Here is a 56,278-nt window from a genome sequence, read left to right as displayed (position 1 = left end):
GCCCTGCGCCGCCTTCGCGGCCTGCTCGGCGTACGGCTCGAGCCGCGCCGCCCGCTCGGCCTGCTCGAGCCGCCGCTCGAGCTCGGCGACGGCGCCCCGCCGCCGCTCCAGCTCGTCCCGCTTCGCCCGCTGCTGCGCCAGCTCCGCGAAGCGGCCGTTCAGCAGCAGGCCGGCTCGCAGCTCCGCCTCCTGCCGCCCGAGCCGCTCCTCAAGCTCGGCTTTTCGCGCCTCGCCCGTCCGGGCGAGCTCGCCGTAATGCGCGCCCTCCCGCGCCAGCGCGTCCTTCACCTGCGCGGCGTTGTACGCCGGCTGGGCGTACGTTTCGGCAAGCGGGCTTCCTTCCCGCTCCGGCATCGTCTCCCGCACCTGGCTCATATGCAGCTCCGTCCTGGCGGCGGCTTCCTTGTGCGCGTCCTTCAGCTCGCGGTGCCGCTGCTGGAACGCCTCCTCCAGCTTGCGGTACAGATCGGTACGGAAAATGCGGCGCAAAATTTCTTCCTTGTTGTCCGTATCCGACGTCAGCAGCTTGCGAAATTCGCCCTGCGGCAGCATGACGATTTGGCTGAACTGCTCCCGCGTCAGGCCGAGAATCGATTCGATTTTGGCGTCCACGTCCTTGACGTGAAAACGGTCCACGCACGGCGTTTCCTGCCCGGAGGTCGTCTCGTACAGCTCCGCCTTGCCGCCCGTCTCGTTTTTGTTCGCGCCTTTGCGGTGCGGCATTTGCCGAAACACGCGATACGTGCGCGAAGCGACGGCAAACTCGAAATCGACGGCCGTATGCGTGTCGTCGTCCGCGAAATGGCTGCGCAGCATGCGCGTTTCCGAGCGATCCTCGCCGCTCGCCGAGCCGTACAGCGCGAAGCAGATCGCATCGAAGATCGTCGTTTTGCCGGCGCCCGTATTGCCGGATATGACGAACAGCCGGCAGTCCCCCAAGGCGCGGAAATCGACCGTTTCCGTGTCGCGGTATGGGCCGAACGCCCGCATCGTCAGCTTGAGCGGTCTCATACGGCATCCTCCTCCCGCTTCAGCAGTTCCTCGTACGTGCGGACGAACAGCCCTTTCTTCTCCTCGCCGAGCGGCACGCCTTTCACTTCCGCGTAAAAGGCGGCGAACAGCTCGACCGGATCGGCCTCGCGCCTTCCGACGCGGGCCGCGCTTTCGTCCGCTTCGGTCCCGGCCGCGGCCGGCGCCTCCGGACGCCGCTCGACGTACAGCGCGTTCGGGTAAATCGCCCGCACTTTTTCCATCGGGAACAAAACCGGATTGTCGTTCGTCAGCGTGACGAACACGTAATCGTCGCTTTTGGCGTGCGTTTCGATCTCCTCGATCGTTCCTTTCACCCGGCGCATGTCGCGCAGCGGGGTCAGCTCTCTTCTATGTATCGCGGTCGTCCCTTGCCCGTCCAGCTCTACGACGTAGAAGCATTTCCGGTGCGTTTCCTCGGATATCGAATATTTGAGCGGCGATCCGGCGTAGCGAATCGTTTCCTCCTGCACGTAGTGCGCCTGGTGCAGATGGCCGAGCGCCGTATAATGAAACGGCTTGAAGTAGTCGGCCTTCACATGCTCCGCGCCGCCGATCGAGAGCGGCCGCTCGGAGTCGCTCGTGTTGCTTTGCGGCTCACCGCCCGGCGTCACGAACGCGTGTCCGACGAACACGTGCCGCGCCGCCGGGTCCATCGTTCGCTCGATGCGCGCGACGATCGCCCGCATCGCATCGTCGTGGGTGCGGATCGTCTCGTCTCCGAACAGGATGCGGACCGCGGCCGGATCGGCGTACGGCACCAGATGGACGTGCACCTCGCCGTATTCGTCGTTCAGCACGACCGGCTTGTGCTCCGCGCGCAGCTGCCCGACCAGGTGCAGCCCCCGCCCTTCCATAATGCGCGTGGCGAAATCGAGCCGGTCCGGGCTGTCGTGGTTGCCGGAAATGGCCAGCACCGGCGTGTTCAAGTCGACTACGATCCGCTCCAGCAGCTCGTCCAGCAAATCGACCGCCTCGGTCGGCGGAACGGCCCGGTCGTACAAGTCGCCGGCGACGATGACCGCATCGGGCTTCTCCCGCCCGATCGCCTCCACGAGCTGTCCGAGCACGTGCCGCTGGTCTTCCGTCATATAGACGCCCTGCACCAGCTTGCCCAGGTGCCAGTCGGCGGTATGTATGAATTTCATCCGGCTATGACTTCCTTTCGTTAACAAAATTCCGATCGTCGGCGCTACGGTCGGGCAAGCCCGGAAACGCAGGCCGATTGGGCGGTTGGGCAAAATCATGACTTCGTCCATCGACGGTGCCGTCCGGGCGGACGGCTTGCCGAACGCGCGGCCGCAAATCGATTGTTCCGTTATGTACAGTCAACCGCCCCAATCGCCACTAATAGCTTCAAAATATCGTTTATCATCAAATTCGCTCCGGCTTGCCGAAAATCCTGTTTTTTCGCCGAAATCCGCGCGTGCCAAATGTTGCATGACAGGAGATCGGCATCCGCGGGGAGAAAGGTATAGTGCGGCATAGCAAGCATAGCGGACATTTTCCGTGGAAGGACCAAGAATTGGGCGGAAACGCCGAAACGCGCTGCTGCTGTGTCTGCGGTTTGGCTGCGGTTACGGTTATGATTGCGGTTGCGGTTGCGGCCGTACCGTTGGATCGGGAAAATCGATATGAAAGGGGCGAAAAGGCGCGCATGAACATACTCGTACTCGGCGGAAGCCGGTTTTTCGGCAAAAGATTGGTGCGCCAGCTCGTCCGCGACGGCCATGAAGTCACCGTTGCGACGCGGGGGCGGCAGAAGCTGGAGGAGCTCGGCTTCGGGGCCGCCCACGCGGTCGTCGATCGAAGCGACCGGAGCTCGATGCTGGACGTTTTCGGAGGGCGGGAATTCGATCTCGTGTACGATCAGATCGGCTATACGCCGCGCGACGCCAAAATCGTCGTCGATCTGTTCGCGGGGCGGATCGGGCGGTATGTGTTTACGTCGACGATGGCGGTGTACGACGGGTCGGAGGAGCCGATCGAAGAATCGGCGTTCGATCCGTATGCGTATCCGGTCGATTTGGCGCAGGAAGGGTATACGTACAAGGAAGGAAAACGCCAGGCGGAGTCTTATTTGTTTCGGCACGCCGACTTCCCTGTCGTAGCCGTTCGTCCGCCGTTCGTCATAAGCGTCGACGACGATTATACGGGCCGCTTTCTGTTCCATGTCGACAAGCTCGTCGGCGGGCAGCCGATCCATGTGGCCGATTCGACGGAGGTCAGCTTCGTCGATGCCGGAGAGCTCGCCTCCTTTTTGAATTTCGTCGGCACGAAGTCCGACTTCGCCGGCCCGGTCAATGCGAGCAATACCGGGTATCTCGATACGGAGCGGCTTTGCCGCCTGATCGCCGATCTGCTGGGGACAAGCCCGATATTCGAATACGAGGGGGCGGACCGTTCGCCTTACTGCGTGGGCGAAACGTGGAAATGCTCGAATCGGCTGGCCGAGTCGCTCGGATTCGGGTTCGAGCCGCTGGAAACGGCGATCGCGCGGCTCGTCGGCGAGTGGAAGTCGAAGAAGGCACAATAAACATGTATCCGGCGCTCGTCGCGAGGAAAGGAATCGCCGAAGCGACCGCGGCATGCCTTTTGCAACCGACAAAAGGCGGACTTGTTTGGTTCGCGTTTTATCTTTTGACCGGGGCTGACGCGACCCGCCGTAACGGTTTCCGATCGCGCGAAGGACCGGAGGGCGGAACGCTGGAAGCGGAGCGCAGATAGCGGAGCGCAACTAGCGGAACGCAACTAGCGGAGCGCAAATGCGGAGCGCAGGGGGCGGATCGCTGAAAGCGAGGCGCTGAAAGCGGGGCGCTGAGAGCGAGGCGCTGAAGGCGGAGACGGAATGAGCGAAGCGCGGAACGAAAACGACCGTGCGAAATGAGCACAACCGAAGTGCAACGGAAACAGCGGGTCCGAGGTGTAACGGACACAGCGGAGCTTATTTCGCGAAAAAAGGCCGTTTTCGAAACGTAACGGACATGACGGCGCTTAATCGCGCCATATCAGGTCCAACAGGGGGTATTTTCACCAAATACCTGCATCTGTGTCCGTTAGAAATCAAAAAGGTCGAAATTACCCAAAATAGCGGCAGCCATGTCCGTTAGCCTTCGCGCCCTCTCCGTCCTCGCTCAATGGACCGCATTAGCGGCAGCCATGTCCGCTAGCCTTCGCGTCCTCCAGGTCCTACGCCCATTAGACCGCATTAGCGGCAGCCCTGTCCCCTTCGCGTTCCCTCCGTCCCACACTCCGCTATCGCCGCCATTCTACCCGCCAGAGCTCGCCCATCCACGCTTACGCTCATCCGTATGGCCGCAGCGATGCTTCGCCGCCTCGCCGTCCCGCTCACGCCGCTTCTTGCCCGCCGGCGGCCGCGGCCCTACACTACAATTTGTATTTTTCCAGCAAAGGCACGCCGACGCCGTTCAGCAGCTTCTCCAGCGCGATCCAGCTTATTCGCCGATCGAACGGCAGATGGCGGTCGTATACCGCGCTGTATTCGAGCTCGCCTACCGCTCCGCGGTTCCGTTTGAACTGCGCCGCGCCCGAGCTTTCGTGCAGCAAATGGCCGTTCGTTCGCGCGATGCCGAGCAGCACCGCGGACAGCATCCGGTACAAGCCGGTCTCCTGCGGCAGCGACGTATCGTAGCCGAATATCGGCGTCGTCATGACCCCGCTGCGGCAGTAGTAGCCGAGCACGGCGTCGAGCCGGCCGCTTTCCTTATGGCGGAGCGCGTGAAGCTCCAGCAGCCTCCGGCTGCGCGCCAGCTCCAGAAAATCCGCGCCGAATTGCGGATTGTAGTACGAATATTTATCCAAATAAAGCGCCCGGTACAGCTCGGCGAGCCTCGGCATATCGGCGGCCGACAGCGCCTCCGGACCGACCGTTTCGTACCCGCGCTTGTCCAGGAGCGCATAGTCCCGTTTCAGCAGCCAGCGGGCTTTGGCGCCCGGCGCGAGCGGTCCCTCGTGCCGCCATAAATAAATTTGCCGGCTCGGCACGAGCCGGAACCCCCGGCGCCGCAGCGAGTCCATCAATTCGCCGTTGATCGACCGGCACAAGGAGCGAAAAATAAGCGCATGCCGCGGAAAACGGTCGAGCAGAAGCCGGATCGTCCCGTCGATCTCCCGCTCGGTCAGCTCGGGATACAGGTTCGTCGACAGCAGCCAATTGTTCACATGAACCGCCCGGTTGAACCGGCTCGCCTTCAGCAGCAATCCGAGGACGCGAAGCACGCCGCGCAAAGCGAAGCGCGCCGCGCCGGAATCGAGCAAGTACAGCTCCTCGCGGGCGTAGCTTGCATAGTGCGTATACGGCGAGCAGACGTAACAGTTGTCGTACTCGGCCTCGTTGACCGTAACCGGCAAAACGGTCCGGTTCAATCGGAGCGCATACATCGCCGTGCTTATATTGGGAACGAACGATTCGACCGGCTGCCGGAACAGCGGGAGCAGAAACCGTTTCGCATAATCGCCTTCCGCCGTCGGCGGCCAGTCGATCCGCTCGAACGACCGATTATCGTATAGAGCCGGGATCCGGTTCAAAAGCGAACCTCCTTTCCACCCGCCGCAGCTTCCCGCCTCCCGGCGCGAACCAATAATCCGCGAACTCGATCTCCGGCGCCCGGCAGCCGAGCCGCGCGCATAGCCCGGCGATCGATTCCGCCACGCGCCCGCGCGCCTCCGCCGCTGCTTCCGATGGGACGCGCAGCTGAACCTGCATCCGATCCGGCGCAAGGAGGACGACCCGGTATTCCATGATGTCGGCGGAAGCGGCCAGCACCGCCCGCGAGATAAAGTCGGGAAAGACGCGTACCCAGCCGCCGCCGTCCGACGCCGGAAAATAAAACAGATCGTCGCAGCGCCCTTCGACCGACTCGATCGCCATGAACGGGGAGCCGCACGGACAAGGCCCTTCGCGTTCGGTCAGCACATCGTTCAGCCGGTACCGGACGATCGGCTGGGTTCGTCTGGAAAAATCGGTGACGATCGGGACGAACTTCCGCAGCTTCCGATCGATGTACTCCTTCTGGATGCAGACGATGTCCTCGTTGATATGAATCGTCCCGTGCCCGCATGTCACGCCGAGAAACCCTTCGGTGCATTGATACACCTGATGCAGCTTTTGATCGAACGCCTCCTCGATGCGGGCGCGGTCGGACGGGTCCAGCGCCTCGGCGATCGAGACGATTTTGTCCGGGCGGATGCGCAGCTTCCCTTCCGCCTGCTTGTCGGCGAGCAGCCGCAGCATCGACGGCGGAGCGACGAGCAGCGTCGGCCGCCGCTTCGCGAGCCGGGCCAGATGCAGCGCCAGCGGATCGAGCAGGTCGTAGAAATCGAACCGAATCCTTCCTCCGTCGACCGATCCGTACAAATCGCTGCCCGCCCTTAAAAAGAACGCGATGCGATGCGGGTCCGCGATCGATCCGGGCAGCACCTTCGCCAGCACCGTCCCCGCCCATGCCAGACGTTCGCCCTTGCCGACGAGAAACAGTCCGCGATTGCCCGACGTTCCGGAGGAAAGGCCGACCGTTACGCCGCCGATCGCCTTCGTAAAATCGCGCGTTCGTTCCGCCCGCAGCGCAAGCTCGAACGCTTCCTCCTTGCGGATGCCGGCCGTATTCAGCCGGTCGAAATGGTCCATCATCGCCGTTTTGTCGATGACGGGAAGCTCCCGCCACCGCGAAAGGTCGACGTCGCCCCACAGCTCGCGGTAAAACGGCGATTCGCGCCGCACCCATTTCAGATGCGCCCGGACGCACTTCTCCTGCCACCGTTCGAGCGAAGCGCGGTCGGTCAGACGGCCCATGCCGCGCCGCGTCAGCCAATACCGGTACAGGACGGCCGCCCGTTCCAGATGCTTCGTCATCATAGCGGCTCACCGCCCCGGATCCAATGCCGCCAAGCTTCCGGGCAATGCGAAGCGACGATGCGAAGCCGCGGGAAGCGCCGCCGAAGCTCGACCAGCTTGCCGAAGCTGTCCGCGTACTGTTTCCGGCTCGGCATGACGAGCCCCGCGACCGGATGCGGAGGGCGGTTTTCGCGAACCGCCTTGCCCGACCACGCCGCGTCGGCGCACAGCAAATAGTCGTACCGTTCGGTCGCCAGCAGCAAACCGATTTGTCCGTCGGCATGGCCGGGCAGCTCGACGGCGAGCACGCTGCCGTCCCCGAGCGCATCGAACGCGTATGGAAACGGAAATCCCGGGGGCAGCGCCACGCGCCGGTCCGTCCGGATCGGGACCGACCGCTCCTCGAACCGTTCCGGCAAAAGTCCCGGCAAAAACGCCCTGCGCAGCGCGGCCAGGCCGCGAAGCCGTTTAACGGCGTCGTACGCCTGCGGCAAATAAACGAACCGCGCGTTCGGGAAGTCGTTCAAGCCGGCGATATGATCGGCATGGAAGTGCGTCACGATGACGACGCGCACCCGCTCCGCCGCGATTCCGCAAGCTTCGAGCTGGCGCAGGGCGCTCTCTTCCTCGCGAAACGAAACCGGCGTAACGGCGCGGTACAGCCGGCCGGGCAGCCGGTCCGTCTCCCGCAGAAACGCCCCGGAATAACCGGTATCGACCAGCACCGCTCCGAAATCCGGGTGCTCGATGCAGGCGAACAGCGCCGGAATTCGGCACGGGCGCAAAGAGCCTCCGCGAATCGTCACCCATTCGGGATGCGTGCAGTAGCCTGCCGCGAACAACCGCAGCCCGACCTTCGGAATGTGCGGCAGAAGAGAGCTTCGTTTGTCGTCTTGCTGTATGTCATGCTGTCTCATTTCCATGTATCGTGTGGCAACTCCTTCGCGTCAATAGCATGGCGGGATGCGGACAGGACGGTCGCATCGGATTTTATGGGAATATAAATCCCGGAGCAAGCGGCAAGAATACCGGGAAAATAGGGCGTTAATCGGATCTTACTTATTGGTTTGGGGAGGTTTAACAGGAAATTCTCCTTATATTTTTATTCGGATCGCGCTTTTCGCTTATGAACGTCTGATTTAGCAGGAGCTTTTCCCGTTATTTCCAGGCTGACGCCTAACAGAAATGGGAATAACGGGAGGAATTCCATGTAAAGTTCGAGCCATGCCGCAAATCCGAGAATAACGCAGGCTTGAATAGGCTTGAAACGAAAAAACGTTTACGGTGTACCGATTCTAATGCGATCACCCTGGGGATGCGGGCGTCCGGCCCAAACCGGTCCGCCGCCCCGTCCGTTCTTCCGCCCCGTCCGTTCTTCCGCCCTTTCGTTCTTCCGCCCGTCCGTTCTTCCGGCCCGTCCGTTCTTCCGCCCGTTCGTTCTTCCGCCCGTCCGTTCTTCCGCCCGTCCGTTCTTCCGCCCGTCCGTTCTTCCGCCCTTTCGTTCTTCCGCCCCGTCCGTTCATCCGCCGCGGCTGTTCAGCCATTCGGCGTAAGCCCGCATCCCGTCCTCGACGCTCACGCCCGGCGAATAGCCGAGATCGCGGCGGGCCGCGCCGATGTCGAGCGTCTGGCTGCGGCCGAGCATGCCCGACATGGCGCGGGTGAGCAGCGGCTCCCGGCCGCCCGGAAGCAGCCGCGCCGACAGCTCCATCAGGCCCGCGGCCGCGTAGGCCGCCGCAAACGGCAGCGGCTTGTACCGCGGCCGAAGCCCGAGCAGGCCGAACAGCTTGCCGACCGCCTCGGCGAAAGGAAGCGGCTCGCCGTTCGATATGTTGTACGCCCGGCCCGACGACGTTTCCGGGGCCGCTTGGCAGAGCAGCAGCGCCTGCACCGCGTTGTCGACGTAGGTGAGGTCGACGAGCGCCCTGCCGCCGTCGATCAGCGGTATGCCGCGCGTTCGGTTCGCTTCGATCAGCCGCGGCAAAATCGAGCCGTCCTCCGGCCCGAACAGCGCGCGCGGACGGACGATGACCGCGGACAACCCTTGCGCGCACCCGTTCAGCACCGCCAGCTCGGCGAGCCGCTTCGTTTCCGCGTAATGGCTCGCCTGGCGCTTGGGCAGGGGGTCCGTTTCGCGAACGTTCAGCCGGTGCGAGGAGCCGAAATAGACGCTCGGCGTCGACACGTGGACGAGTCTCGCCACTCCGTGCCGCCGGCAGCCTGCGACGACATGCTCCGTCCCCTTCACGTTGCTCTCGTAAAACGCGGAATAGGCGCCCCACGAGGCGGACAGCGCGCCGCAATGAAAGACCGCGTCCTGGCCGGCGCATGCGGCTTCCACCGCTTCCCGGTCGCGCAAGTCCGCGGGCACGAAGCGGACGCCCAGCCGCTGCAGCTCCGCCCCCTTGTCCGCCTGCCGGCCGAGAGCGGAAACATCCCATCCTTTGTCGCGCAGCGCCAAAGCGAGCCGTTTCCCGAGAAAACCGGTCCCGCCGGTGACGAGCGCCTTCATCGCAACCCCCCGCTTCCGTTCCATTCGATGTCGGCGGTCGACGCCTCCAGCATCGTCAATCCGCGCGCGCGGGCGATCCGGCGCAGCTCGTTCAGCATGAGCCACTGCTCCCGGAACGGTCGCGGATCGTCCCGGCTGTAGACGACGTCGCGCGCCGAGGCGAGCTTTCGCAGCCATTCGCGCAGGCCGCGCCGCGAGCCGCGGCCCCTCCAGCCGAGGGCGAGCATCGGCAGCGCCAGCATTTTTCGCGTCCCCGGCCGCGGCTGCGCTATCGTATCGCCGAGCGATTCCGGATCGAGCAGCGCATCGGCCAGCCGATCATCCGGACCGAACAAATGGATGCCGCTGGTCGTCCGCGGATTGCATTCGATCGGGTACAAAGCGCCGTCCGCCGTTTCGATAAAATCGAAGGCGATTTGCCCGGTAAACCGCTCCAGCCGGACGAAATCGCTCACCCACTTCGTCAGCGCCGCATGACGGAGCGGCTCGAAATAAAAGCACGCCCCGCCGCGGACCGAATAGTCGACGGCATAGGCGGCGTGGGCCGCCAGCTTCCCGTCGTGCGCGACGCTGTACGTGCACAAGCCGCGTCCGCGAACGTAGTGCTGCGCGACCCAAGGGAAGCTGCGTTCCTCCGGAACCGGCGGCCAGCGATCGTCCGCCCGGATAAAGCGCACTTTGGCGCCGGAGCGGGAAAATTCCGGCTTCAGGACGCAGCCGTCCGCCCGAGCCGCCGGTTCCCCGTCCGCCGCGGAAGCGGACGCGGCCCGCCTGTCGCTCCATGCCGACGGGTCCGGGAGCAGGCGCGTCGCCGGCACGGCGAAGCCGAGCTCCTCCACCCGCCGAATGAACGCCCATTTGCTGTGCAGCCGCCGCAGCCGGTCGAGGGGCGCCGCGAATACGCGGCACCATCGTTCGAGCCGTTCCAGTCCGGAAGCCACGTAAAACAGCTCCTCGCATGTCGGGACGATCCGGTCGATTCGTTCCCTCCGGACGATCCGCTCGAGACCGTTCACGAATCCTTCCGGGTCGTACGCCGGGCCCGGCACTTCGTGGCAGCCCGCGACGGCGTTCGAGACGCGGCACAAATAGCGTCTCATGCTTTCGGCGACGTGCACCTCGCACCCGGCGGCCGCCAGCAGGCGGGCCATCTCCAGGGCGACGGGCGCCCGTCCGCCGGTGAGGAGCACCTTCGGCCGCTTGCCCGGGCCGCCGCGTCCGTCGCCCCCGTTCGTTACGCCCGTCTTAGTAGTCAAGCACGACGCCTCCCAACGACAGGCCGGCGGACGTGCCGAGCAGCAGCACCCGGTCCCCGCGTTCGATCAAGCCGCCGCGAATCGCTTCGTGTAGGCCCATCGGAATCGAAGCCGCGATCGTGTTGCCGTGGTTCGGCGTAATGCAGAGCAGCCGTTCGCCGGGGATGCCCAGCCTGCGGGCGAGCAGCCTCATCGCCATGGCGCTCCCTTGATGCGGGATGACGAGCTTGATGCCGTCCAGACCGCAGCCGGCGCCGGCCAGCAGCCGGTTCAGGAACTGCGGCAGCTTCTGCGACGCCATGCGGAACAGCTCGTCTCCCCGCATGTCGAACAAATAATCGTCGGCGGTATGTTCCGCGTACGCCGCGGCGTGCATGCCGCTCCCGCCTCCTCGTATTTCCGACAAATGGGCCCCCGCGCTGTACGTCTCCATGGCCGCAAATACGATTTGCGACGGCTGGCCCGCTCCGGCCGGCCCGATAACGGCCGCGGCCGCTCCGTCGCCGAACAGCGCGGCGCTCTCCTTATGCCGCCAGTTCAACCCTTTCGACGCCACCTCGGTCGCGACCAGCAGCACGTGCCGGTACCTTCCGGCGGCGACCATATAGGACATCAGGTCCAGACCGGCCACGAAGCTGAGGCAGGTCGAGTTGATGTCGAAGGCGGGGACGCCGGAATGCCGCTGTCCCATCGCTTCCTGAATCAGAGCGGCCGTGCAAGGAATCGGCTGCTCCGCCGTACCGCTCGTGCAGACGAGGCAGTCGACGTCCGCGAACGTCAGTCCCGCCGCTTCCAGCGCGGCGTATGCCGCCTTCGCCCCCATCTGCGAGGCGGTTTCGTCCTCTATGAAATATCGTTCGAGCACATTCGTTTTTTTGCGCACCCAGCCTTCCGGAACGCCGAGGACGGCGTCCATCTCCATGTCGGAAACCCGGCGCTTCGGCATATATTTGCCGGTTCCGGCGATTCGCACTTTCCGGTTTTGCATGCTCAACCACTGCTTTCTGTCGTCAAATCTGTAAGATGTCGGCTACTTTGTATTGTAAATGAAAACGGGCGCCCGGGAAGTACTAACTTTTTCTAAGCCCTTGGAACCGGACCCGGGGAAAAAAAAGAACCCCGGCCTCTCGGGCGGCGTCCAATCCGCCGAACGCCGAGAAGGGAGTTCCCCCAAATGCGCTGCATTTCAATCGACTTTCTGTTCCGCGCCGCCGTATGCGACGTTCCGCTGCCGAAACTGCTCCATGACGATTTGAAACGCGCTCAGCGCTTTCGGAAAGCCGGCGTAGGCGGTGCACTGCAAAACGACCTCGACGATCTCCTCCGGCGTAAGCCCGACGTTCAATGCCGCATGGACGTGCATCGGCAATTGCTCGGTCGCCCCTTGCGTAATAAGCGACGACAGCGTGACGAGCTCCCGCTGTCTCAAATCCAGGCCCGGCCGGGTATAAATGTCGCCGAACCCGTTGCTGACCATCAGCTCGGCCATGTCCGGGCACAGTTTGCGAACGCCGTCCACGGCCCGAAGGCCGTCCGGCCCGGCCATCTCCTCGAATATTTTCAATCCTTTGGCATAACGTTCGTCGTTCAACGGCCGCATCTCCTTTACCGTTATTGATCCAATTCGAGCAATCTCGACAAAATCGGGGGAATTTCGCAAGGATCGACGATCACTTCGACGACGGTCGGCGTCCGCGCCTGCAGCGCCGTACGCACCGCGTCTCCGATTTCCTCCTCCGTATGGCAGCAAAAGGAGTCGGCCCCGAGCGCGGCGGCATACCGGGCCGCCTGCAGCGGGACGGAATAGATCGCCCCGACGGAGCGTCCCGTATTGTACGACATCCCTTTATCGACCATGTCCAGACGGCCGTTGTTGAACACGACGAACAGAACCGGCACGCCTTCGCCCACCGCCGTCGATATTTCGTTCCCGTGCATCAAAGCGCAGCCGTCCCCGGTCAGGCAGACGATCGTTTTGTCCGGACGCGCCAGCTTCGCGCCGATCGCGTAACCGATCGCGTGCCCCATCGCGCCGAATACGTCGTCGAAATAAAACGTTCCGGGCTCGCGCACTTCATAGTGCTGAATGGCGTAAAACGTATGGCTTCCGTCGTCGCCGAACAGAACGGCGTCGTCCGGCAGCGCCTTGCGAAGCGCCCGAATCGCCGTCACGGCGGACAAAGGCTTTTCCGCCCGCTTCGCATACCCGGACGGCCCGGCTTCGCGCATAAACGTCGGCGACGCCCCGGCCCGTTCGATGAGCGTCCGCAAATTCAGCCTGGCGTCGCCCAATACGGCGACCGTGGGAACGGGGATCGATTTGCCGACATATTTGAGATGGTAATCGAAATGGACGACCCGCTCCGGATACATTTCCTCGTTGAAGCCGGCGAGCGTCATGTCGCTCAGCGTCGTGCCGATGACGACCATCAGGTCGACGCCCGACTTGAAATAGGACGTCGCCCGTTCCGTGCCGCCCAGTCCGAAATTGCCCAGACAGAGCGGATGATTCGTCGGAAACGCCCCTTTGCCGCCCGGCGTGCAAACGACCGGTATGCGCCAATGCTCCGCGATCGTCCGCACTTCCTCGTACGCGTCCGCGCATAATACGCCCTTGCCCAGAAAAAGGACGGGGCGCCGCGCCCGGTCCAGCAGCTGCACGACTTTATCGATATCCGGCGACATCGTGTGCGGATGGTAGGCCGGCCAAGGAACGTCGAACGGTTCGACATCGCTCATCAATATGTCGAACGGTATGCATAAATGAACCGGCCCTTTGGCGCCGCTCGTCGCCCTTTCGATCGCATGGCGCAAATAGCTGCGCAGCAGGTCCGCCCGTTCGACCCGGGCGCTGAACAGCGTGACCGGCTCGAACATTTTGGCCAAATCCGTCGCGAAAGGGCTGGAATCCTGCCCCATCGATTTGCCCATATCGGAAGCGGAAGGCTGTCCCGTTATAAACAGAACGGGCGCGTGATACGCTTTCGCCTGACCGGCCGCCGTCAGCAGGTTCGTCCCGCCCGGCCCCGACGTTCCGATCGCGATCCCCAGCGTGCGGTTAAACATCGCGTATCCGCCTGCGGCGAAACCGGCTCCCGCTTCGTGGCGGGCGAGCACGAACCGGACCCCCTTCGCCTCGCATTCGAGCATGACGGGAGAGATCGACTTTCCCGGAATGCCGAATACGTGCGAAACCCCCCATCTCCGAAAATGTTCGACCAGCAACGAGTATACCTTCATGTCCCGCTCCCCTTCACGTTCTCGTTATCTTTCTATCTTTCTATAGAAACAAATATTCCGTATCCCTCATGCGGCCGGCGAAAGCCTCCGCCGGCAGCGGGATGCTGATCAGAAACCCCTGCGCCTCGTCGCAATGGTGCTCGGACAAGAAGACCAGCTGCTCCACGCTTTCCACGCCTTCCGCGACGACCTCCAGTCCGAGCTGGTGCGCCATGGAGATGATCGTCCCGACAATTTGCCGGTTATGCTCGTCCGTCAGCAGGTCTTTGATGAAAGACCGGTCGATTTTCAGCCGGTGGACGGAAAACTTTTTCAAATAATTGAGCGAGCTGTACCCGATGCCGAAATCGTCGATGCTGATCTGGACGCCCAGCTCGTACAATTTCCGCAAAATCGAGGTCGTGTTCTCCACGTCCATCGTCACGCTCTCGGTTATTTCGATGCCCAAATATTTCGGATCGAGCCCGGTATTCCGCAATACCCGTTCGACCGTTTCCACGCAGTTGCCCCTGTGAAACTGCTGGGAGGACAAGTTGACCGCCACCCGGATCGCCGGCAGCCCGCCGTTCTGCCACTCTTTGTTATGGCGGCAGGCCTCCTCCAGCACCCATTCCCCGAGCGAAGCGATCAGCCCCGTCTCTTCCGCCAAAGGCACGATTTCGGCCGGGGAGACGAGCCCCTTCTTCGGATGCTTCCAGCGCAGCAGCGCTTCCGCTCCGGTTATTTTGCCGGTGCGTATGTTGATCAGCGGCTGGTAAAACAGCTGAAGCTCGTTTTGCTTGAGCGCCAGGCGCAAATCGTTTTCCAGCTCGAGCTGCTCCAGGGAGCGGCGGTTCATCGAGGGCGTGTACAGCTTGTACTGGTTTTTGCCGATCGCCTTCGCCTGGTACATCGCCATGTCGGCGTGAATCATCAGCGTTTCGGCGTCGAGCCCGTCGTGAGGGTAAAACGATATGCCGATGCTTGTGGAGATGCGGAACTTATGATTGTCGATAATAAAGTCCTGTTCCAATATATCCATTACCTTTTTCGCCACCTGAACGGCATCGTCCGCTTCCTTCACGCCGGGCAGCAAAATCGAAAACTCGTCTCCTCCCATGCGGACGACGTGGGCTTCGGGCACCCCCTTTTGCAGCCGTTCCGCAAACACCTGCAGCAAATAGTCGCCTTTGCTGTGCCCGAGCGTGTCGTTCACCAGCTTGAAGCGGTCCAAATCCAAATAAAAAACAGCCAGCATATGCTTATGCTGCCCGGCTTCCTCAATCAACCGATCCAGCTGCTCGTTGAAATGTCTCCGATTCGGCAAGCCGGTCAAGTCGTCGTGATACGCCAAATAGTTATAACGTTCCTCCGCCTCGTAGCGGTCGGTTATATCCCGAAATTGCCCGAAGGCGCCGATCTGCTCGCTGTACTCGTCGAAAATGGGAAACGCGTCGAATAAACAAATATGCTTTTTGTTCTCGCGCTCGTTGTAAATTTCGATTTTCAAATCCTCGTATTTCGTTCCGTGGCGGATGACTTCGTCGATGTACGACCCGATCGGCTGCAATTGGACGACCGGCTTCTCCAGCAGGTCGTCTCTGTTCAAGCCGGTCAGCTGGTCGGCGGAGGCGTTGAACTCGGTGATGTTCCCGTCCCGGTCCGTAATGACGATCCCGTTTCGGGTCGTATTCATCATAATGTGGTTCAAAACGGCCAGCTTGCGGTTTTGCTTCCGGAGAAGAAGCTCCCGTTCGATCGAATCCGCGGCCGTGCTGAGCATGGCCAGAAAGAAAGGGTGCGCATGCTCGACCATCGTCATAATCGAAATGCTGCCGAGCAAGTCGACGTTGTCGGAATAATGGAACGGGATCGAGTAGCACGCCGTTTGCTGCAGAAAATGGTGGTAGTGCTGGTCGCCGACCAGCTGTATGGGCATTTTTTCCCGCAAAGCGATGCTGACGCTGTTCGTTCCGCACTCCTCCTCCGTCAGCTGGACTCCCGCTTTGATTCCCAGCTGATCGATCGTCTGCTTGATCGCCTCGTCGCCGGCCATTTCCAATATATATCCGTGCTCGTCCGTGACGACGATGACGATCGGACGCCCCTCGAGCTGATGGAGCAGCTTGTTCATAAAATAATAAACGACGGACAGGATGTCCTGGTATTCGATCTTTTTGCACATCAGCTCGGACTGCGACATGACATTCCGAAACTGCGGCAGCACGCCCGGATCCAGACCGATTTCCATCGACTTGACTTTGGATCGCTCTATCAATTGTTCGATGCTCCTCATGTATTTCACAATCCCTTCGAATCGAGAACTTGCCTACGTACACCATTAAACGGCATGAAGCTGGACAAATTCTGAACAAAATGGCGAAAAATTTCGAATCCGCTGATATACTAGAATCCGGTACACCTATATCGTTGACGCGCAAAGGATGTTGAACGATGCGAATATTCAAACTATTGGGCGCGGCGCCGCTCCTTCTCGGACTGCTTTCGCCGTCCGCAGCCGCCGCCGTACCCGAGTCCACCCAGCTGCTGCAGTTTCGTTCCGCCTCGGGCGAATCCGGGCAGGCGACGCTTCGAGGCGCGGACCGGTTCAGCGTCGCATGGCGATTGTCGGAAGCGTCCCCGGATTTAGGGAGCGTATCGGACGACGGCACGTTTTACTATCGGGGCGGCGGACGGCTGTATGCGGTGCTTCCCTCCGGAGCGCGAACGCCGGCCGCAAAGCCGCAGGAGCCCGATCAAAACCGCCCCGGCGCTCCGTCCGGCTTCGTTCTGGACGGAAGTACCGTCGCATACGGGGAAGCCGGCGGAAGCGGCTGGACGTATACGCTTGCCGAAGGCAGACGGGCGGTGCCGGCCACCCTGCAAACGGATGCGCAGTCGAACGTTTACTTCCAGGACGACGCCTCGAATTGGTACTCGTTGACTTCCTCGGGACAGGAAAGATTCATGCTGGAGCTGGAACAGAGCGGAGTCGCGTCGAAGTGTTTGGCCGCGCCGTCCGGCGATTCGGTATGCGCCTCGCCTGCGTTCGGCCTGATCGGAATACGGGAAAAGACGGACGCTCCCCGGCTGTTCATAGGCGGCAGGGAACGCTTCTTTCCGATGCGTCCGACCGTGATCGACGGCGTGACTTATGTGCCGCTTCGTCCGATCGCGGACGCACTGAACGCGTCTGTCGGCTGGGAGGGAGAAACCCGTTCGATCACGCTGACGAGAGGCCGCGCGATTCGCATGACGATCGACGTGCCGGAGGCGACGATCGACGGCAAGAGGATCCCGCTGGAGCATCCGCCCGTTTTGCTGAACGATGCGACGTTCGTACCGCTGCGCTTCGTAGGAGAGGCTCTCGGCGAAATAATCGTATGGGAAGAGGCGACCCGAACGATCCAGATCGCCTCGCCTTGAATTTACTGCGCGTAATCGCCGGAATAGTTGACCAGCGCGACGTCCAGTACGCCCTTCAAAGCCGCAAACTCGCTCACGAACGCCGTGTTGTCGTCCCTCAGCCGCAGCTCCAGCGTCAATTCGGTGAAATCTTTGCGCACCGTTTTCGATTTCAGATGATACGTCATTTTGCGAAGACGGGTGCGGATTTCCTCCGTCGCCGATTCGTCGTGGCGAATGACGAACAAGTACGGCTGCTCCCGCACTTTTCGCCGGGACAGCCAGAACAGCGCGAGACCGACGGCGATCGACCCGACGATCGTAACCGGGTACAGCTTCGCGCCCGTGGCGATGCCTGCGGAAACGGCCCAGAACATGTAGACCGTGTCCAGCGGGTCTTTGACCGCCGTCCGGTAACGCACGATACTGAGCGCGCCGACCATCCCGAGCGACAGCACGATGTTGGTGCTGATCGTCATAATGATCAGCGTCGTAATCATCGTCATCAGGACGAAGGTCACGTTGTAGTTATAGCTGTACACGACTCCGCGAAACGTCTTGCTGTAGACGTAATAGATGAACAGACCGGCCAGGAACGATACGGCCATCGCCAGTACGAAGTCGATATAAGAAATGTTCCGAAACGCTTCTAAATGAAGAACGCTTTTCTTGAATAAATCCTGGAAGCTTGTCGTATCGCCCATGGAACGAACTCCTTTTCATTCGGGTCCTGTTTATTTGTAGGTAAAGTGCCGCATCCCGATTTCGCGGCAAATGACGTATTTCGAAATGGCCGACCTGGCGTGCTTTTGCGGCTGCATAAGCAGCCGCACCGCCTCCGGCAAATATTCGTTGAATTTGATTTCCATAATCGTTCTGCCGGAATCCAGCACCTCGACCAGCGCCAGCCGGGGATCGAACATATCGTGCGTGTTGATGCCGGCCGCCAGCCTTTTGTCGAACGTGACCCGCACGTCGCCGTGCTCGTATACGTACGCTTCCCGCGTATAATCGACGATGACGGCGGGACGGAATCCGCGCTGCTCGACGGCGAAATAAAAATCTTTCAGAAGCGGAACGGTCGCGTCCTTCAGCACCGAGCCGTCGCCGACGAGCAGCCGTTCGTACTGCTCCCGGCTGAGCGATGCGGCTTCCTTGCATATGTAATCGCCGTATTTGCTTTTGCGCTCCAGCTTGATCACTTTGTCGCTGCCGTTATAAATGCGAATGCGATATTTTTGCCGGCTGAAGATGCCGTTAATTTTGTCGTACAGCGAGTGCTCGTGCGGTCCGTCGAAGTAAAGGCTCCGAATGGAGTAGCCGTCCTTGTCCTCCGAATTGCCGTCCAGCTTCAGCATGGTCGACACCCGCTGCCGGAGCTGCAAATATTCGTGCGGGTGAATGTAATACTTCAATTCGTGGCGCAGTTTTCTCCCCATAAATTGCACGTCTATTCCACCTTTATTTGTCTGATGCCGAAATAATGGTTCTCTTCTTCATCCTCGTAATGATCGAATGAAATTTGCGAGTTTCCTTTTTGATCCCGCACGACCACTTTCCAGTAATACGTTCCCGGCTTCAAACCGTCCACGAGCGTTTGCGTGCTGGTCAGTCCGTTTCGGTTTTCGACGCCGCTCGTAAACAACGGATCTTTGGCGATCGACCAATCGTAGAACAGCTCGTCGCCCTGCAGGTCGAACGAATGATCCCAAGTGAACACATGCTGTCCCTTTTCGTTTTTCCGCACGTCGCCGAGAAAGATCGGTTTCGGCTTTTGGAGGTCCTCCTCGAAGCGGGCGATCGAGCGGCTCGGCGTTTCGGCGATGACTTTGAGCTCGTCGTCCAGCTTGTTTTTCTGGATCGTCCAAAAGTTTTTGTCCGGCGCGCGGGTCAGGAACTGCTCCAGCACCGGCTTGTACGCGGCCAGCCGCTTCGCCACGGACTCGTTGTTGATCGTTTTGTGCAGCTCGTCGATTTTGTTCCGCAGCAGGCGAACGTTCGCTTCGCTGTGAAGGAACCGGTTATGCAGCACGTTGCCCCAATAGTTGCTGATCCCGCTCGAATAAGGGCTGATGCTGCTCAATCCCCGCTGCAGCTCCCAGCCGCCGTCGTAATCCCACGGAACGAAGTACCATTTGTTCGAATTGAGCGGCGAGTAGAGCAAATAATTGTGCGCGTCGGTATCCATGTTGTCCATCAAGATGTTGGCGGCGAGCCATGTCAAATAATTGTCCAGATCGAAATGCTCGGCGATGACGTCGTTGATCGGGATCGCCCTGTTGTTTACGTCGTCGAGCATCGCCAGCAGCTTGTCGTGATCTTCCCGGCCCTGAATTTCCAGCACCCGCTCGAAAGCCTGCTTGTCGTAGCCGGGATCGGATTGCGACTTCAACGACTCCGGATAGCGGAAAAATTCGAACATTTCCGCTTTATACAGCTGGCCGTTCGGGTCGAGCCAATGGTTTTTCAAAAACTGCTTGTTCGGATTTTCGATATGGGTGTACAGGCCGTAATCGACGAACGGCTGGTTGCCGCCTCCGCCCGCGGACAAATCTTTGACGAACAACCGGACAAACTGCGTCCGGAGGCTGGCGATATCCGGCAGCGTTTCGAACAGGTCGTAGCTGAGCTTGTTGCGGACGCGGGAAGCGTCGAAGTAATGCTTGTTCAAATTCAATACGCGCTGATCGCGCCAAAGTCCGGCCTGCTCGTTCAGTCTGATTTTGTACGACCGCTGCGGCGCGTAGCGGGCCGTATTGCCGCGAAGGCTGATCTTGGCGTTCGCCTCGGTCGTGCCGTAACCGAACGTGCCCGGAGCGACCCCGCTTCCGTCGGCCGGGCCTTCCTGCATAATGATTTTCAGGTCGCCTTCTTCCATCCATTCCTGGAGCCGGTTCAGCCGATACCAGTCGAGCGGCTGCTTTTCGTCCGTCTGCCCCGGCAAAATCGTCAAGTACAAACCGAGGACCGACGTATCGTCATCGCGCTCGTACAGCCTCTTGTCCTCGACGAACCGTTCGGAAGCGGTCGAAGACGCTTCCTGCACGACCGGGGGCGCATCCGCAGGAGGCTGGGCCTGCGGGTCTTCGTCCGAGCACGCGGACAGCAGCCCGGCCAATACGAGCAGCATCGCGGCCGTCGCCGCCGTTTTGCCGCCCTTCCGCCCCCGGAACGGAAGCTTGAACGACGGCCCGGATTCGCCGGCGGACAAACCGAGCGGCTGATCGCAGTAGGTGTAATAATCGATATTGCGCACATACGTCACGAGACGGGTCAGAGCGAGCGCGAGCGCGCCGAACGAAGCGAGCACCATCCCGAGACCGTGGCTTTCCGTCTGCATCGTCCAATAGGAGAGAGACGCATTCAAAAGGACAAACAGACCGCTGATCGCAAGCGCCCCCTTCCGGTCGTCGAAATACAACATCAGCAGCATGACGATAAAGGCGTTAATGAACAAATAGTAGCCGAGAACGAGAATGATGAACGTATCGATTTGCTCCATTGAAAAGGCGATGGCCGGCAGCAGCTTGATGCCCAGCGCGATCGAGACGACGGTGGCGATCAGCTGCACTTCCATCACGAAGCTGATTTGCTGCATCAGCGTATGCTGCATCGTTTGCTTCGCCCGCGCGATTTCTTGATACGTGCCCCCGTTCAGAATGAGAGCGTAGTACTCCCGGTATTTTTCGTAGAACGCCGTCTCCATCGAAACGACGAACGTAACGAGCGTCGGGACAACCGTCAAATAGGCGTAAAACACGGGCGTGTCGTAGAAAGGAGAAATGACGTACGCCTCCGCGACCCGCACGCCCGACGGCCCCGACCAATAAACGAAGCTGTGCACGTAAACGCCCGCGTAAAAAAAGGTGCCGATCCAAAACAAAGCGGGATATTTGCGAAAATAGGCCAAAAAACTGAAATACAGCCGGCTCGAGCGCGGCGGCATCGCCTTCTCCAAATGGCGGCCGGACAGCAGCGCGACAACGAAGAAGCCCGCATCGATCATCGTCAAAACGGCGGTCGCGTTCGCCTGCTTCGTAAAGGAAAGCAGCAGCCAAGAACCGACAACCGCTATCGCGACCCCGTACAAAAAGTTGCGCGCAATCCGCTTATAGTCTTTCAACGCGGACAAAAACACCGATTGCAGCCAGATGACGATCAGCTCCGAGAAAAAGACGAACGTCGCCAGCTTGTATCCGGGTCCGGCCGGCACGCGGCTCAGAAACAACACGGCGCACAGCGCGCCGATCGGCAAACAGACGGCCGCCGCTCCGTAAAACGACGAAAGCAAATATTCGTGTTTTTTCTGGTACATCATATCCGCCGTGAACCGGGTCAGCAGCATGGACACGCCGCCGGTCAGAAGCACGGAGAAAATAAAACAGTATACGACGGTCGCCATAAACAGCTCCCGCTCCAAAAAAGGCGCGCCTTTCGCCGTCATCAGCCACTGCATCGCCACGATCATCGAGACGCACAGCACCATGGGCCCGACCGTAGTCATCGACGAATACCCGTAGGCTTTCATATGGCTCAGCAGCCCGCGGTCCCGAAACAGCTTCTTCAATTCGAAGCCGATGCCCGCCATTGTCCCGCCCCCTCATAAGATGCATAAAGCTTCCGGTAGCTTTCGATGAAGCCTTTATGCGTATAATGCTTGCGAATGCGCTCCAAACCGTTTCGGCCCATCTGCTCCCGCAGATTGCGGTTTTTGCACAGCGTTACGATTTCATCGGCCATCCGGTCGTAATGCATGACCGGCACGACGACTCCGGCGGGACCGATCCCGTCGTCGCGGCCGTAAAGCAGCTCGCGGCAGCTGCCGACGTCGGTCGAGACGACCGGCTTGGCGCTGGCCATCGCTTCGAGAACGGCGAGCGGCATCCCTTCGCTTACGCTCGACAGCAAAATGAGATCCATCCGCCCCAAGTAGTCTTTAATGCGGACGCCTCCCGTCAGAACGATTCCTTCCACGCGAAGCGACTCGATCAGCTGCACGCATTCGTTATAGTACTCCTCGTCTTCGTCCGCGGGTCCCATAATATACAGCTCCGCTTCGGGAACTTGCTGCTTGACGAGAGCGAAGCTGTGGATCATCGTCTTGATGTCTTTGATCGGCACGATCCGCACGATCGCGCCAAGGCGAACGGGCGCCCCGCCGTCGGCGGGAGGGCCGGCCACCTCCGCATAATCGGCGTCGTTCACGCCGTTCGGAATAATCCGGATTTTGTCCGGGTCGCACCCCAGCTCGATTTCGATTTCCTTGTTCCGGTTGAACAGCGTGATCACTTCGTCGGCATAGTCGTAAGCGCAGCCGGACAGACGGTAAAAATATTCGATCCACATATCTTTGAAATACCCTTTGACCCAGTCCGCCTTAATGATTTCTTCTTCTCTCTCCCGCGAATAGATGCCGTGCTCGGTCAATAGGAACGGCTTTCCGTATAGATGCTTGGCGAGAGCGCCGATCACGCCCGCGTACCCGGTCGATACGCTGTGATACAAATCGGCCTGCGGAATGTCGTGACGCACCGACAAAAACAGCGGCAGGATCATCGAGCGAACGGCCCAAACCATTTCGGTGAACGGAATTTGCGAATATTTCTCGGCGCACAGCTCGGCAACGGCCCCGAAAAACGGCTTGCTCATCAAAAAATCGGCCGGAGTGCGGAATTGCTCGGAGCGCAGCAGCTCGAAGAGCGGTTCCCAATCCGCGTTTTTCTCGCCGGTCAGCAGCGAGCGGAACGCCTCCTTCTGCCCGGCGGTCAACCGGACCGGCCGGGCTTTCTCCTTGGATTCATCCGCGAAGCCGTCCAGAAACGTCTCCTTCACCTGGACGACGTTCGGGGGAAGCGTATATTTGAATTGGCCTCGCTGGCTTTCGTGCGCGCCGATCGTGTAAATGACGAATTCGTGCTCCGGAAAATGCGTGACGAGCGAATGGATCCAGCTGGACACGCCCCCCGTCACGTACGGATACGAGCCTTCGGCAATAATGCAAATGTTCATGATCATGATTCTCCCAGCGCAATTTCAAAGGTTGCTTTCGCCGCCGTGATCAAGTAAGCGCCGTCGTCCAGCTTTTGCGTCTTGCAGCCGGATACGGCCTTGATCGGCTTGGTCGTGCGGAGGATGAAATATTGCGGCCCATGGAACGAATCGATCTTTCCGCGAATCGCCCCGTTTTCCCGCACGATTTCCAGACCGCCGGACAGGACGCCCCCGACCTCGGCCGCCGCTTTCGCGGACGTCATCGGACGCAGCCACGGGTATTCCGTTTCCAGTCTCGATACCATGCCGGAAAATTCCCGGTACAGCTGCTCCCAGGATCGATCGCCGCTGCGCTGCTCATCCAGCAGGTCGTCGGGGTGAATGAAGTGGGAAAATATGCCGTGCATCGTAATGCCGTTCGCGATGACCCATCTGACGTCGGGCGTTTCCGCGTAGCCGGATGTCAGGCGCGGCAGCTCGATAATGCCGTCCTGCGCGATTTCGAATTCCTGGGAATACGCGTTGCCCTCCAAATCTTCCTCGTACAGGGACGAAATGACCGCGAGGCTCGGCAAGCCTTGCTTCAACGCTTCCCGGCCTTCGGGGCTCAGCACGTTGGAGGGCGGCACATACGTCAGCAGCGCATAGTTCGGAAACACTTCGGCCGCGAACCGGCTCGCCTCCCGAACCGCCTGAGTCATGCTGTCCACGTCGCTCCACGGTTTGTAGCCGTATGTATTCGCGACCGCGGGGCTCGTATGCAGCGACTGGTGGTTGAAGCCGTGCAGTCCGATTTCGCCCCCGCTCTTGATCAGTTCCCTGCCGTATGTAAGCAACGATTTCAAATCGGCGTCGACCGGCCGCTGAAACGGCGGCTCGACCTGGTCGGTGTACGATTCGATTAACACGGCCGTATATTTGATGTCGTACCGGCTTGCTGCCGCGAGCATGTCCGGCCACCAGATTTCCTTGAAGAAGGTCGGGATATCGCGGCGGTATTCCCGGTATATCCGGTCGTTCGTGCCTCTCGGCAGCGGAGCGGGAAAATCGTCGATATAAAACAGCTTCGCGTTGAAGATCGGGTAAATGAAATCGGGCTCCAGCAGGCTGATCGCGCCGGCGATCATGCCCCTGTTTATTTTTTGCGACAGCATCGTGCCGTTCATCACCATGAATTTCCCTTTTCCGTGCGGGTACTCCCACAGCAGCGGCAGCCCTTCGGGCGATTTCGCCAGCACCTTGCTCTTCTCGTCAAGCTCGACGGCGAGAGAAGCGTTGTCGACGAGAGGATGATCGATGGCGAGGCCGTTTTCCCCGATCAGCACGTTCGAAGTGAGCCGGATTCCTTTCGTTACGACGGTCCCGTTCTCGGAGATGATGCCGATTTGGTGATACATTCGGTAAAACGTATCGTTCGGCTCGGGAGGAACCGCGAGGAAGACGTACCCGCCATTGTCGACGTAATCCGGCAGCGTTCGCGCGTTTCCGAGCAGGTCGAGCTTTTCCGCAGCGACGATCACCATGCCGCACCCCGACGCGGAAAATCGTTCGGTCCGCAGATCGAACGTCTTCGCCGGCTTCTTCATGTAGGCCAGCGTCCGCCCGATCTGGTCTTTCGTCATGACGCTGTACGGCTGCAAGCCGTCAAAGGCGATGCAGTACAGGGCGCCCGGCTGCGAATGGGAAGCCGCGCCCGCCGCGGCGGGCTTCCATTCCCGCTCAAAGTGGGGCAGCGCCTCGTTCGTGCTGTATTGCAGAACGAATCGCGAGTTCGTCAGCTGAAAGCCGAGCGTGAGCAGCAGCACTCCCGCAATAATGATGTAGACGTTCCGTTTCAGTCTTACCTTGTTGTTCATGCTAAGCCCCTTCCGACCAAAATCTGACGGTTGTGAGCGACTCGCTCGACAAACGCACCGGCGACTTTTTCAGCGCCTCCAGCGTACGCCTCAGCTTCTCGTAGGAGCCTGCCGTGAAATAGACTTCCATCATCAGCATGTACGCGTCCTCGCGGTTCGGGAATCGCTGCAAAAACGATCGGGCGGTTCGCTCCGCCTCCAAATATTCGCCGAGCTCCAGATCGGCGCGAATTTTGTCGGCGTACGCCTTCTCCTCTTCCGGCGACAGCTCGAGCAGCCGCGCCAGCAAAGCCGTATACGTGCGCTTGTGCTTGACGATCGTCCTGTCGTCCAGAAAGCCGCTGCCCATATAGGCGGCGAGAACGTCCGCGTACGCGCGAAGCAGGTATGGATCGTCCTTGTCGTTCTCGTATCGGACCGACAGCTCCTGAAGCTTCAGCGTAAGCTTGCGCTTGACTTCCATGATGGCGCTGACGGCGTAATGGGACGTTTCCGTATCGTCGTTGCTGACCGCGTTTTGAATGATCCCCATGTAGGACAAGGAATCCTGCTTCAGCAAATCGATGATCATCTTTCGCCTTGTGGAATAATCGTTGACCAGCAGCGCTTCCTCCAAAGGCACGATATTCATTTCTTTCTCGGCGTTCGGCTTCGGCAGCAGTCTGCTTTCTTTCTCCAGCTCGAAGTCGAACAAGTCGAACTGCTCCGATTCGGCCGCTTCCGTGCCGTTTCGCCCGATCATGCCTTTCGGCCAAAAGAGCGGAAGCGCAAATCCGATCACCGGGAGGGCGGACGCGAACGCGAAGCGTATCCCCCACTCCCGCCGGTCTTTCCGCCAAAACACGGCCAAAACGACGCCGGTTATAAGTACGTATACCAAATACAGCCACTCAAACATATTGAACATCCTCTTCCGCCATGCGCACCGAAATGCCGTTCTCCTGAAACCGTTCCAGAACGCGGGACGCGTCTTCCGCGTCGGAATTGCTGAGCAGCACCATGAGTCGCCCGTCCTCGCCGATGCCGATATAATCGGTTTCGCGAAGCAAACGCGCGATCCGGGCCGGAAGCTCCCGCGAAGCGAAGGGGCCGACGTCTACCGCAAGCAGCGCATAGTCGATTCCGTGATGCGATTTCGCGCTTTTTTTGGCCTCGAGTATGCTTCCGAACACTTCCGGCTTCAACACCGGCGTCCCTTCGATATACCTTTGGTTGACCGTCGCCTCCACGAACGCCAGCGCTCTGGAAAAGGCGGAGGAAATCAGATCGACCGTAATTTTGAACACGTTTTGATGGTACAGCGTAAAATGCTCGAACTTCATGCCGCTCAGCGCGATGACGGCCACCACTTCGCCGTTGCTCATCACCGGCGCGGCCATAAGCGGCGCGTCGCCCTGAAGCTCTTTATTCACAAACAGCTTTTGCTCGAGAACGACCTGGCGGACGTACGGCACGTCCTCCACTTTAATCGACTTGGCCGTATCGGCGCCTGCGGCGTCCGACCGGGACACGAGGCGCAAATACGTTTTGTATTTGTTGACGCTGTAAATCGAGACGACGTCCGCCCGCATCACCGATTCGAGAACGCCCACGGTCGAGGCGAAAATTTTTTCCGGCTCCAAACTTTCCAATTCCTTCGTGACGGCGTGAATTTTGCCGAAGCTGTCGGCGCTGTTCATCACTTGATGCTGTAGCTGCTCTTTGACTTCGCGCGTATCGTTGTAGACGCCGGTCAAAAAGGCGTATTTTTCTTCCAGCGTTTCCTTCTCCGACTTGATCGCTTGAACCGCCGCGTTTTTGAGATCGATCGCATAGCCCACGACGAGGCCGATGAACAAATAAACGGCGGTGTAAAAATAAAAGTCGGGATCCTGCAGCAGCGAAATGAGCTCGCGCCCGTATGCCAGCTGCTCGTAGACGAACAGCGAAACGGATAGCGCGACCGCGATGATCGACTGCCGATTCCCGTATATGATGCCGAGCAAAATGATATAAATGAGCCGGAAATCGACCAGATCGTACATCGTATCCCGAAGCGACAGCGTAATCCACGCGGTCAGCCCGAACGCCAGCGCGTTTTCGGCGTACGGCTTCGCCGTTTGGGCCCACTTCCCGAACGCGGACGACGCGAACGGCTTCGGTTTCGGATTCGTTCCCGCCTCCGGCGAACGGTTTGCGGCGAACCAATCGTACGTTTTGCGAAGCCCTTCCTGGAACGAATATTTCGGCGCCCAATCGAGGTCTTTTCTTATTTTCGCGTTGTCGAGCCTCGACCGGTAAATGTCCCCGGGGCGGCTGTCCTTATACGTTACGGACAAATCCCCGCGAATCGATTGCAGCGTATCGACCAGATCGTTCACGCTCGTCTCGGTATTGCTGGACAAGTTGTACACGCCGGTCAAGCTCGAGTACGAAGCGCGGTAGATGGCGTCGGCCACATCCTCCACATAGATGAAATCGCGGGTCTGGCCGCCGTCCCCGTAAACGGTCAATTCCTTCGCCGAAAGAGCTCTTTCGGTGAAAATCGAAACGACCCCGCCTTCTCCCCCGTTTCCTTGCCGCGGCCCGTACACGTTGGAGAACCGGAAGCAGATCGTCTCCAGCCCGTATATTTCCTGCCATTTCCGACAGTACGTTTCCCCGATCCATTTGTTCAGCCCGTACGGCGAAATCGGCTCGCATTGCTCTTCCTCCGAGAGAGGCATCCGGTCGTTCTGACCGTAAACCGCCGCCGATGAAGCGAATATGAGCTTTTTGACGCCGTACTTTTGCGACAGCGACAAAATGTTCGATAATCCCAGAACGTTCGACTTCGTGTCGAGCCGCGGATCGTCGACCGAGGTGCCCACACTGACCTGAGCGGCCAAATGAACGACGACGTCGAACCGGGAGCTGCGAAAAATTTCTTCGCACTTGCGGTCCTCCACGTTATGCGTGTAGCTTTTGTGTTTGAACCCGATGTTTCGCTTGCTGCCGGTCGCCAGGCTGTCGATGATGGAAACCTCGTAGCCTTCTTTATAAAATCGCTCGGCCACGAACGAACCTATAAATCCGTAGCCGCCTGTGACTAAAACTCGCATGGCTTTCCTCGCCTTTCCCGATAATCTGAACTGGTCCGTACCCGGATGCTTTCGATATCGTAAGACAGTCGTCTATACAAAAACTGAACAAAATAACTCGTATTTTATCGAAAACGCTCTCTGGAATTTAACGCGATACCGAGATATAATGGTCGACAACACGCCTTCGAACGTTTTCAGAAACCGAAAGGACAACGATTATGAACCGACAACGCATTTATCGCAGCCTTCTTTTCTTTGCGGTCCTCGCAGCCGCCGCTTTATCCGGCCGATTCGCCTACGACCTGCTGGCCGACGCCAAAAACAGCCGCGTCTCCTACATGCCGGCCGAAACGGACCAGGTGCTGGCCAACCCGTTCATGGGCTTCGCGGTCGACGCCAAATACACCGACGCCAAGCAGCCGTTTCGACTCGCCCACGTCAATTTGACGTGGCGGGAAATCGAGCCGAAGAAAGGCTCCTACGCCTTCGACAATTTTGAACAAAAATTTAACGTATCTTTATGGAGAAGCCGCGGCGTCCACCTCGTCCTTCGGGTCATTCTCGATTATCCCCGCGAGGAAACGCACATGGATATCCCCGATTGGCTTTACGAGGAAATCGACCGCAAAGGGACCTGGTACGACGGCGATTACGGCAAAGGCTTCAGCCCGGACTACGGCCATCCGGCACTCATCGAAAATCACGAGCGGCTGCTGGCCGCCCTCGGGAAGCGGTTCAACGACGATCCGCTAATCGCGTACATTCAGCTCGGCAGCGTCGGCCATTGGGGAGAATGGCATACGAGCGACGACGAACGGCATTACATTCCTTTTCCGAAACGGGACATTACGGATCAATACGCGAACCATTACGTCCGCTCGTTTCCGGACAAGCATCTGCTCATGAGACGTCCCCATGAAATCGCCCGCGTCAACGGCATGGGACTGTTTAACGACGCGTTCGGAAAACGAAAATCGACGATCGAAGGGTTTCTGAAATGGTATACCGAAGGCTATACGTCGTGGCTGACGGGGGAACCGGAGCCGGCCATGCCGGACTTTTGGACGAAGGCCCCGAGCGGCGGCGAATTCGCCACGGGCGCGAATTACTTCGACGATCACAATATCGAGGAAACGCTGCGGCAAGCCGCGCTCACGCACGTCACCTGGATGGGACCGAGCGCTCCGTACAAGGAGACGAATCGGGCTTTGCAGCCGAATATCGACCGATTTTTGAAGACGATCGGCTATCGCTTCGTCATCAACGAGGAGACGCATCCGAAGACGGCCGTCGCCGGCAAAAGCCTGGACGTCTCGATGCGGATCACGAACCGGGGGGCAGCCCCCTTCTACTTCGAATGGCCGCTGGAGCTTTCGCTTGCTAGCGCGGACGGTTCGGTCGCGACGTCCGTCCGGACGACCGTCGATATTCGCGAATGGCTTCCCGGGGAGCATCAAGTGTCTTACCCGCTTCCGCTGCCGAAGCAGCTGCCCGCCGGAACGTACACCGTGCTTGCGGCCGTTTTGGACCCGCAGACCGGCAAGCCCGGGATCGAATTCGCCAATGACGGGAAACGGAGCGACGGCCGGTACGCGCTCGGCACTGTCGCCGTGAAGTCCGGGAATTAGGGCTCGGCTTCTTTGGGCGCGGCCCGGGCGACGCGAACATTGACTTTCGCTCGCGGTTGGTGTATAAATGGATGTAAATTCAATACGTCGTTTACATTCGTTGACGAGAACAAGTACGTCAGCCTGCTTGATCCCCAGAGAGTCGGCCGCGCGCTGAAAGCCGATGTTCGAGAAGCAGACGGAAATCATCTCCGAGAAGGATGGCCGAAGTTTGCCAGTAAGCCGTCCCGGGCTCCCGCCGTTACAAGGGGCGCGTATGGTTGTACGTGACTGAGGTGCCGCGGCAATTCCGTCGATTCGGATGCGCCGGCGGAACAAGGGTGGTATCGCGAGAGCTAATCTCGTCCCTTACGGGGCGGGATTTTTTTGTTTATTCATATCAAAGAAAGGTTGAATCCAAGGTGAGAAAAGTAGACGTCAAAGAAAAGCCGAGAGCCCGCGAGCTGCGCGTCCTCGGGCAATGGAAGGAACAGGACACGTTCCGCCGGTCGATCGAAAACCGCGAAGGCAGGCCGAACTTCGTCTTCTACGAAGGCCCGCCGACCGCCAACGGCAAGCCGCATATCGGCCACGTGCTCGGTCGCGTCATCAAAGACTTCATCTGCCGTTACAAAACGATGTCCGGCTACCGCGTCGTGCGCAAAGCCGGCTGGGATACGCACGGCCTGCCGGTCGAGCTGGGCGTCGAGAAGCAGCTCGGCATTTCCGGCAAGCAGGAAATCGAGAAATACGGCGTCGCCGAATTCGTCGAGGCGTGCAAGGCGAGCGTGTTCGAATATGAGCGGCAATGGCGCGAGCTGACGGAAGCGATCGCCTACTGGACCGACATGGACGATCCGTACGTGACGCTGACGAACGATTACATCGAGAGCGTCTGGCATATTTTGTCCGACATTCACAAAAAAGGGCTGCTGTACAAAGGGCATCGCGTCAGTCCGTATTGCCCTTGCTGCCAAACGACGCTCAGCTCGCACGAAGTCGCGCAGGGCTACGAGGACGTCAAAGATTTGAGCGCCACCGTCAAGTTCCGAAGCAAAACCGCCGACGAATCGTTCCTCGCCTGGACGACGACGCCGTGGACGCTGCCGGCCAACATCGCGCTGGCGGTCGGACCGGACATCGATTACATCAAGGCGAAGCAGGACGGCGAAGTGCTCATCGTGGCGAAAAGTTTGGCGGACAAAGTGCTGAAGGAAGGCTACGAAACGTTGTCCGTCCATAAAGGCGCGGAATTCGCCGGCGCTTCGTACCATCCTCCGTTCGGCTACGTGAAGCCGACCGGCAAAGGCCATATCGTCGTCGCGGCCGATTTCGTCAGCGATACGAGCGGTACCGGCATCGTGCATATGGCTCCGGCGCACGGCGAAGACGACTACAAGACGACCCGCCAGCACGGCATCGATTTCGTCAGCGTCGTCGACCTGGCCGGCAAATATACCGACCAGGTGACCGAGTTCGCCGGCCGGTTCGTCAAAGATTGCGACGTCGATATCGTCAAAAGCTTGTCCGAGCGCGGCCTGCTGCACGCCAAGGAACGGTACGAGCACAGCTATCCGTTCTGCTGGCGCTGCAAATCGCCGCTGCTCTACTACGCGATGGAAAGCTGGTTTATCCGGACGACCGCGGTCAAGCAGCAGCTCATCGACAACAACAACAACATCGACTGGTATCCGTCCCATCTTCGCGAAGGACGGTTCGGCAAATTCCTCGAGGAGCTCGTCGACTGGAACATCAGCCGCAACCGGTATTGGGGGACGCCGCTCAACGTATGGATTTGCGGCGATTGCGGTTCGGAATACGCGCCGGGCAGCCGCGAGGAGCTGCAGGCGAAGTCGATTCAGCCGCTCGATCCGAACCTCGAGCTGCACAAGCCGTACGTCGACGGCGTGAAGCTGCGCTGCTCGTGCGGCGGCACGATGGAACGGACGTCGGAAGTGATCGACGTCTGGTTCGACAGCGGCTCGATGCCGTTCGCCCAATACCATCATCCGTTCGGCTGCGAGAAGACGTTCCGCGAGCAATATCCGGCGGACATCATTTGCGAAGGGATCGACCAGACGCGCGGCTGGTTTTTCAGCCTGCTGGCCGTTTCGACGCTGTATAACGGCCGGTCGCCATACAAGGCGGTCGTATCGACCGGCCACGTGCTCGACGAGCAGGGGCAGAAAATGTCCAAGAGCAAGGGCAACGTCATCGATCCGTGGGACATTATCGAACAGTTCGGCACCGACGCGTTCCGCTGGTCGCTGCTGGCCGACAGCGCGCCGTGGAACAGCAAACGGTTTTCGAAGCAGATCGTGTCCGAAGCGAAGTCGAAGGTGATCGACACGATCCACAACGCGCACGCGTTTTACGCGCTGTACGCGAACATCGACGGCTACAAGCCGGAGGAGCATGCGCCGCGCGTTTCCGACAACGAGCTGGACCGCTGGATTTTGTCCCGCCTGCACTCGACGCTGCGTCAGGTGGAGAAAGGGCTCGAGCAGTACGATTTCCTCAATCCGGCGAAGCAGATCGAATCGTTCGTCGAAGAGATGAGCAACTGGTACATCCGCCGCTCGCGCGACCGGTTCTGGGGCGGAGCGATGACCGCGGACAAAGTGTCCGCCTACCAGACGCTCGGCGAAGTGCTGCAGACGCTGGCGCTCATGATCGCGCCGTACGCGCCGCTGATCGCCGAGGACTTGTACGGCAACTTGGGCGGAGCGGGCAGCGTTCATCTCGCCGATTATCCGAAGGCGGACGAAGCGAAGATCGACGCGCAGCTGGAGAAAGAGATGGAGACCGCCCGGCAAATCGTCGAACTGGCGCGCACCATCCGCAACGACGCGGCGATCAAGACGCGCCAGCCGCTTTCCGAGCTGATCGTGTCGCTCGACCGCGAGTTCGACCTGGCCCGGTTCGAATCGATCATCAAGGACGAGGTCAACGTCAAGCACATTCGCGTGGAGCAAGGCGACGGCGGCTTCGTCGATTTCACCCTCAAGCTGAATTTGAAAGTGGCGGGCAAAAAATACGGCAAATTCGTCGGCCCGATTCAGGCGCACCTGAAGCAGATGCCGGCGGCCGAGACGAAGCGGGTCGTGGACGACGGCTTCCTCGACATGACGGCGGACGGCGAATCGCTGCACATTCCGATCGACGAGCTGCTCGTCGAGAAGCAGGCGAAAGCGGGCTTCGCTTCGGCGTCCGGCAACCGGATCACGGTCGCCCTGAACACGACGATTACCGAAGAGCTCGAGCAGGAAGGCGTCGTTCGCGAAGTCGTCCGCGCGATCCAGGACTACCGCAAAAAGCTCGACCTGCCCGTCGAGAAGCGCGTCAACCTGACGCTCGACGCGGACGGTCCGCTGAAAGCGGCCATCGACCGGTTCGACCATGTGCTGCGCGACAACGTCATCGTGGCGGACGTGCGCTTCGGCAAGGCGGACGGCATGGAGTACGTCACGATCGGGGACAGCAGTTTGGGGTTGAAGATCGAGTAGGCGGGAGCCTACGGCATAGGAAATGACGCTTGGTTATGAAAAACCGTCCGGTATTACGCCGGACGGTTCTTTTATGCGCAATCCGAACCTTTTTGCGCGCCGAAACGGCAACGGAGCGGGAAACGAACTGGAAATGTTCCCGCTATTTTCGGCCGTTTCCCGTTTCCGGGCAAACCAACGGGAAAAAACAACGGGAAAACGTCCCGATCCGTTCGTCCATGCCGTGCCTATCGCCGATATGGCGCCATTTTAGCCGGAGCTTTGTTGCTTGGCGGCGGCAAGCTTCTGCCGGCCGGTCCGATGCTTCTGCGCCGTCGTGGGGATGTTTTTCCCGGTTATTCGAAACGACGCCTATAGGAGATCGAGATAACTGGAGGTTTTCCAGTTCGTCCCCCGTGCCCCATTTCCCCTTGACCTCCTGTGAGCTGATTTCACTCCCATCGTTTCTTCCGGATTTCGGACATCGGCTAACGAACCGAGCAATCGTTATCGGAGCTGAATGCGAGGGGTTGAATTTGCTTGCGGACTCCAGTAACGCTATTGCCGGCAAATCGGATCGATTTCTCCCCTTTTCGGCTGGATAGCGATTTCCGGATTCGTTAGCCTGGAAAAACGATCGTTTTTCCGCCGATAAGCATACTACGATTCGTTCCATCCCGCATCGACCGAGACGGATCCCGTTTTTGGCAAAAATGAGAGGTTCAGTATCCCTTTCCTTAAACCAAAATGTATGCGGTTTGTCTGTCGCTTTTTATTCCATTATCCCCCAAATTTGGTCGACAATATTCGGCAAATTGTCTCCCGGTTCTTTTTTCAGATTTTGTTCAGATTTTGTACAGATTATTTTTGTATACTCCTTCGGTAGGATACGTTGCCTTGCAGCAGAAGCGCAGTAGCTCTCTGCTGTTTCACGTGCGGGGACAAGCAATTGCTTCGGGGCGATGGAAAATTTTGTCGAAAAAAGGAGGGGTGATGACGAGAATCGACTAGTCGGTTTTCCTTAGGTCCATCCGACCAGGCAGAGTTCTCGAATAGGCAAAACGAAGTACATACGACGGCAAGTCTAGAAAGACGTCGCGGCGCTATGCGCAAGCGGCCCATTTTATGTGGAATTGGGGAGAAGGCAAAGTGAAGCGTTTTAAATTCGGCACAACGGTGCTCGCCTCAGCGGCCATGCTGTTCTCCGCTTTCTCGGGGATCGCGTCGGCAGCTCCGGCAATTTCCGTATCGTCGCCAACTGTGACCTTTACGCATGGCAGCGCACCGGTTCCGGTATCGCCGGATCTCGTTATTAACGGAGGCAATGGCTTTGGTGTCGGTAGCATCAATTTCAAGCTGGACAACGCAACGGCAAACGAAACGTTATCCTTAAAAACTTCGGCTCATGCCGAGACTGCCCCGGGCGCCGTTTCGGTAGTCGGAACGGATATTTACCTCGGCGACGGATCAGTCGCAAATAAGATCGGCTCGGTTAATGCATCCCTTAACGGGCAAAACGGAAATGAATTACAGATTGATTTCGATTATTCCATTCCGATTCCAAATGGGAATTTCGATCAGGGTAGCGGTATCATCATCGATAAATGGACGATTCATAATAATACAGTTACTTTGGGTACTTATGCTAGTAAAACGCAAGGCAAGGTCGTTTCCATTACCACTTCGGGTCCTCCTTACACTGTATCAGGTGCGGTGTATAACCCTGTAACACAACAGAACGATTTACCTTACTCGTTTACGACAGACTTTAACTATAACCCCACAATCTACGATTCTGAGAGAAAAAAATACCATGATGCATGGGGTTATGAAGGAGTGGAAAGATCACCAAAAGGTACTCCCTCATTCACCAGTACAGGTATCGACAACACCAATGGCATCAAATCTCTACGATTGGCCTTTACGGGAACTGTCAGTGATGGGGTAACAGGCGATAAAAATCCAATCTCTTACGGTACCATTTTTGGTCCAGAAGCCATTAGTGAACCATTCGCAGCGCAGGGTGGCGATTCGCTTGCCTTCGATTGGAAAGCGGCAAATGGCGGGGATGATTATGAGATTTACGGCTTTTTAGTAAATACAGCCACAAACGAACATACGGAAATACTGTACGGACGCGGCAAAGATCAGCCTTGGACTACCGCTGCCGGTGTCATCCCGGCAGATGGAACGTATCAATTCCGCTTTGTTGCTGGTTCGTTTGATCGTACGGGTGGTAAACAGGTCGGAGCATCGCTCTATATCGATAACGTCCGTATAGCAAGCAGAACTGTGAATGACAATGTAGCGCAAGCTGTAGCGCGCCTGGTTCAGTATTCGGTCAGTCCTTTCCCGAATCCGCTGGTCAATAAGGACAGACCGATAACGATTACGGCACGCGACAACATCGGGCAAACGGCTACGGGTACGGTTACCGTCAAGCTGCAAACGTTGGAACTCGTAAAAGTCGAAGTAGATGAAAGCACGCCCGATACGGCCAAGCTTACTTTCAACCTGCCGGTCGGCACGACCATTGATTTGACCGGAATGAAGATCAACGGGCAAAAGGTTATCGGAGCAACGGTTCAAAACAATGTTGTCATTGCCAAGCTGGAACAGCCGGTCGGCGCAGGAAGCTTGACGGTCGTCTATGACGACAATTCGCCGAGCAACGTGGAGCTTGCGGCCGATCCGTCCGTTAAGCTGGTGCCGATCAATGAGAACGATCAGTCCGGTATTACACCGGTGAATAACGTTGTGCCGTTGAAACTGATCCATGTATCGACCATGTATCCGGAAACTTCGCAATTGAAGCTTAAGTTTAACAAAAACGTCGCAAGCGAGCCGTTGAATCTTGCCGGACTGACGGTTGGCGGAAAGCCGGTCACACTTGTCGGCGTAAACGGCGACGAAGTCATCGTACAATTGGAAGAGCCTTACAAGGATGGACAGCAGCTCGCCTATGCGGCAAGCAACGGCAATGTGGCCCAAGCCGGAAACCCGAATAACAAGCTCGGCAATATCACTGCAGGGCAGCTTCCTGTACTGAGCGGGAAGGTCGGCGATCTTGGTTTGTCCGACGCTAACGGTCCGCTTAATTTGGTGCCTGTGTTCCATACCGACGTAAACAGCGGCTACGAAGCTGTTGTCCCGAACGCTACGGACAAGATCAAAATCGCGCCGCAAGCGTTGAACAGCGGCAATACGACCATTAAAGTGAATTTGAACGGCGTTGAAATCGATAACGCTAACGGCGGTTGGGACAACCTGCCGCTCGTAGAAGGAATCAACACCGTTGTAACCAGCGTATACAGCAACGACGTTCCTCCGGCTTTGCTGGATCAATACGTCGTAACCGTTATACGCGCAACGAACAAACTCGTTTCGCTGACGCCTTCCGCTTACAGTCTGGAGACGGCGTTTGATACGAATACGCTCGTTTACTCGATGTCCGTTCCATTTAGTCAAAACGAACTGGCCTGGACTCCAGTTGCGCTCGACCCTCAAGCGACCATTGAAGTGAGCGTTAACGGCGGAGCCTTCACTTCGGTTGCAAGCGGCAATAAAACCGGCAATTTTGCACTCAATGTCGGTCTTAACAGCTTTATCGTAAAAGTAACTGATCGCAAAGGCGAAGTTCGCGAATATAAGGTTAATGTCAAGCTGCAAACGTTGGAACTCGTAAAAGTCGAAGTAGATGAAAGCACGCCCGATACGGCCAAGCTTACTTTCAACCTGCCGGTCGGCACGACCATTGATTTGACCGGAATGAAGATCAACGGGCAAAAGGTTATCGGAGCAACGGTTCAAAACAATGTTGTCATTGCCAAGCTGGAACAGCCGGTCGGCGCAGGAAGCTTGACGGTCGTCTATGACGACAATTCGCCGAGCAACGTGGAGCTTGCGGCCGATCCGTCCGTTAAGCTGGTGCCGATCAATGAGAACGATCAGTCCGGTATTACACCGGTGAATAACGTTGTGCCGTTGAAACTGATCCATGTATCGACCATGTATCCGGAAACTTCGCAATTGAAGCTTAAGTTTAACAAAAACGTCGCAAGCGAGCCGTTGAATCTTGCCGGACTGACGGTTGGCGGAAAGCCGGTCACACTTGTCGGCGTAAACGGCGACGAAGTCATCGTACAATTGGAAGAGCCTTACAAGGATGGACAGCAGCTCGCTTATGCGGCAAGCAACGGCAATGTGGCCCAAGCCGGAAACCCGAATAACAAGCTCGGCAATATCACTGCAGGGCAGCTTCCTGTACTGAGCGGGAAGGTCGGCGATCTTGGTTTGTCCGACGCTAACGGTCCGCTTAATTTGGTGCCTGTGTTCCATACCGACGTAAACAGCGGCTACGAAGCTGTTGTCCCGAACGCTACGGACAAGATCAAAATCGCGCCGCAAGCGTTGAACAGCGGCAATACGACCATTAAAGTGAATTTGAACGGCGTTGAAATCGATAACGCTAACGGCGGTTGGGACAACCTGCCGCTCGTAGAAGGAATCAACACCGTTGTAACCAGCGTATACAGCAACGACGTTCCTCCGGCTTTGCTGGATCAATACGTCGTAACCGTTATACGCGCAACGAACAAACTCGTTTCGCTGACGCCTTCCGCTTACAGTCTGGAGACGGCGTTCGATACGAATTCTCCGAATTATACAATGACCGTTCCTTACGGTTTATCTGAACTGGCCTGGACGCCAGTAACGATCGATCCGGCGGCAAAAATTGAATTCAGCGTTAATGGCGGCGCATTTACGCCGATCAAAAACGGAGATAAAACTTCCGCCACTGCACTTTATGTTGGATTGAATACATTCGTCGTAAAAGTAACGGATCGCTTCGGCGAAGTTCGCGAATACAAAGTTACCGTAACGAAACGTTCTTCCACGTCGAATGTCGGAGGCGGCGGAGCAGCGCCTGCACCGGCACCTGCAGGCACCGACCTTGGCACGAAAAACGGAAGCACCGCTCCGTTCGCAACCGCTAAGGAAAGCGGCTCGGGAACTGTGGCGCAAATCGATCCGGCCCGTCTCGACGAGCTGTTGAAGAACAAAAACGAAAAACTGTCCGTTCAAGTTCCGAATCAAAACGACGTTTCCTTGAAAGGCTTGACGGCAGACAAAGTGAAGCAATTGACCGATAACGGCTCGACGCTGGAGGTCGGCAACTTGCTGGCGATTTACCCGGTTCCGGGCGGCCATCTCGACCTGAACCAAATTGCGCGGCAGTACAACAACCCGGCACTCGCCGATATCGAGGTTAACGTAGACATTCAGCGCGCGCCTCAAGCGCTGACCGACAGCGCCAAGAAAGCGGCGGCGGCGCAAGGCTACGAGCTTCTGGTCGACGCAGTCGAGCTGAACCTGTCGTTCACCCATAAGGGACAAACGGTCGAACCGGATCTTCTGAACGGATATGCGCCAAGATATATCGCTCTTCCCGAAGGAGTCGATCCGAATCGCATTACGACCGGCGTTATCGTCAATCCGGACGGTACGATTTTCCACGTGCCGACCGTCGTAACGAAAATCGACAATCGTTACTTCGCAATGATCAACGATTTGCGGAGCAGCGGCACGTACTCGGTGATCTGGAATCCGCAAGATTTCGACGACGTGAGAAGCCATTGGGCGAAAGACGCAGTTAACGATATCGCCGCAAGACTCGATTTGCAAGGCACCGGCAACAATACGTTCTCGCCGGATCGCAACGTGAACCGTTCCGAGTTCGCTGCGATCGTTGCGGCAGGCATGGGCTTGCTGCAGCAAAACGTTCCGGCCAGCTCGTTCGGCGACGTTTCGAGAGCGGCCTGGTATCATGACGCAGTCAAGATCGCCAGCGACTTCGGCATCGTGCTCGGCTACGAAGACGGCTTGTTCCGCGGCGGTCAAGAAATTACGAGAGAGCAAGGCATCGCCATGATCGGCCGCGCGTACAACCTGGTTAACCCGCAGCAGCAGCCGATGTCTCAGGCGCAAATCGACGCGGCGCTCGCCCCTTACGGCGACACGGCGGAAATCTCGTCCTGGGCGAAAGAAGTAGTCGCCCGGATGGTTGCGGCCGGCATCGTCGAAGGCGGCAGCGGAATGCTGTTGAACCCGCAAGACAACATGACGCGCGCGGAAACGGCCGCGTTGATGAGAAGATTGCTGCAGCATACGAGCCTGATCGATTAATAGAAAGCTTATCGCAACTAACGAAAACACCCCGCAACAGCAATTTGGCTGTCGCGGGGTGTTCCTTTTGCCGCAAATCTATAATTGTTCCACTTAATGCGCAACCTGATTGTAGGTCATAATCCAGATCGAGCCGATGACGATCGTCAGCAGGATGAGCAGGCCGAGAATGAGCGCCATCAAGTTCCAGCGCGGTTTTTTCTCCTCCCGCAAATGCATGAAGAACACGAGCTGCACGACGAACTGCAGAACGGCCGAGCCGAGCATGACGACCATCGCTCCGGTACCGGTCATCCACCCGTTCAGCACGACGACGAGCGGAATGATCGTCAGAACGATCGACAGCAAAAAGCCGATGAGGTAAGACTTGAACGAGCCGTGCGCTTCGTGGCTTTGGGACGAATCCGAGTGACCCCCGTGGCCGCCGTGGCTGCCGGTATGGGCGGAATGCTGCGCCATCTTACATCACCCCCATCAAGTAGACGATCGTGAAGACGAAAATCCAGACGACGTCGAGAAAATGCCAGTACAGGCTGATCACGTTCACTTTGCGCCGGGTCACCGAGGTGATGCCGTACTTGCCCAATTGCAGCATGATCGCGATCATCCAGACGATGCCGATCGAGACGTGCAGGCCGTGCGCGCCGACCAATGTAAAGAATGCGGACAAAAACGCGCTCGTGCCGATCGTCGCCCCTTCGTGAACAAGCTTGACGAATTCGGCCACTTCAAGCGTGACGAAGGCGATGCCGAGCGCCGCCGTGACGACGAGCCAGCCGATCAGCCCTTTTTTGTCGCCTTTGTTCATCGCCAGCACCGCGAGACCGCTCGTAAACGAGCTGGTGAGCAGGATGAACGTTTCGGCGATAATGCCGGGCATTTCGAACAGCTCTTTCGCCATAGGACCGCCGCTCGTATTGCCGTGAAGCACCACATAGGTGGCAAACAGCGTGCCGAATAAAATACAGTCCGTAATCAGGAACAGCCAGAAGCCGAATTGCCGAAGCGACTCCTGATCGTGATGCTCGTGATGGCCGTCCGAATGACCGTGATGATCCGGGGCCACCGTGGAATGTGCGTGTTTGTGACTTGCCGCGTTTGCCATCAGACCGTCCCCCTCATCTCGGCTTCCGTCCGGATCACTTCTTCCGCCGGAATGTAGTACTCGTTATTATAGGTAAACGAATGGATCAGCATGCAAACCGCCACGCCGATCATGCCCGGTATCGCCATCCACAGCCAATTGAACACGAAGCCGAAGCCGGCGACGAACCAGCAAAACGATTTGATAAACGCGATTCCGGAATTGCCCGGCATATGAATCGGCTCGATCTTCGGCGCGGGAGCCGGCGGCACGCCTTTTTCCCGCTGCAGCTTTTCCTCCCACCAGGCGTCCCGCGAATGGACGACCGGCAAAGTGGCGAAGTTGTAAGCCGGAGCCGGCGAAGGAATCGACCATTCGAGCGTCCGTCCGCCCCACGGGTCGGCCGGAGCTTTTTGCATAAACTTCATGCTGTGCACGATTTGCCAAACTTGGAACAAAAACGCGAGACCCATCAGGAAGCCGCCGATCGTCGACACGAGGTTGAGCTCCCACCAGCCGCGATCCCAGCCGTATGCGTTGACCCGGCGGGTCATCCCCATCAGGCCGAGCACGTATTGCGGCATGAAGCAGACGTAGAAGCCGATGTTCCACAGCCAGAACGCCCATTTGCCGAGCCCTTCGTGCAGCATGAAGCCGGTCACCTTCGGCCACCAGTAATACAAGCCCGCGAAATAGCCGAATACGACGCCGCCGATCAGCACTTGATGAAAGTGCGCGATCAGGAAGTAGCTGTTATGGAACTGGAAGTCGGCCGGCGCAACCGACAGCAGCACCCCGGTCATCCCCCCGACGACGAAGCAAGGAATGAAGGCGACCGACCACATCATCGGCGTTTTGAACGTAATTTTGCCGCGGAACATCGTGAACAGCCAGTTGAACACCTTCACGCCGGTCGGAATCGCGATAATCATCGTCGATACGGCGAAAAAGGCGTTGACGTTCGCGCCGGAGCCCATCGTGAAGAAGTGGTGCGCCCACGTGAAAAACGAAACGACGCTGATGCTCATCAGGGCGAACACCATCGATTTGTAGCCGAACAGCCGCTTTTTCGCAAAAGTTGCCGTCACTTCGGAAAAAATGCCGAAGGCGGGCAATATAACGATATACACTTCGGGGTGGCCCCACATCCAGATGAGGTTGATGTACATCATCGGGTTGCCGCCGCCGTCCAGCGTGAAGAAATGCGCCCCCATGAACCGGTCCAGCCAAAGCAGGAACAGCGTCACGGTCAAAATCGGGAAGGCGAGAATGATCGTCAGGCTGCTCGACAGCACCGACCACGAAAACATCGGCATCTGCATCAGCTTCATGCCCGGCGCGCGCATTTTCAAAATGGTGACGATAAAGTTGATCCCGGTCATGAGGCTCCCGATCCCGGATATTTGAATGCCCCATATATAGAAGTTTTGCCCGACTCCGGGACTGTGCGACAGCTCCGAGAGCGGCGGATACGCGAGCCAGCCCGCGTCCGGCGAGCCGCCGATGACGAACGACAGGTTGAACAGCATCGCGCCCCAGAAAAACAGCCAGAAGCTGAGCGAGTTCAGGAACGGGAACGCGACGTCGCGCGCGCCGATCTGCAGCGGCACGACCAGGTTGAACAAGCCGAACATGAGCGGCATCGCCATGAACAAAATCATGATGACGCCGTGCGTCGTAAAGATCGCGTTGTAATGCTCCGGCGACAAAAACTGATTGTCGGGAACGGCCAGCTGCGTCCGCATGAGCAGCGCGTCCATGCCGCCCCGGAACATCATCAGCAGCGAGGCGATGACGTACATGATGCCGATCCGCTTATGGTCGACCGTCGTCAGCCATTCGGTCCACAGCCATTTCCATTTTTTGAAATAGGACAAGACGAACACGACCGCGGCGAGCGTAAGGGCAATAGCCACATCCGCGCCGTAAATGAGCGGATCGCCGGTGACGAAAAATTCGGAAGCGAACGTTTTAATGCTGTCCCACATGGCTTTGTCCCTCCTTCTCTTTGATTGCGCTCTTCGCGTCCGTTACGGTTTGTCCGTGCCCTCCATGGCCGCCGGCTTTCGGTTCGGCCGGCTGCGATCCCGAATGCGAGCCGCCGTGATTATGGCCCGCCGCGTATTTCGTAACGGTTTGCTCGAACAGCCCTTTCGGAAACGACGAGTAGCTGAGCACGTCCGACACGCCGGGCGACGCGAGCTGCCGGTAGCCTTCCTCGGTGAGCGCGGGCTTCGTGCTCTTGATATCGGCGACCCATCGGTCGAACTGATCGCGCGACGTCGCCTCCGCCGTAAACCGCATGCTGGCGAAATCTTTGCCGCTGAAGTTGGCGCCCGAGCCGAAATATTTCCCCGGTTCGTCGGCTTGCAGATGGAGCGTCATCGCCATGCCGGACATCGTGTAAATTTGTCCGCCGAGCTGCGGAATCCAGAACGAGTTCATCGGCGCGTCCGACGTCAGCATAAATTTGATCGGCACGTCTTCCGGGAACTGCACGTAGTTGACCGTCGCGATTCCTTGCTCCGGATAGTAGAACAGCCATTTCCAGTCGAGCGACGTCACTTGAATCGTGATCGGCTCTTTGTCCGAAGCGATCGGCTTGGAAGGCTCCAGCGCATGGGTATATTTGACGGTAATCGCGCCGAGCACGACGATAATCAAAATCGGAATGCCCCACCAAATCGCTTCGAGCTTCGTATTATGCTCCCAGTCGGGCTTGTATTTCGCTTTGCGGGACTTGCTGTCGCGGTACCGCCAGACGATAACGAACGTCATGATCAGCACCGGTACGACGACGATCAGACAAAGCGCCGTCGAGATCAAAATCAAGTCCCGCTGCTGCGCGCCGATCGGTCCCTTCGGGTCGAGCACGATCAGCTTGTCGCTGCAGCCCGACGCCATGACGGCGATGACCGCAAGCATGAGTGCGGATAGGAGTCGTTTGCCCATTCGGCTCTGTTTCATCTTACCATCTCCCTGTTTTCGAAGAACCTTCATCTCTTGACACTACCATAACAGAATCGAACGGAAACTTCCGTACAGTTAACAAAGGCGTCAACGAAACGACTTATTTCCGTAAAATAAAGTTCAACGTTTCGACAAGATGCCGGGAGACAGCGTTTGCAAAGCGATAGATAGCGCTTTCGAATTGGGACAAAAAAAGATTGACCCCGCTTGCGAAGGTCAATCTCCGTTTCGCTCTAACACTTGCGATGCCGCAGCACCGGTCGGGCATCCATAAGGAACCCCCACACACAAAAAAAGAGAAGCCCCGAGGCTTCCCGTCGCTCTTCATCTATATCGCCTGTCGCCGCAAATACGGACTATTCGTTCCTCGCTCTATTATGGGAAAACAGCCGGATCGCCGCGCCGATCATATAAATTTGCACGCTGCCGACGAGAAAGCCCACGCCGACCATCAGTCCCAAATTCCGATCCGAGAAATCGCTTACCTCGAACAAACAAGTAATCAGTCCGATCGCGAGCGAAATCCAGGCGGCCGCGGTCATAAACGAAGCGAGCGGATTGCCGCCCTTGACGGATTGCCGTTTCAACGCCAGTTGTTTCGTACTCATGAGGAACACGCTCCTGCCCCAAAATCGATTGTTACGAAAATTGTAACATATTTCGGAGCAAAGTTCATCATTTTTTCAAATTTTGTTCAAACATCCGTCAAAATCGGGCGCAGGGCGGCGAAGCCAAACGGTCACCGTAAATAGTCGCGCGAAATCGCCGCGACTTGCTCCGCGTCCGCCGACCAGTACCAAAGCTTGGAGCCGATCAGCGGGTCCTCCTCCGTAACCGGTCGGCCGGGCAGCGTCGCGTGACGGAAGCTCAGATCGCCCGCGTCTTTGAACAACAAAGCGAGACTGGCGATGTCGGCGGCGGATAAATTCGTCTCCACAAATTCCGCTTTCGCCTTTTTCACGATGCCCGGCAGCCGCGCCAGCTGTTCGCCGGACAGCATTTTGGCGACGACCGCCTTGATCAGCGCCGCTTGGTCGGCCTGTCTGTCGAAATCGCCGCCGGCGAGCGAATAGCGCTCCCTGACGAATTGCAGCGCCGTATCCCCGTCCAAATGCCGGACGCCTTTCCGCAGCACCGTACCCGTGCCGCTGAGCAGCATATCGTCGGACAGCTCCACGTCCACGCCTTGTATCGCGTCGATTGTGTCCGCAAAGCCGCGAAAATCGGTTTTTACGTAAAAATGGATCGGGATTTGCAGCAGCCGGCTGACCGCCTCGATCGAAGCCCGCACGCCTCCGTCGTCTCCGCCCCGCAGCTCGCCGAGGAAGTAGGCGTGATTCAGCTTCGTCTGTCCGACGCCCGGCAGCGCGACTCGCGTATCTCTCGGGACGGATACGAGGCCGATCGACCGTTCGTCCGGATCGACATGGGCGACGATCATGACGTCGGAACGTCCCGCCCCCTCCTTGTCGCGGCTGTCGATGCCGAGCAGCAGCACGTTGAACCCGGCCTCGGCCTCGGCCTCGGCTTCGGCGCTGCCGGGACCCGGCGTCGTCGGCGCTTCGCCGGCCTCGGCCGACTGCGCCGGAGACGCGACCGTCGGCGATGCGGCCGGCGGGGCGGGCGCCGCCAGCACCGGCAGCCGATCGCCGCGAAAATGCCGCGACGGCGCCAGCGAATCGTACAGCTTCAGTCCCGCGAGCAGAAGGACGGCCGCAACCCCCAAGCCGATGCATATCCGCTTCCGATTCATATCGTATCAATCTCCCGTTGAAGCCGCGTCCCGCAGTCGTTCGCAATCGCGGTGCATGCGGCCTGTGATCGCAATGATGCGGCGGCGAACTTGGACGATGTACCGACGCGGAACCGTATCCTTGCACAAGCTTATGATACAATTTGTATCAGAAAAATGCAACCAAATCGACCGCCTCCTTTTCAGATGGCAAATCCTTTGCCGTCGCTTGTTTTCTACCATTCTATCATCAACGGACCGGCCGTTCCGCCCTTCCCGCCGGACTGACACGCCGCGTCAAGTAACGTATCTTCCGTCCGATGTCCGCGAAAAAACTGCTCTCGTCCCGTTCACATATCCCCCCGCTCGTTGAATATATTGATAACAAGCTATTTTTTCCATCGTCTTAAGCCAGCGCCCATAAGCGCGCAGGGCCGATTCGAATGAAGACGAATCAACCTAAGCAGGAGGTGCCGCATCATGTCAAAGCCGCTGTTTGTCGTGTCCCGGGAGGACTGGTCGCTCCATCGCAAAGGCTATCAGGATCAAACCCGCCACCAGCAAAAAGTACGCGAAGCGATTAAACAAAATTTGCCCGATCTCGTTACCGAAGAAAATATCGTCACCTCGCACAACAAGCAGATTATTAAAGTTCCGATCCGCAGCCTCGACGAATATCGCTTCCGCTTCAATCATAATAAAAGCAAGCATGTCGGCCAGGGCGACGGAGACAGCCAGGTCGGCGACGTGCTGGGCGTCGATCCGTCCGCGGCGAATCCCGGTAAAGGCGAAGGGGCCGGCGACCAGCCCGGCGAAGATTATTTCGAAGCCGAGGTGAGCCTCGAGGAGCTGCAGTCGATGCTGTTCGAAGAGCTCGAGCTGCCCTATATGGAACAAAAGCAGAAAGACAACCTGGAAATCCAGGAAATCCAGTTCAACGACATTCGCAAGAAGGGGATCATGTCCAACATCGACAAAAAACGGACGATTCTGGAAAATTTGCGCCGCAACGCCAATGCTGGAACGCCCGGCATCCATCACATTTCCCCGGACGATTTGCGGTTCAAGACGTGGGACGAAGTCGTCATTCCCCAATCGAACGCGCTGATACTCGCCATGATGGACACGTCCGGATCGATGGGCAGCTTCGAAAAATTTATCGCCCGCAGCTTCTTTTTCTGGATGACCCGCTTTCTGCGGACGAAGTATAAAAAAGTCGAAATCGTCTTTATCGCCCACCATACGGAGGCGAAGGAGGTCACCGAGGAAGAATTTTTCACCAAAGGCGAAAGCGGCGGGACGATCTGCTCGTCGGCTTATCAGAAGGCGCTCGACATTATCGACCGGCGCTATCCGTCTTCGCATTACAACATTTATCCGTTCCACTTCTCCGACGGCGACAACTTGACGAGCGACAACGAGCGTTGCGTCAAGCTGATCGAGAAGCTGCTCGAAAAGTGCAACATGTTCGGCTACGGCGAGGTGAACCAGTACAACCGAAGCAGCACGCTCATGTCGGCCTACCGCCATATCCAATACCCCCGCTTCCAGCACTGCGTCATCCGCGAGAAGGGCGAAGTGTACAAGGCGCTCCGGACGTTTTTCTCGAAGTCGAAGGAGGAGGGGTGACGGATGCAACCGGACGAAATCAAGCAATTGGAGCGGGCGATCGACGAAATATCGGAAATCGCCCAAGGGTTCGGGCTCGACTATTACCCGATGCGCTACGAAATATGCCCGGCCGACATCATTTACACGTTCGGCGCGTACGGGATGCCGACCCGCTTCAGCCATTGGAGCTTCGGCAAAACGTTTCACCGGATGAAAATGCAGTACGATTTCGGGCTGAGCAAAATTTACGAGCTCGTCATCAACTCGAACCCTTGCTACGCGTTTTTGCTCGACGGCAACTCGCTCATTCAGAACAAGCTGATCGTGGCACACGTGCTCGCCCACTGCGACTTTTTCAAAAACAACGCCCGCTTCTCGAAAACGAACCGCAACATGGTCGAGAGCATGTCGGCGACGGCCGAGCGGATTCGCGAGTACGAGCTCGTTCACGGAACGGAGGCGGTCGAGACGTTTCTCGACGCGGTGCTCGCCATCCAGGAGCACGTCGATCCGACTCTGGTCAAACCGTTCTACGGGGATAAGGAGCGTCAGGAAGCCGAGGCGAAGGAGCGCGAGAAGCTGCTGACGAAAAAGAAGGGGAAAACCGGCTACGAAGATTTGTGGGAGCTGGACGAAGCCGACAAAAAGCCCGAACCCGAGCCGCCGGCGAAAAAGTTTCCGCCGCGTCCGGAGAAAGACCTGCTTTATTTTTTGGAGGAGCATTCCCCGATTCTCGAGCCGTGGCAGCGCGACATCATGACGATGCTGCGCGACGAGATGCTTTATTTTTGGCCGCAGATGGAAACGAAAATCATGAACGAAGGCTGGGCGTCGTATTGGCATCAGCGAATCGTGCGGGAGCTCGATCTGACGAGCGAGGAGACGATCGAATACGCCAAGCTGAACAGCGGCGTCGTGCAGCCGTCCCGGCACAGCCTCAACCCGTACTATTTGGGGCTGAAAATATTCGAGGACATCGAGAAGCGGTGGGACGATCCGTCCGAGGAGGACCGGAGGCGGTTCGGCCGCCAGCCGGGGCGCGGGAGAGAAAAAATATTCGAGGTGCGCGAATTCGACTCCGACACGTCGTTCATCCGCAACTATTTGACGAAGGAGCTCGTCGAGGATTTGGACTTGTACATTTTCGAGAAAAAAGGCCCGGAGTGGAAAATTACCGACAAAGCGTGGGAGTCGGTGCGCGATCAGCTCGTCTATTCCCGCATCAACGGCGGCTTCCCGGTCATTTACGTCCAGGACGGCAACCATACGAACGGCGGCGAGCTGTACTTGAAGCATTCGTACGAAGGGATCGAGCTCGACGTGAAATATTTGGAGAGAACGCTCCCGTACGTCCATAAGCTGTGGGGGCGCGCGGTCCATCTGGAAACGGTCATCGAGGACAAAAGCGTGCTGTTTACGTACGACGGGAAAAAGCATCACCGCAAATTTATGTAAACCGCGGAAAGCGGGGCGATGCCCCGCTTTCTTTTTCGGTCTTCGGACGGCAAAAACCGGCCTAGATCCGGATCACATATCCGACCCGAGACGATTTTTTATCATTTCGATCGGACAAGCGCGATCGGCGAATATCGCGGCATTTCGCTTACGGCGGACTCGTACCATTTCAGCAATCCGAGCGCCAATCGGCAGCGGACCGAGAAACGAGATGGAAATTCTCCCGCTATTTTCGGAAGATTCCCGCTTCCGAGTAGATGAACGGGAAAACATCCCCATAATCTCGCCCGGAACGCGCTTTTCATCGATACGACGTCGTTTTATCGGGAGCTTTTCCCGGTAAACCGAAACGACGCCTGAAGGAGAGCGAGTTAGCCGGAGGTTTTCCGGTTATAGTCCGGTTGCAGCCGCCTGGCGGGGCGAGAGAGGGGGAGGGGACGTTCGGCGCGGACACGAAAGAACTCACTTCGAGTAATGCCTCCGTCGTTCCGTCCGATCGAACCGAAAATCCCCGGGATCGCTCCCGGGGACCGGCACATCGCGCTTCGAAGGGCCGTTACTTTCCTTCCTGCGCTTTGATATAAGCGTTGGTCAACTCGTCCGCCTCTCGAATGGCGGTGTTCAGGTCGATTTTCCCGTCTACGTAGTCGTTGAATTTGTTCCGCACGTTGGTGCCGCCGTTTCCATAGTGTTTCGAGAGACGCGGCGCCGGGGCGGGCTTGCTTTTGAAGATGCTTTGGATGTTTTTCCCTTTCAGAATCGGCATGTCCGCGCCGAAAGCTTGTTGGAATTTCGTATCGCTCAACAGGGAAATCCGGCCGGTCTGCTTCGTGGCGATCATTTGCACTTCGTCGGAGAAAAGGACCTCCAGCACTTTCATGGCGTCTTCTTTATGCTTGCTCGTATTGCTGATGCCGATTATATGCATATCGAACATGCCGTACACGTTCGGCTTATCCGGATAGCTCGGATATTGGACGATATCCCAATTTGTAAAATCGGGCGCTTCGGCCAAATACGGGAAAAAGTTGACGTTGGCGGCCATGGCGACCGTTCGGTCCTTGATGAAGGCGTCGTAAGCGCTGTAGCCCCATTTCGCCGGTTTGTTGCCGGGGATCGAATAAATTCGGTTGCCGGTCTCGAACAGCTTTTGGTACGTATTGAAGTTGTTCATGATATCGCTTGTATTCGTTTTCGCGTCAACCTGCACGAGCGACAGCTGATAGCCCATCCGGGTAATATTTTCGGGATCGAGTCCCCGGTAATCGACTCCGCCCTCCTGACGCGTCACCCGCTTCGCCAGCTCGATCGTCTCGTCCCACGTCATGCCGTCCTTCGGATACGGGACCCCGAATTTGTCGAAAATGTCCTTGTTGTAGTACAGCGCGTTAAACTGCCGGTTGTAAGGCAGACCGTACAGCTTGCCGTCGTCGGAAATCGCTCTGACGGTGTCCAAGGCTTGCGCGTCGAATCTGTCGAACGGGAAATTGAGAGGTTTCGCAAGCGGAGTCAAATCTTCGTATATTTTCAGATCCATATTTTGCGACATGCTGCCGTTCCAGGAGGTGATCAAATCCACTTCGTCGCCGCGGGCAACGTGTTCGGCCAGCGGGTTTTTGTCCCGGTTCAGCCGTTCGACCGTAATATGGGGATACTTTTTCTTCAAAGGTCCGTTGATGATCAGTTCCATATCGGCATCGGTGATCCATTGGCCCGGATACAATTTAACGGTAACGGGTTCCGGAGGTTTGACCGCCGCTTTTTCGGCACGATCTTCCGAGGCTGGTTGATTGGACGACGAACAACCCGCAAACATGCATGTACATGCAACGACTAGCCCCGTTTTCACTTTGTCGTTCATTCTTGCATGCCTCCTTCATGAGTTTGATTCTGTATTATGCACCTCATTCGAATAGCTGTGTTTGTTTTCGGACTTCGATGGCCGCCGGTCGCGTAAGCGCTTACCGTTTCGTCCGGCGCGCCTCGCCTTTTACTGCGCGGCCATTTCGGCGATTTTTTTGTCCGCCTTTTCCTGCCCTTCGCGCAGCACCGTATTGATGTCCTTTTTCCCGATGGCCATTTCTTTGCGGATGGCGCGGATGATCGTCTGCACCTCTTTGTCGGCCGGATGAGGCTTCGGCGTAGCGACCGGCGGGTTTTTGTACACGGCCCGCAAATTTTTTCCTTGCAGCGACGGGAAGTTGGCGCCGAATTGATTGATGACCTCCGGATCGTTCAGCGCGGTCAGCCGCCCGGTTCGCGTCAGCATGATCTGATGATCGCGCGACGTGATCATCTGGATGACCTGCATCGCCTGCTCCTTATGCTTGCTCGCCTTCGTGATGACGAGCATATCCGCCAGCGCGTGCCGCCCTTTTCCTACGGCGTCCTGGAACCGCGGCTCGCTTACCATGTCCCAGTTCATCTTGATGCCCGACGCCTCGGCTTGAAGCAGATCGCTGATCAGCTTGCCGACCCAGTCGGCCTGCATCGCCAATTTATGCGTCTTCGTAAAGCCGTCCGGTCCGTACGTATACTCGTTTTTCGGCCCGATATAGCCGGGCTGCTGATAAACTTGCTGGAACAAATCGAGCACTTTCCGATACAGCGGAATGTCGACGAGCGCCTTGTTCGTTTTCGGATCGACGAATTCCTGCGAATACGGGCTGACCAGATGGTCGGGGAACCGGGGATCCCAGCCGATATACTGCACGCCGTCCTCTTGGCGGGTCAGCTTTTTGGACAGCTCGAGAATGTCCTGCCACAGCATGTCGTCCTTCGGATAGGCGACGCCGAACTTGTCGAACAAATCTTTATTGTAAAACAGCGCCCCCGTGTTCAAATCGAACGGAATGCCCTCGAGGCCTCCTTTCGGATCCAAATTGCGGATCGCCTGAACCGTCTCGGGCCGGAACGCGTTCAGATCGAACTTCGTTTTCACGACGAGCTCGGTCAAGTCCGCGGGCAGATCGAGCTGCTTCAGCGGCATGTGCCAATCGTTGTCGGACATGATCAAATCCGGGATTTCTCCGGCCGCGACGAGCTGCGCCAAATCGCCCTCCAGCTTTTGCAGCGTAATATGCGGATATTTCTTTTTCAGCGGCTCCACATAGATCGTTTGATACTCCAGCTCGGACAACCGGGTGACATTGACGTAAAATTTCAACGTGACCGGATCCGTCGGAACGGTATACTCCGTTTCCTTGCCGCCACCGCCGCTTGCCGGCTGCTTCGAGGAGCAGCCGGCCAAAGACAGCGCGGCCATTACGGACAATGCGACAACCCATTTCGTTTTTTTCATTTGCTTGCGCCTCCCCGCCAAATTGGCAATATCACGCCGGTACGTCAGAACGTAACACTCTTCCAACACAAGCGAAAATTGCGGCAGGCAGCCGAAAATGGTGCATAAAAAAGACGACAAGTGTGCCGCAGCCAAGAAACAGCCTCCTCGCGAAAAGAGGGAGTGGTTCGTTGGCTCCAGGCTTTCTCATCGTCTCCGCCTAAAGCGCATTCAATTTTCCGAATATACCGACAAATCAATCGTATTCGCTGCGCGATCTAAAGTCAAGCGCTTTCTCGCAGGTTGGCGTTATCATTTTGTAAACGCATCCAATGCCGACTCGCAAGCCTCCGCCGCCGTCAGCCGGCGGCGATGCGAAGCGGACCGACGGGCATGCGGGCGCGTAACGAATCAAAACGAATCGGTTCCGGTCCGACCGCCCGACGTACGGCGCCGGCAACGCGCGCCGGGTAGGACGCGCGTCGGGAAAAGTCCCTGCCGGGCCGACGGCCGCTTTACTCGCGGAGCAGCCAAATGTCCCGCTGCGGCTTCGGCAGCTTCAACGCCCCGATTCTGGCCTTACCGCTCGGAGTCAGGCCGATCGCCCACTTGCCGAAAAACTCCGACAAGTCTTCGCCGGCTTCCCGGGAGGCGACGAAGGCGAACGTGTCGACGGTGCCTTGAATGTCGCTTTGCGGCATTTCGCGGTAAGCTTCGAATATTCGCGTATACAAGTCCCAGCCGTACGCCAGCTGCAGCTGCTTGAACATGACGAGCCGTTCGTAGTTGCCGAGGCTTCCGTATTTTTTGGCCGGATCGGCGCTGGTCGCGAACGGAATGGCGCGGTCGTAGTAGTTTTTGCCGTCGCCGCCGACCTTGAGCAATTCCGAGGCATTGCCGAACTTCTCCTGGATGAACAAGGAGAAAATGTTGACGGTCACTTCGCTCACATCGCCCCACGTCCACGTTCTTTGCTGGTATTCGTGACCGAGCTCGTGCCAGAATCCCCAGGCGCCGGAACGGACATAGTTCGCGTCGAGCAATTGGGCGGCATAGCTGTAAGGCAGCATGATCGGATAGCCCGCGTGCATCGCCCCGGACGAGATTTGCGCATCCGCCACGTATCGGCGGTTCAGCTTATGGGCGGTATGCGGCATCGCCCGATCCGGGAGCAGCCCGACCAGCTCGTCGTAGCTGTCGTAAATGTCGTCCCATGTCCGCATCAGCTGCTCCGGATTCGTTACGTTCCGGATCAGCTCGGAAGGAACGGTGAGCACGATCCGGTCGCCCTGCAGCTCGGCGAACGGAACGGCAGGCGTTTTGCCGCGGATCGCCTCCCACTGCTCCGGCGTCGTCTTGCCGAGGACGAAATAAGGCGCTTCGACCGCCCCGCTTATTTGGACGACCGCTTTAAAATTTGCCTTCGCCTTGAGCGGAATGAGATAAATGAGCCCGCCGTACGGGCTGTTGATTTCGATCTTGCCCGGCGTCAGCTTCCGGTGGTTGACGACGAGCGGAACCCGCCCCCAGCGGCTCGAGCCTCGCAAGTCGTCGTCGTGCGAGCCGACCTGCACCGACAAATGCTCCACGCCTTCCGGCACTTCGAGCGTCACGACTTTGCCCGGCGGGGCGTACAGGCCGGTGCTGATCCAGTTTTTGGACGGGAGCGCATGCGTATACATCGTGTTGGGGAAATCGAAATCGACCTCGACTTCCCGGCCGACGACGACCGGCGCATCGTCCGCGACTTTGCCCGGAAACTGATCGGCGTACGGCGACTTTGCGTTCGACGGGTCCAGCGTGAAATGGCTGAATTGGAAATTGCGCAGCGCGTTCGCGTACGGCGATTGCAATTTCGTGACCGGGAATACGGCGGGCGGCAGCGCCTCGGCCTCTTTTTGCGCCCAACCGTACAGCGGCGATTCGGTCGACAGCGTCTCGAGCGTCTCGCTTAAAACTTGGTACAGCAGCTCCTGCTTCTTGCTCGCGGTCGTGCCGGCCGGACCGATGTCGAGCCGGTCGTACGTCATCGTCCCCGCTTCGATCGCCTTTCCTTGGCCAAGCCGCGTCATGATATGATGATTCGCCGATTGCTCCGCCGTCAGCAGAGATTCGCCCGCGCCCGATTCGGAGCCGCGGTTCATCAGCGTCAAGCCGGCCCGGTTGAGCAGCTTTTGAATCGCGAAATCCCGGCTCAACCTGGCGCCGCGCAGGTTGCCGACCTGCAGGACGATATGCTCCGGCGTATCGCGCGTAATTCCTTCGACGCCGCTGCTGTTTTCGGCCACCACGACGCCGCCGCCGAGCCGTATGTACTTGTCCAGCGCCTCGAGATCGGTATCCTTCATCGTATTGTCCACATAAGCGACCGCATACGTTTGCGGGTTCAGGTTCGCCGACGCCCAGCTGTCGATTTTGACCACTTCGATCGGAAGCCCGGGGGAAACGGCGAACGACCCCGACGTCGTGACGATGCGGATTTTTTTCCCCGTCCCTTGGAGCGCGTCTTCGTACCGGTTCGTTTTGTCGTTGCCGCGGCCTTCGTTCGTATGGGACTCGTCCGTCAGCCACAGCAGCACGTTTCGCGCCAGCGTGGCTCCGGGATCGCCGGGGGGACGGGACAGGTCGAAGTACGATTTGCTTCCGGCCAGCACGACGCGCCCTTTGCCGTAACGGGACGCCGCGATCGTCGGGATGTGGCCGGGGACGCTGACATTGAACGCCTTGTCGCCGACGGCGGCCACTCCGCCGCCCGCATAATATGGAACCGCTTGCAAATCTTTGTACAGCAGGCCGAAATGTTGGCGAATCTCCTCGGGCGAAGGCATTCCCGTCGAAGGGGATGCGGGGCTGCCGGGATTCGGCTTTTTCTCGGAGGCGCCTCCGTATGTCGCGACCGTTACCGTCGCGGACGGCTCGCCGCTTTGCGCAAGCAGCGTGAGCGGTGACGCCGCCGTCGCCAAAGCGAGCGTGCATAGGACGGCGGTAACCTTCGTCTTCTTCTTGTTCATTTTTAACACTCCTTTTCATCGTTTGTGTCGGCACATCGTCATGAACCCGCGTCCCACGATCCGGCTTTCCGGCCATTCCTCCCTTCCCGAAGCGGCTTGGCGGCTTGTGCCGCGGACTCTTTCATCGTAATCAAACGATGCCCGTTCCCGAAATGCATAAAACCGACCGAAACGTATCCAAAACATACACTGTTCAACCGGGAGGGCTGTCTTTTATAATGGAAGTACGAAATCGTCGTCGGCCGGGTATCCATATTCGTTCGGATTGGGGGCAGCCTGATGGGAGACATGCAGCGTCAATTGATCCAAGACTATTTGACGAACGCGAATTTGCGGCTTTCCGTAGCGAAAGTCGATAAAGTGTCCCGAAATTGGCGGTTTTTGAACATGCGGCCGTCCTATAACGCCTTGTACTTCATTCGCGAAGGCGAAGGATGGATCAAAATCGACGACCGGGAATATTATCCCGCGCCCGGGCAGCTCGTACTGATGCCGGCGGGCTCCCTGCACTCGATCTCCGTCGTCAGCGACAATACGTACCGGAAATATTGGTGCCATTTTACGGCCGTTGTTGAAACGTTTCAACTATTTCAGCTGATCGATATTCCCCATGTGCTCGACGTTCCGGACGAACGTCATACGGAGCGTTTGTTCGTCGAGCTGATCGCCGCCTACCGGAGCCGCGAGTGGACCGCCCCTTTGAAACGAAAAGCGGTTTTGTTCGAGCTGATCCGCCACGTGCTCGACCTGATTCCCGAGCAGCTGATTTCCGTCTCCGTGTCGCCGAAGCGGCGGATGCTGAACACGATTTTGCAATATATCGAAGGCAACATCGCCGAAAACGTGACCGTGGAGCAGCTGGCGGGGCTTCTGCATTACAACCCGAACTACTTCATCCGCTTCTTCAAAGCGGAGATGAACATGACGCCGATGCAGTATATCGCCAAAGTTCGCGTCGAGAAGGCGAAACGGCTGCTGCTGTCCACGGATTCGACGCTGGCGGAAATCGGGCGAAAGGTCGGCCTGGAGGTCCACTATTTATCCCGCGTGTTCAAAAAGTACAGCAACATGTCTCCGGGCGAGTTTCGCAACCGGAACCGACTCGGGTAGCGGAACGTCGGGCAAGGTCGGCTGCCGGAAGGATGGGCGAAAACGGTCGGCTTCCGAAACGAACGGACGCCACGGCGCTTATTTCGCGAAAATCGGCCGTTTTGAAAACGTAACGGACACCGTTGCGCTTAATGGCTCCGAACCGCCGTCCAAAAGGGGGTTTTTCGCCAAATAGGTGCGCCTGTGTCCGTTAGAAAACAAATAAGCCGAAAGAGGCTCGATAGCGGCCGCCCTGTCCGTTACACATTTGGAACTCGGGGCCCGTCCCGCCGCCGCCCCATGCTCGCCCCCTCGCTCCAACTCCCGACGACGCCGGGGCAGGTCAACCGAGCCGATATCGGCGTTTCCCGCCGCCGGCAGCGGGAAACCCGCTCCGGCTTTGGCGCTTACACGAAGGCGGGACGGACGGTTTTTTCCGAGCAAACCGTACCTTGTCGGTTGTGCCGAACCGGCAGCGGAACGGGGAACGAGATGGAAATGTCCCCGCTATTTTCGGCCAGTTTCCCGTTCCCGGACAAACCAACGGGAAAACGTCCCGCTAAGTTTGTCCAAATCGCGCTTTT

General features: G+C 58.2%; 35 protein-coding genes and 1 other annotated feature. Of the genes, 8 read left to right on the top strand and 27 right to left on the bottom strand.

Translation table 11 applies throughout. The features are described from left to right. Positions 1 to 1,011, bottom strand: a 1,011-nt coding sequence (locus PV407_RS08660; protein WP_332089518.1) for an AAA family ATPase, incomplete at its 3' end; no start/stop codon positions are given. Beyond that, positions 1,008 to 2,177 (bottom strand): exonuclease SbcCD subunit D, encoded by a 1,170-nt coding sequence (locus PV407_RS08655; RefSeq protein WP_332089517.1) that lies wholly within the window; start codon positions 2,175 to 2,177, stop codon positions 1,008 to 1,010. The genes PV407_RS08655 and PV407_RS08660, both read right to left, overlap by 4 nt. A gap of 509 nt (positions 2,178 to 2,686) precedes the next feature. Between PV407_RS08655 and PV407_RS08650 the strand changes: the two genes are divergently transcribed. Next, positions 2,687 to 3,565: an NAD-dependent epimerase/dehydratase family protein gene (locus PV407_RS08650; RefSeq protein WP_332089516.1), complete on the top strand. Its 879-nt coding sequence runs from the start codon at positions 2,687 to 2,689 to the stop codon at positions 3,563 to 3,565. 851 nt (positions 3,566 to 4,416) lie between these two features. Here PV407_RS08650 and PV407_RS08645 read toward each other — a convergent pair. The 9 genes from PV407_RS08645 to PV407_RS08605 all read right to left on the bottom strand — a co-directional run bounded on the left by PV407_RS08645 (position 4,417) and on the right by PV407_RS08605 (position 16,148). Further along, on the bottom strand, positions 4,417 to 5,577 hold the full coding sequence (locus PV407_RS08645) for a GNAT family N-acetyltransferase (protein ID WP_332089515.1): 1,161 nt from the start codon (positions 5,575 to 5,577) through the stop codon (positions 4,417 to 4,419). Further along, positions 5,549 to 6,904: a F390 synthetase-related protein gene (locus tag PV407_RS08640; RefSeq protein ID WP_332089514.1), complete on the bottom strand. Its 1,356-nt coding sequence runs from the start codon at positions 6,902 to 6,904 to the stop codon at positions 5,549 to 5,551. The genes PV407_RS08645 and PV407_RS08640 overlap by 29 nt, the downstream gene beginning before the upstream one ends. Continuing rightward, positions 6,901 to 7,806, bottom strand: a complete 906-nt coding sequence (locus PV407_RS08635; protein WP_332089513.1) for an MBL fold metallo-hydrolase — start codon at positions 7,804 to 7,806, stop codon at positions 6,901 to 6,903. The genes PV407_RS08640 and PV407_RS08635 overlap by 4 nt, the downstream gene beginning before the upstream one ends. 596 nt (positions 7,807 to 8,402) lie before the next feature. Next, entirely contained in the window at positions 8,403 to 9,395 is a 993-nt protein-coding gene (locus PV407_RS08630) for an NAD-dependent epimerase/dehydratase family protein (protein ID WP_332089512.1), read from the bottom strand. After that, a complete protein-coding gene (locus tag PV407_RS08625; protein WP_332089511.1) occupies positions 9,392 to 10,651 on the bottom strand; it encodes an ATP-grasp domain-containing protein in 1,260 nt (419 codons plus the stop codon). Before PV407_RS08625 ends, PV407_RS08630 begins: the two co-directional genes overlap by 4 nt. Then, complete coding sequence (locus PV407_RS08620) at positions 10,641 to 11,639, bottom strand: beta-ketoacyl-ACP synthase III (RefSeq protein WP_332089510.1); 999 nt, start codon at positions 11,637 to 11,639, stop codon at positions 10,641 to 10,643. The genes PV407_RS08625 and PV407_RS08620 overlap by 11 nt, the downstream gene beginning before the upstream one ends. Before the next feature lie 198 nt (positions 11,640 to 11,837). Next, positions 11,838 to 12,251 (bottom strand): carboxymuconolactone decarboxylase family protein, encoded by a 414-nt coding sequence (locus PV407_RS08615; protein WP_442951639.1) that lies wholly within the window; start codon positions 12,249 to 12,251, stop codon positions 11,838 to 11,840. Positions 12,252 to 12,262: 11 nt separating this feature from the next. Further along, the gene (locus PV407_RS08610) at positions 12,263 to 13,891 is read right to left on the bottom strand and encodes a thiamine pyrophosphate-binding protein (protein ID WP_332089508.1); all 1,629 of its coding nucleotides are present in this window, start codon (positions 13,889 to 13,891) and stop codon (positions 12,263 to 12,265) included. 40 nt (positions 13,892 to 13,931) lie between these two features. Continuing rightward, positions 13,932 to 16,148, bottom strand: coding sequence for an EAL domain-containing protein (locus tag PV407_RS08605; protein ID WP_332089507.1), 2,217 nt, complete (start codon positions 16,146 to 16,148; stop codon positions 13,932 to 13,934). A 176-nt stretch (positions 16,149 to 16,324) separates the two neighbouring features. On the opposite strand from PV407_RS08605, the gene PV407_RS08600 reads away from it, so the two are divergent. Beyond that, positions 16,325 to 17,296 (top strand): copper amine oxidase N-terminal domain-containing protein, encoded by a 972-nt coding sequence (locus PV407_RS08600; RefSeq protein WP_332089506.1) that lies wholly within the window; start codon positions 16,325 to 16,327, stop codon positions 17,294 to 17,296. A gap of 2 nt (positions 17,297 to 17,298) precedes the next feature. Here PV407_RS08600 and PV407_RS08595 read toward each other — a convergent pair whose 3' ends face one another. Genes PV407_RS08595 through PV407_RS08565 form a run of 7 tightly spaced genes read right to left on the bottom strand, consistent with a single transcriptional unit; the run spans position 17,299 to position 28,202 of the window. Further along, the gene (locus PV407_RS08595; RefSeq protein ID WP_332089505.1) at positions 17,299 to 17,979 is read right to left on the bottom strand and encodes a DUF4956 domain-containing protein; all 681 of its coding nucleotides are present in this window, start codon (positions 17,977 to 17,979) and stop codon (positions 17,299 to 17,301) included. Between the two features lie 30 nt (positions 17,980 to 18,009). Continuing rightward, positions 18,010 to 18,714 (bottom strand): polyphosphate polymerase domain-containing protein, encoded by a 705-nt coding sequence (locus PV407_RS08590; protein ID WP_332089519.1) that lies wholly within the window; start codon positions 18,712 to 18,714, stop codon positions 18,010 to 18,012. Between the two features lie 11 nt (positions 18,715 to 18,725). Next, positions 18,726 to 21,863 (bottom strand): exopolysaccharide Pel transporter PelG, encoded by a 3,138-nt coding sequence (pelG, locus tag PV407_RS08585; RefSeq protein WP_332089504.1) that lies wholly within the window; start codon positions 21,861 to 21,863, stop codon positions 18,726 to 18,728. Next, positions 21,839 to 23,284, bottom strand: coding sequence for a GT4 family glycosyltransferase PelF (pelF, locus tag PV407_RS08580; protein WP_332089503.1), 1,446 nt, complete (start codon positions 23,282 to 23,284; stop codon positions 21,839 to 21,841). The genes pelG and pelF overlap by 25 nt, the downstream gene beginning before the upstream one ends. Positions 23,285 to 23,286: 2 nt before the next feature. Next, positions 23,287 to 25,122 (bottom strand): DUF2194 domain-containing protein, encoded by a 1,836-nt coding sequence (locus PV407_RS08575; protein ID WP_332089502.1) that lies wholly within the window; start codon positions 25,120 to 25,122, stop codon positions 23,287 to 23,289. Position 25,123: 1 nt separating this feature from the next. Further along, complete coding sequence (locus tag PV407_RS08570; protein WP_332089501.1) at positions 25,124 to 26,020, bottom strand: tetratricopeptide repeat protein; 897 nt, start codon at positions 26,018 to 26,020, stop codon at positions 25,124 to 25,126. Continuing rightward, positions 26,013 to 28,202, bottom strand: a complete 2,190-nt coding sequence (locus tag PV407_RS08565; RefSeq protein WP_332089500.1) for an NAD-dependent epimerase/dehydratase family protein — start codon at positions 28,200 to 28,202, stop codon at positions 26,013 to 26,015. The genes PV407_RS08570 and PV407_RS08565 overlap by 8 nt, the downstream gene beginning before the upstream one ends. A gap of 200 nt (positions 28,203 to 28,402) precedes the next feature. Here PV407_RS08565 and PV407_RS08560 point away from each other — a divergent pair, with 200 nt between their 5' ends. The 3 genes from PV407_RS08560 to PV407_RS08550 all read left to right on the top strand — a co-directional run bounded on the left by PV407_RS08560 (position 28,403) and on the right by PV407_RS08550 (position 39,462). Next, positions 28,403 to 29,812, top strand: coding sequence for a DUF4832 domain-containing protein (locus PV407_RS08560; RefSeq protein WP_332089499.1), 1,410 nt, complete (start codon positions 28,403 to 28,405; stop codon positions 29,810 to 29,812). Positions 29,813 to 29,903: 91 nt separating this feature from the next. Beyond that, positions 29,904 to 30,164, top strand: a binding site (T-box leader). Positions 30,165 to 30,213: 49 nt separating this feature from the next. Continuing rightward, positions 30,214 to 33,297 (top strand): isoleucine--tRNA ligase, encoded by a 3,084-nt coding sequence (gene ileS / locus PV407_RS08555; protein ID WP_332089498.1) that lies wholly within the window; start codon positions 30,214 to 30,216, stop codon positions 33,295 to 33,297. A 1,128-nt stretch (positions 33,298 to 34,425) separates the two neighbouring features. Beyond that, complete coding sequence (locus PV407_RS08550) at positions 34,426 to 39,462, top strand: cadherin-like beta sandwich domain-containing protein (protein ID WP_332089497.1); 5,037 nt, start codon at positions 34,426 to 34,428, stop codon at positions 39,460 to 39,462. A 93-nt stretch (positions 39,463 to 39,555) separates the two neighbouring features. Here PV407_RS08550 and cyoD read toward each other — a convergent pair whose 3' ends face one another. The 6 genes from cyoD to PV407_RS08520 form a co-directional block, all read right to left on the bottom strand. Next, positions 39,556 to 39,921: a cytochrome o ubiquinol oxidase subunit IV gene (gene cyoD / locus PV407_RS08545; RefSeq protein ID WP_332089496.1), complete on the bottom strand. Its 366-nt coding sequence runs from the start codon at positions 39,919 to 39,921 to the stop codon at positions 39,556 to 39,558. 1 nt (position 39,922) lies between these two features. Continuing rightward, positions 39,923 to 40,567, bottom strand: a complete 645-nt coding sequence (gene cyoC / locus PV407_RS08540; protein ID WP_332089495.1) for a cytochrome o ubiquinol oxidase subunit III — start codon at positions 40,565 to 40,567, stop codon at positions 39,923 to 39,925. After that, positions 40,567 to 42,534, bottom strand: a complete 1,968-nt coding sequence (locus tag PV407_RS08535; protein WP_332089494.1) for a cbb3-type cytochrome c oxidase subunit I — start codon at positions 42,532 to 42,534, stop codon at positions 40,567 to 40,569. Before PV407_RS08535 ends, cyoC begins: the two co-directional genes overlap by 1 nt. Beyond that, a complete protein-coding gene (gene cyoA, locus PV407_RS08530; protein WP_332089493.1) occupies positions 42,518 to 43,513 on the bottom strand; it encodes a ubiquinol oxidase subunit II in 996 nt (331 codons plus the stop codon). The genes PV407_RS08535 and cyoA overlap by 17 nt, the downstream gene beginning before the upstream one ends. A gap of 359 nt (positions 43,514 to 43,872) precedes the next feature. Continuing rightward, positions 43,873 to 44,124: a hypothetical protein gene (locus PV407_RS08525; protein ID WP_332089492.1), complete on the bottom strand. Its 252-nt coding sequence runs from the start codon at positions 44,122 to 44,124 to the stop codon at positions 43,873 to 43,875. A 131-nt stretch (positions 44,125 to 44,255) separates the two neighbouring features. Further along, positions 44,256 to 45,269, bottom strand: a complete 1,014-nt coding sequence (locus tag PV407_RS08520; protein WP_332089491.1) for an LCP family protein — start codon at positions 45,267 to 45,269, stop codon at positions 44,256 to 44,258. 459 nt (positions 45,270 to 45,728) lie between these two features. Between PV407_RS08520 and yhbH the strand changes: the two genes are divergently transcribed. Continuing rightward, positions 45,729 to 46,877 (top strand): sporulation protein YhbH, encoded by a 1,149-nt coding sequence (gene yhbH, locus PV407_RS08515; RefSeq protein ID WP_332089490.1) that lies wholly within the window; start codon positions 45,729 to 45,731, stop codon positions 46,875 to 46,877. A gap of 3 nt (positions 46,878 to 46,880) precedes the next feature. Next, complete coding sequence (locus tag PV407_RS08510) at positions 46,881 to 48,314, top strand: SpoVR family protein (protein ID WP_332089489.1); 1,434 nt, start codon at positions 46,881 to 46,883, stop codon at positions 48,312 to 48,314. 556 nt (positions 48,315 to 48,870) lie between these two features. On the opposite strand, the gene PV407_RS08505 is transcribed toward PV407_RS08510, so the two are convergent. The 3 genes from PV407_RS08505 to PV407_RS08495 all read right to left on the bottom strand — a co-directional run bounded on the left by PV407_RS08505 (position 48,871) and on the right by PV407_RS08495 (position 54,605). Further along, positions 48,871 to 50,004 (bottom strand): ABC transporter substrate-binding protein, encoded by a 1,134-nt coding sequence (locus PV407_RS08505; RefSeq protein WP_332089488.1) that lies wholly within the window; start codon positions 50,002 to 50,004, stop codon positions 48,871 to 48,873. Between the two features lie 300 nt (positions 50,005 to 50,304). Then, complete coding sequence (locus PV407_RS08500; RefSeq protein WP_332089487.1) at positions 50,305 to 51,615, bottom strand: ABC transporter substrate-binding protein; 1,311 nt, start codon at positions 51,613 to 51,615, stop codon at positions 50,305 to 50,307. A 494-nt stretch (positions 51,616 to 52,109) separates the two neighbouring features. Beyond that, positions 52,110 to 54,605 (bottom strand): M60 family metallopeptidase, encoded by a 2,496-nt coding sequence (locus PV407_RS08495; RefSeq protein WP_332089486.1) that lies wholly within the window; start codon positions 54,603 to 54,605, stop codon positions 52,110 to 52,112. 279 nt (positions 54,606 to 54,884) lie between these two features. On the opposite strand from PV407_RS08495, the gene PV407_RS08490 reads away from it, so the two are divergent. Then, positions 54,885 to 55,715: a helix-turn-helix transcriptional regulator gene (locus PV407_RS08490; RefSeq protein ID WP_332089485.1), complete on the top strand. Its 831-nt coding sequence runs from the start codon at positions 54,885 to 54,887 to the stop codon at positions 55,713 to 55,715. The last annotated feature ends 563 nt before the right edge of the window (positions 55,716 to 56,278 follow it).

Origin of the sequence: Paenibacillus sp. GYB003 (assembly GCF_036577625.1) — a bacterium.
GTDB lineage: Bacteria > Bacillota > Bacilli > Paenibacillales > NBRC-103111 > Paenibacillus_AB.
The sequence above is the reverse complement of the archived record's forward strand: the minus strand, read 5'-3'. Positions and strand labels throughout refer to the sequence as shown.

What these genes read in the sequence shown, in the direction of transcription:
- cyoD (WP_332089496.1), bottom strand. Translation starts at nt 39,921, where the DNA reads ATGGCGCAGCATTCCGCCCATACCGGCAGCCACGGCGGCCACGGGGGT.
- PV407_RS08595 (WP_332089505.1), bottom strand. Translation starts at nt 17,979, where the DNA reads ATGGGCGATACGACAAGCTTCCAGGATTTATTCAAGAAAAGCGTTCTT.
- PV407_RS08490 (WP_332089485.1), top strand. Translation starts at nt 54,885, where the DNA reads ATGGGAGACATGCAGCGTCAATTGATCCAAGACTATTTGACGAACGCG.
- PV407_RS08630 (WP_332089512.1), bottom strand. Translation starts at nt 9,395, where the DNA reads ATGAAGGCGCTCGTCACCGGCGGGACCGGTTTTCTCGGGAAACGGCTC.
- pelF (WP_332089503.1), bottom strand. Translation starts at nt 23,284, where the DNA reads ATGAACATTTGCATTATTGCCGAAGGCTCGTATCCGTACGTGACGGGG.
- PV407_RS08615 (WP_442951639.1), bottom strand. Translation starts at nt 12,251, where the DNA reads ATGCGGCCGTTGAACGACGAACGTTATGCCAAAGGATTGAAAATATTC.
- PV407_RS08535 (WP_332089494.1), bottom strand. Translation starts at nt 42,534, where the DNA reads ATGTGGGACAGCATTAAAACGTTCGCTTCCGAATTTTTCGTCACCGGC.
- PV407_RS08505 (WP_332089488.1), bottom strand. Translation starts at nt 50,004, where the DNA reads ATGGAACTGATCATCAACGGACCTTTGAAGAAAAAGTATCCCCATATT.
- PV407_RS08650 (WP_332089516.1), top strand. Translation starts at nt 2,687, where the DNA reads ATGAACATACTCGTACTCGGCGGAAGCCGGTTTTTCGGCAAAAGATTG.
- PV407_RS08610 (WP_332089508.1), bottom strand. Translation starts at nt 13,891, where the DNA reads ATGAAGGTATACTCGTTGCTGGTCGAACATTTTCGGAGATGGGGGGTT.
- PV407_RS08520 (WP_332089491.1), bottom strand. Translation starts at nt 45,269, where the DNA reads ATGAATCGGAAGCGGATATGCATCGGCTTGGGGGTTGCGGCCGTCCTT.
- PV407_RS08560 (WP_332089499.1), top strand. Translation starts at nt 28,403, where the DNA reads ATGAACCGACAACGCATTTATCGCAGCCTTCTTTTCTTTGCGGTCCTC.
- PV407_RS08575 (WP_332089502.1), bottom strand. Translation starts at nt 25,122, where the DNA reads ATGAACAACAAGGTAAGACTGAAACGGAACGTCTACATCATTATTGCG.
- PV407_RS08565 (WP_332089500.1), bottom strand. Translation starts at nt 28,202, where the DNA reads ATGCGAGTTTTAGTCACAGGCGGCTACGGATTTATAGGTTCGTTCGTG.
- PV407_RS08635 (WP_332089513.1), bottom strand. Translation starts at nt 7,806, where the DNA reads ATGGAAATGAGACAGCATGACATACAGCAAGACGACAAACGAAGCTCT.
- PV407_RS08620 (WP_332089510.1), bottom strand. Translation starts at nt 11,639, where the DNA reads ATGCAAAACCGGAAAGTGCGAATCGCCGGAACCGGCAAATATATGCCG.
- PV407_RS08600 (WP_332089506.1), top strand. Translation starts at nt 16,325, where the DNA reads ATGCGAATATTCAAACTATTGGGCGCGGCGCCGCTCCTTCTCGGACTG.
- PV407_RS08510 (WP_332089489.1), top strand. Translation starts at nt 46,881, where the DNA reads ATGCAACCGGACGAAATCAAGCAATTGGAGCGGGCGATCGACGAAATA.
- PV407_RS08525 (WP_332089492.1), bottom strand. Translation starts at nt 44,124, where the DNA reads ATGAGTACGAAACAACTGGCGTTGAAACGGCAATCCGTCAAGGGCGGC.
- PV407_RS08590 (WP_332089519.1), bottom strand. Translation starts at nt 18,714, where the DNA reads ATGGGGAGAAAACTGCGCCACGAATTGAAGTATTACATTCACCCGCAC.
- PV407_RS08570 (WP_332089501.1), bottom strand. Translation starts at nt 26,020, where the DNA reads ATGTTTGAGTGGCTGTATTTGGTATACGTACTTATAACCGGCGTCGTT.
- PV407_RS08495 (WP_332089486.1), bottom strand. Translation starts at nt 54,605, where the DNA reads ATGAACAAGAAGAAGACGAAGGTTACCGCCGTCCTATGCACGCTCGCT.
- cyoA (WP_332089493.1), bottom strand. Translation starts at nt 43,513, where the DNA reads ATGAAACAGAGCCGAATGGGCAAACGACTCCTATCCGCACTCATGCTT.
- PV407_RS08655 (WP_332089517.1), bottom strand. Translation starts at nt 2,177, where the DNA reads ATGAAATTCATACATACCGCCGACTGGCACCTGGGCAAGCTGGTGCAG.
- pelG (WP_332089504.1), bottom strand. Translation starts at nt 21,863, where the DNA reads ATGGCGGGCATCGGCTTCGAATTGAAGAAGCTGTTTCGGGACCGCGGG.
- yhbH (WP_332089490.1), top strand. Translation starts at nt 45,729, where the DNA reads ATGTCAAAGCCGCTGTTTGTCGTGTCCCGGGAGGACTGGTCGCTCCAT.
- PV407_RS08640 (WP_332089514.1), bottom strand. Translation starts at nt 6,904, where the DNA reads ATGATGACGAAGCATCTGGAACGGGCGGCCGTCCTGTACCGGTATTGG.
- cyoC (WP_332089495.1), bottom strand. Translation starts at nt 40,567, where the DNA reads ATGGCAAACGCGGCAAGTCACAAACACGCACATTCCACGGTGGCCCCG.
- PV407_RS08500 (WP_332089487.1), bottom strand. Translation starts at nt 51,615, where the DNA reads ATGAAAAAAACGAAATGGGTTGTCGCATTGTCCGTAATGGCCGCGCTG.